This window comes from Aestuariimicrobium sp. p3-SID1156 (genome assembly GCF_025144225.1).
Classification (GTDB): domain Bacteria; phylum Actinomycetota; class Actinomycetes; order Propionibacteriales; family Propionibacteriaceae; genus Aestuariimicrobium.
This window is the reverse complement of record NZ_JALXXB010000010.1, coordinates 54,902-101,994: the sequence shown is the minus strand read 5'-3', so window position 1 is coordinate 101,994 and position 47,093 is coordinate 54,902. Positions and strand designations below refer to the sequence as shown.

38 protein-coding genes and 1 riboswitch are annotated in these 47,093 nt (G+C 67.1%); of the genes, 27 read left to right on the top strand and 11 right to left on the bottom strand.

All coding sequences use genetic code 11. The features are described from left to right. Window positions 1–32: 32 nt before the first annotated feature. Window positions 33–1,883, bottom strand: a complete 1,851-nt coding sequence (locus tag M3G03_RS11020) for a hypothetical protein (protein ID WP_259809855.1) — start codon at window positions 1,881–1,883, stop codon at window positions 33–35. Window positions 1,884–2,012: 129 nt separating this feature from the next. Between M3G03_RS11020 and M3G03_RS11015 the strand changes: the two genes are divergently transcribed. Genes M3G03_RS11015 through M3G03_RS10995 form a run of 5 tightly spaced genes read left to right on the top strand, consistent with a single transcriptional unit; the run spans window position 2,013 to window position 6,811 of the window. After that, window positions 2,013–3,398: a DUF6350 family protein gene (locus tag M3G03_RS11015; protein WP_259809854.1), complete on the top strand. Its 1,386-nt coding sequence runs from the start codon at window positions 2,013–2,015 to the stop codon at window positions 3,396–3,398. 9 nt (window positions 3,399–3,407) lie between these two features. Further along, window positions 3,408–4,028 (top strand): phosphoribosylglycinamide formyltransferase, encoded by a 621-nt coding sequence (gene purN / locus M3G03_RS11010; protein WP_259809853.1) that lies wholly within the window; start codon window positions 3,408–3,410, stop codon window positions 4,026–4,028. Beyond that, window positions 4,028–5,590, top strand: coding sequence for a bifunctional phosphoribosylaminoimidazolecarboxamide formyltransferase/IMP cyclohydrolase (purH, locus tag M3G03_RS11005; RefSeq protein ID WP_259809852.1), 1,563 nt, complete (start codon window positions 4,028–4,030; stop codon window positions 5,588–5,590). The genes purN and purH overlap by 1 nt, the downstream gene beginning before the upstream one ends. Window positions 5,591–5,621: 31 nt before the next feature. After that, window positions 5,622–6,482, top strand: a complete 861-nt coding sequence (locus tag M3G03_RS11000; protein WP_259809851.1) for a bifunctional methylenetetrahydrofolate dehydrogenase/methenyltetrahydrofolate cyclohydrolase — start codon at window positions 5,622–5,624, stop codon at window positions 6,480–6,482. Between the two features lie 8 nt (window positions 6,483–6,490). Continuing rightward, window positions 6,491–6,811: a DUF3017 domain-containing protein gene (locus M3G03_RS10995; RefSeq protein WP_259809850.1), complete on the top strand. Its 321-nt coding sequence runs from the start codon at window positions 6,491–6,493 to the stop codon at window positions 6,809–6,811. Between the two features lie 62 nt (window positions 6,812–6,873). On the opposite strand, the gene M3G03_RS10990 is transcribed toward M3G03_RS10995, so the two are convergent. From M3G03_RS10990 to M3G03_RS10975, 4 genes are all read right to left on the bottom strand, one after another. Beyond that, window positions 6,874–7,860: a malate dehydrogenase gene (locus tag M3G03_RS10990; protein ID WP_259809849.1), complete on the bottom strand. Its 987-nt coding sequence runs from the start codon at window positions 7,858–7,860 to the stop codon at window positions 6,874–6,876. Between the two features lie 212 nt (window positions 7,861–8,072). After that, window positions 8,073–9,707 carry a cation acetate symporter gene (locus M3G03_RS10985; RefSeq protein ID WP_259809847.1) on the bottom strand — a complete coding sequence of 545 codons (1,635 nt, stop codon included), beginning with the start codon at window positions 9,705–9,707 and terminating at the stop codon, window positions 8,073–8,075. Further along, complete coding sequence (locus M3G03_RS10980) at window positions 9,707–10,093, bottom strand: DUF485 domain-containing protein (RefSeq protein ID WP_259809843.1); 387 nt, start codon at window positions 10,091–10,093, stop codon at window positions 9,707–9,709. The genes M3G03_RS10985 and M3G03_RS10980 overlap by 1 nt, the downstream gene beginning before the upstream one ends. A gap of 270 nt (window positions 10,094–10,363) precedes the next feature. After that, window positions 10,364–11,251, bottom strand: a complete 888-nt coding sequence (locus M3G03_RS10975; RefSeq protein WP_259809842.1) for a formyltetrahydrofolate deformylase — start codon at window positions 11,249–11,251, stop codon at window positions 10,364–10,366. Between the two features lie 115 nt (window positions 11,252–11,366). Between M3G03_RS10975 and M3G03_RS10970 the strand changes: the two genes are divergently transcribed. The 19 genes from M3G03_RS10970 (at window position 11,367) to M3G03_RS10880 (ending at window position 35,769) form a co-directional block, all read left to right on the top strand. Then, entirely contained in the window at window positions 11,367–13,586 is a 2,220-nt protein-coding gene (locus M3G03_RS10970; protein WP_259809839.1) for an NADP-dependent isocitrate dehydrogenase, read from the top strand. 167 nt (window positions 13,587–13,753) lie between these two features. Continuing rightward, window positions 13,754–15,196 carry a hemolysin family protein gene (locus M3G03_RS10965; protein WP_396121949.1) on the top strand — a complete coding sequence of 481 codons (1,443 nt, stop codon included), beginning with the start codon at window positions 13,754–13,756 and terminating at the stop codon, window positions 15,194–15,196. Further along, window positions 15,189–16,439, top strand: coding sequence for a phosphotransferase family protein (locus M3G03_RS10960; RefSeq protein ID WP_396121952.1), 1,251 nt, complete (start codon window positions 15,189–15,191; stop codon window positions 16,437–16,439). The genes M3G03_RS10965 and M3G03_RS10960 overlap by 8 nt, the downstream gene beginning before the upstream one ends. Window positions 16,440–16,615: 176 nt before the next feature. Next, window positions 16,616–17,758, top strand: coding sequence for a BMP family protein (locus M3G03_RS10955; RefSeq protein ID WP_396121948.1), 1,143 nt, complete (start codon window positions 16,616–16,618; stop codon window positions 17,756–17,758). 143 nt (window positions 17,759–17,901) lie between these two features. Continuing rightward, on the top strand, window positions 17,902–19,575 hold the full coding sequence (locus tag M3G03_RS10950; protein ID WP_396121947.1) for an ABC transporter ATP-binding protein: 1,674 nt from the start codon (window positions 17,902–17,904) through the stop codon (window positions 19,573–19,575). Between the two features lie 95 nt (window positions 19,576–19,670). Continuing rightward, window positions 19,671–20,843 (top strand): ABC transporter permease, encoded by a 1,173-nt coding sequence (locus tag M3G03_RS10945; RefSeq protein ID WP_311197544.1) that lies wholly within the window; start codon window positions 19,671–19,673, stop codon window positions 20,841–20,843. Then, window positions 20,840–22,195: an ABC transporter permease gene (locus M3G03_RS10940; RefSeq protein ID WP_311197542.1), complete on the top strand. Its 1,356-nt coding sequence runs from the start codon at window positions 20,840–20,842 to the stop codon at window positions 22,193–22,195. The genes M3G03_RS10945 and M3G03_RS10940 overlap by 4 nt, the downstream gene beginning before the upstream one ends. Before the next feature lie 8 nt (window positions 22,196–22,203). After that, complete coding sequence (locus tag M3G03_RS10935; protein WP_396121951.1) at window positions 22,204–22,626, top strand: cytidine deaminase; 423 nt, start codon at window positions 22,204–22,206, stop codon at window positions 22,624–22,626. Next, the gene (locus tag M3G03_RS10930) at window positions 22,623–23,561 is read left to right on the top strand and encodes a ribonuclease HI family protein (protein WP_259809831.1); all 939 of its coding nucleotides are present in this window, start codon (window positions 22,623–22,625) and stop codon (window positions 23,559–23,561) included. Before M3G03_RS10935 ends, M3G03_RS10930 begins: the two co-directional genes overlap by 4 nt. 152 nt (window positions 23,562–23,713) lie before the next feature. Then, window positions 23,714–24,037, top strand: a complete 324-nt coding sequence (locus M3G03_RS10925; RefSeq protein WP_259809827.1) for a hypothetical protein — start codon at window positions 23,714–23,716, stop codon at window positions 24,035–24,037. Window positions 24,038–24,120: 83 nt separating this feature from the next. After that, entirely contained in the window at window positions 24,121–26,376 is a 2,256-nt protein-coding gene (locus tag M3G03_RS10920; RefSeq protein ID WP_259809825.1) for a hypothetical protein, read from the top strand. Next, window positions 26,369–27,043, top strand: a complete 675-nt coding sequence (locus M3G03_RS10915) for an ABC transporter ATP-binding protein (protein ID WP_259809823.1) — start codon at window positions 26,369–26,371, stop codon at window positions 27,041–27,043. The genes M3G03_RS10920 and M3G03_RS10915 overlap by 8 nt, the downstream gene beginning before the upstream one ends. Window positions 27,044–27,069: 26 nt before the next feature. Beyond that, a riboswitch (FMN riboswitch) is annotated at window positions 27,070–27,210 on the top strand. Window positions 27,211–27,282: 72 nt separating this feature from the next. Beyond that, window positions 27,283–28,137, top strand: coding sequence for an ABC transporter permease (locus M3G03_RS10910; RefSeq protein ID WP_259809820.1), 855 nt, complete (start codon window positions 27,283–27,285; stop codon window positions 28,135–28,137). Between the two features lie 29 nt (window positions 28,138–28,166). Continuing rightward, entirely contained in the window at window positions 28,167–29,177 is a 1,011-nt protein-coding gene (locus M3G03_RS10905) for an ABC transporter substrate-binding protein (RefSeq protein ID WP_259809819.1), read from the top strand. Window positions 29,178–29,187: 10 nt separating this feature from the next. Next, a complete protein-coding gene (metG, locus tag M3G03_RS10900) occupies window positions 29,188–30,981 on the top strand; it encodes a methionine--tRNA ligase (protein WP_259809818.1) in 1,794 nt (597 codons plus the stop codon). Window positions 30,982–31,041: 60 nt separating this feature from the next. Continuing rightward, window positions 31,042–32,685, top strand: a complete 1,644-nt coding sequence (locus tag M3G03_RS10895; protein WP_259809817.1) for a VWA domain-containing protein — start codon at window positions 31,042–31,044, stop codon at window positions 32,683–32,685. Continuing rightward, complete coding sequence (locus M3G03_RS10890) at window positions 32,682–33,296, top strand: 5-bromo-4-chloroindolyl phosphate hydrolysis family protein (protein ID WP_259809815.1); 615 nt, start codon at window positions 32,682–32,684, stop codon at window positions 33,294–33,296. Before M3G03_RS10895 ends, M3G03_RS10890 begins: the two co-directional genes overlap by 4 nt. Next, window positions 33,293–34,435 carry a hypothetical protein gene (locus tag M3G03_RS10885; protein ID WP_259809813.1) on the top strand — a complete coding sequence of 381 codons (1,143 nt, stop codon included), beginning with the start codon at window positions 33,293–33,295 and terminating at the stop codon, window positions 34,433–34,435. Before M3G03_RS10890 ends, M3G03_RS10885 begins: the two co-directional genes overlap by 4 nt. Window positions 34,436–34,467: 32 nt before the next feature. Beyond that, the gene (locus tag M3G03_RS10880; protein WP_259809811.1) at window positions 34,468–35,769 is read left to right on the top strand and encodes a toxic anion resistance protein; all 1,302 of its coding nucleotides are present in this window, start codon (window positions 34,468–34,470) and stop codon (window positions 35,767–35,769) included. 123 nt (window positions 35,770–35,892) lie between these two features. Here the strand turns inward: M3G03_RS10880 and M3G03_RS10875 are convergent, their stop codons facing one another. Continuing rightward, window positions 35,893–36,510, bottom strand: a complete 618-nt coding sequence (locus M3G03_RS10875; RefSeq protein WP_396121946.1) for a uridine kinase — start codon at window positions 36,508–36,510, stop codon at window positions 35,893–35,895. A 17-nt stretch (window positions 36,511–36,527) separates the two neighbouring features. Then, window positions 36,528–38,354: a DUF2207 domain-containing protein gene (locus M3G03_RS10870; RefSeq protein ID WP_259809807.1), complete on the bottom strand. Its 1,827-nt coding sequence runs from the start codon at window positions 38,352–38,354 to the stop codon at window positions 36,528–36,530. A 200-nt stretch (window positions 38,355–38,554) separates the two neighbouring features. Between M3G03_RS10870 and M3G03_RS10865 the strand changes: the two genes are divergently transcribed. After that, window positions 38,555–39,514, top strand: coding sequence for a GNAT family N-acetyltransferase (locus M3G03_RS10865; protein ID WP_259809805.1), 960 nt, complete (start codon window positions 38,555–38,557; stop codon window positions 39,512–39,514). A 3-nt stretch (window positions 39,515–39,517) separates the two neighbouring features. Continuing rightward, on the top strand, window positions 39,518–40,246 hold the full coding sequence (locus tag M3G03_RS10860; protein WP_259809803.1) for a PIG-L deacetylase family protein: 729 nt from the start codon (window positions 39,518–39,520) through the stop codon (window positions 40,244–40,246). A gap of 55 nt (window positions 40,247–40,301) precedes the next feature. Here M3G03_RS10860 and M3G03_RS10855 read toward each other — a convergent pair whose 3' ends face one another. Both M3G03_RS10855 and M3G03_RS10850 read right to left on the bottom strand, forming a co-directional pair. Then, entirely contained in the window at window positions 40,302–41,978 is a 1,677-nt protein-coding gene (locus M3G03_RS10855; RefSeq protein WP_259809802.1) for a phospho-sugar mutase, read from the bottom strand. Next, a complete protein-coding gene (locus tag M3G03_RS10850; protein ID WP_259809868.1) occupies window positions 41,978–42,802 on the bottom strand; it encodes a purine-nucleoside phosphorylase in 825 nt (274 codons plus the stop codon). The genes M3G03_RS10855 and M3G03_RS10850 overlap by 1 nt, the downstream gene beginning before the upstream one ends. Window positions 42,803–42,875: 73 nt before the next feature. Here M3G03_RS10850 and M3G03_RS10845 point away from each other — a divergent pair, with 73 nt between their 5' ends. Continuing rightward, a complete protein-coding gene (locus tag M3G03_RS10845; RefSeq protein ID WP_259809801.1) occupies window positions 42,876–44,294 on the top strand; it encodes an NAD(P)H-quinone dehydrogenase in 1,419 nt (472 codons plus the stop codon). Window positions 44,295–44,319: 25 nt separating this feature from the next. Here M3G03_RS10845 and M3G03_RS10840 read toward each other — a convergent pair whose 3' ends face one another. Together M3G03_RS10840 and M3G03_RS10835 are read right to left on the bottom strand one after the other, a co-directional pair. Next, window positions 44,320–45,039, bottom strand: a complete 720-nt coding sequence (locus M3G03_RS10840) for a hypothetical protein (RefSeq protein WP_259809800.1) — start codon at window positions 45,037–45,039, stop codon at window positions 44,320–44,322. Between the two features lie 163 nt (window positions 45,040–45,202). After that, window positions 45,203–46,975 carry an acetyl/propionyl/methylcrotonyl-CoA carboxylase subunit alpha gene (locus M3G03_RS10835; RefSeq protein WP_396121945.1) on the bottom strand — a complete coding sequence of 591 codons (1,773 nt, stop codon included), beginning with the start codon at window positions 46,973–46,975 and terminating at the stop codon, window positions 45,203–45,205. Between the last annotated feature and the right edge of the window lie 118 nt (window positions 46,976–47,093).

Below are 47,093 nucleotides of genomic sequence, written 5' to 3'. Positions count from 1 at the left end.
CGCTTCTGTCTGGATGACGGCTCGTGCGGTGGTCAGCGACTTTGGGTGATTCGTTGGCCAGCGCGGGCAGTCACGGAGGCCCAGGAGTCGGTGCTGAAGTCGAAGTTCTTGCGGGTGTTGCTGACCAGGTAGGTGACTCGGTTGCCGGCCTGGGCCACCCCGACCCGGAACTGTACGGACTCGGTCTGGGAGGTCTTCTGCGTGACCAGGAAGACCTGGCCGACCACCTTGACGCCACCCTGCCCCTGGGTGGTGACGGTCTTGCTGTCGCTGATCTTGGCGGTGTCGGAGCGCTTGGCGCACTCTGCGATGCTCTTGCCGAGCGTGGTGGCGAACTCGCCGGCCGCCTTCTCGTCGGCGAACTGATAGCGCACCTGGTCGACGCCGAAGCCCTCGGGGGCGGCGTCGTCCTGGTCAAGAATGTAGCTGCGCTGCTCTCGAGCGGTGGGTCCGTCCACGCTGGCGAGCGTGAGGTTCTCGCACTGGCTGCCCCGGGTGGTGACGGTGCCGGGCTTCACGGCGCTCCAGATGCCGGCGCCCTGGGTGATACGCGGCAGGTCGGAGGTGGCCAGCCAGCCCTGGATCGGTGTCGGGGGGACGACCTGGTCGCTCACCGTGATGTCGGTGGGGCAGGTGCCGTCCGCCGAGGCGCAGAGACGCTTGATGGTCGGGGTGATGGCCTCCACAGCCTGCTTGGCGCCCAGGGCCTGGTTGTTGCGGGAGGCATCCATCATCGTCACGACGGTTCCCGTCCGGCTCAGGACGATGGTGTGGAAGACCGACGGCTTGCGCTGCTCCTCGACGGTCATCGCGAAGGAGTCGTCGGTGAGTCCGGCCACCTGGTGGGCGTTCACCAGAAGAACGGGGATGTCATCGCACGCGGAGAGCTTGGCGAGCCGCTGCTGGTAGGCCTGCTTGGCCAGGTCCTCGGAGGCGTAGTTGTCGATCCGCTGCAGGGCTGCCAGGGAGTTGTCGGAGGTGGCGAGGGCGCGCTGCCGGGTGGCCTGGGAATTGGGCAGTCCCTGGGGCACGCTCATGCAGGTGACGAAGTTCGAGCTCGAGTCGACCTCCTTGAGCGTCTGGACCACCTTCCAGCCGGAGCCGCCCAGGGCACCTGCCTCCTGGTCGTCCATCAGGGACTGGTCATCGACCTTCGGAGGGGTCGACGGCGTGGCCGAGGTGCTCGGAGACGTGGTCACCGTGATGGTCTGGCCATCCTTCATGGTGCGTTGCCAGACCAGGTAGAAGGCTCCGGCGGCCAGGGCCAGCACGAGGACGCCGGCGAGCAGGCGCATGGGCCAGGGATTGCTGCGGCGGGGGCGGGTGGCCAGCTCATCGACCCCATCAGTGGCGGAGGTCGCGCTCCCGGTCGCCGCAGTGGCTGCCGACGCACCGCCCGCCGCGACATCAGAGGGACGGACGGCGGTGGGCTGGGAGGCTGCGATCGCGGTCGGGGTCACCGGCGAACTGAAGTCGGGTCCGGGGACCGGTGTGTCGCCGGGGAGGTCAGGGGCGGTGGTGGAGCTGGCCGCCGACCTGCGCGGAGCCGGACCGACGCCACCATCAGCGCCAGCGGAAAACCCCCGACGCCCATGGGCTGCCACGGCTTCGGGCGGAGGGGGCGGCACCGAGGCTGACCCCGGCACCGAGCCGGGCCTCATGAAAGGGGCATGGGCTTCGGGGATTGAGGGGGAGGAAGCGCGGCCGGGTGTGGGATCTGCGTCCGCTGCGGGGGCGGGCGTCTGTGGCGAGAACGCCTCGGGCAGGAAACGCTCGCCTCGGGTGGTGTCAGCTGCGGTATCGTCGACGGCAGGCTGGTCGACGGCGTCGGCCTCAGCGCTCCGGCGGGCGCGGCGGGGTGCCTCATGGCGTTCGTCGGTCACGTGGTCCTCCGGTTGGCAATGGGGCAACCCCGGCGGATTCTGGAGCCGGGGCATCGGTCACTCTACCAAGACGCCACTTCGACCCCATGAGGCGAGCCGACAGACGTACCGAGCAGCGCGAGGAGACCAGTGGCGAGGCAGCGACGTGGCGAGGCGAGCGGTGAGCTCGACGTGGTCGTCGAGGGCGGCGGGGAACAGCCCCTACGGCGCCCCGAGCCACTGCTTCCGTGGTGGGCGGCAGCGGCCGCCGGGGGTGCGCTCCAGGCTGCCGTGATGTGGGTCCTGGTCTGTGGCGCCTTCGCCCTGGGGTGGATCGCCGCCCCTGACCTGGAGCCGGGCACCGTCATCCTGGCCGGGACTCGGACCTGGCTGCTCACCTACTTCACCGGAGCCCAGCTGGGCGATGTCATGATCACCCTCACCCCGCTGGGGCTCACGCTCCTGTCGGTCCTGATCGGTGCCGGGCTCGCGTCCTACGCCACCACCCAGGCCCGGCTGGCGGCCCCCGAGGAGCTCACCGGTCGTGAGCGCCGCGCGATGGCCCTGCGGGTCATGGGCGTGTTCACCGCCGCACACGTGCTTGCGGTCCTGGTGCCCAGCTTCCTGGTGGCGACCGGGGAGGAGCCGGCCCGGGCCCTGGTCGGTGCTGCCGGCGTGGGGCTGGTGGCCAGCTCTCTGGGCGCTATCAGGGGGACGCAGTGGCGGGTCACCGAGGACTGGCCCGGCTGGGCCCGTCCCATCCCTGCCGCCGTGGGGGTCGGTGTCGGCATCATGCAACTCGCCGGGCTGCTGGTCCTGGGGGTCGGGGTGACGCAGGGGAGCGCGCAGATCATGGAGCTCCACCGCGACCTCGACCCGGGCACCCTGGGGGGGATCCTTCTGGTGGTCCTGCAGGCCCTGTGGGTGCCCAACCTCATCGTCTGGTGCTCCTCCTGGGCTTTGGGGGCCGGGTTCCAGGTCGGGGCCGGGTCGGTGGTGACCCCCGTCACCACCGAGCTCGGCCTGATCCCCGCCATCCCGATTCTCGGGGCCCTACCGGCCCAGGGGGAGGGTGGCCAGTCCCAGCTCTGGTGGCTGCTGTCCGGCGTGCTGGCGGGCGTGGCCTGCGCGGTGGTCGTGCTGCGGCGGCGTCCTCGCGCCCGCTTCGATGAAACCGCCCTGGTCGGGGGACTTACCGGCGTCCTGGCCGGTCTGGCGTGCGTCCTGCTGGGGCTGCTGGCCAGTGGCGGGCTGGGAACGGGACGCCTGGCTGCCCTCGGCGTCCGACCCACTGCGCTCTTCGTGATGGCACCGACCCTGTTGGGGCTGGCTGGCGTGCTCACCGGAGCTGTGTGGGGGCTGCTGCGGCGACCCGAGCCCGCAGAGGGGCTCGCTGCCGGCGATGACGGGGAGGAGCCGCTCCACATCCACCTGGAACCGACCGAGACGAAGCCGTCGCGGGGCGCCGGCAACACCGACGAGGAGGAGACCCGGCAGATCGACAGAGGGATCCATGGCCCTGCCGGGGACCGATAGGCTGAGCCGGTGAGCTACCGCGTCCTAGTGCTGCTGTCGGGGTCCGGCACCCTCTTCCAGGCGCTCGCCGACCATCTGGCAGGCCGAGAGGACGTCGAGATCGTGGCGGTCGGCGCCGACCGCGCGGGCGTCGAGGGCCTGTCCCGTGCCGAGCGCCTCGGCATCCCGACCTTCGCCCACCCCTATGTGAAGGGCGGCGACCGAGCCCAGTGGGATGCCGAACTGGCGGAGCTGGTGGCCGGCCACGAGCCGGACCTGGTCGTCAGTGCCGGGTTCATGAAGCTTCTGGGGGGCGCCTTCCTGGCCCGTTTCGGTGACCGCACCATCAACACCCACCCCGCGCTCCTGCCCAGCTTCCCCGGCATGCACGGTCCGCGCGACGCCCTGGCCCACGGGGTCAAGGTCACCGGTGCCACGGTCTTCGCCGTCGACGAGGGTGTCGACACCGGCGTGATCCTGGCCCAGGGGGCCGTGGAGGTGCTGCCGGAGGACACTGTCGAGTCCCTCCATGAGCGCATCAAGGTCGTCGAACGCCGGCTGCTCTGCCGGGTCGTGGACGACTTCGCGACCTCCCACGCCGTGCAGCCCGCCCCGTCTTCCCAGCCCACCGCCACCACTGGAGAACACTGATGACCGACAATCGACTGCCCCTCCGTCGCGCCCTCGTCTCCGTCTACGACAAAACCGGCCTGGTCGACCTCGGCCGCCAGCTCGTGGACGCGGGCGTGGAGATCGTCTCCACCGGTGGCTCCTACCGCATGCTCTCCGAGGCCGGGCTCCCGGTCACCGAGGTGGCCGAGCTGACCGGTTTCCCCGAGTGCCTCGATGGACGCGTGAAGACCCTTCACCCTCGAGTCCACGCCGGCATCCTGGCTGACCGCCGCCTCCAGACCCACCGCGAGCAGCTCGACGAGCTGGGCGTTGCCCCCTTCGACCTGGTCGTGTCGAACCTGTACCCCTTCACCGAGACCGTGGCCTCGGGCGCCACGGCCGATGAGTGTGTCGAGCAGATCGACATCGGTGGCCCCTCGATGGTGCGGGCAGCAGCCAAGAACCATCCCAGCGTCGCGATCATTACCAGCCCCGAGCAGTACTCGCAGGTCACCGAAGCCCTGGCGTCCGGTGGTTTCACCCTGGCCCAGCGCCGTCAACTCGCTGTGCAGGCCTTCACCCACACCGCCTCCTACGACATCGCGGTCGCCAGCTGGATGGGCACTGTGCTCACCGACACCAGCGAGGGGAGTGGTTTCCCCGCATGGGTCGGAGCGTCCTGGAGCAAGCAGGCGGTGCTGCGCTACGGCGAGAACAGCCACCAGAAGGCGGCCCTCTACCGCAACGGCCACGGCGCTGCCGGCCTGGCCGGCGCCGAGCAGCTCGGCGGCAAGGAAATGAGCTACAACAACTACGTCGACACCGACTCAGCCCGTCGTGCTGCCGCCGACTTCGACGAGCCGGCCGTGGCGATCATCAAGCACTCCAACCCGTGCGGTATCGCGATCGGCACGGACATCGCCGCGGCACACCGCGCCGCCCACGAATGCGACCCGCTGTCGGCTTTCGGCGGCGTCATCGCGGCCAACCGCCCCGTGACCCTGGCCATGGCCGAGCAGGTCAAACCCATCTTCACCGAGGTCATCGTCGCCCCCGACTACGAGCCGGAGGCGCTGGAGGTGCTGCAGACCAAGAAGAACCTGCGCATCCTCAAGTGCGAGGAGCCCCACCGCGGTGGGGTGGAGAGCCGCCACATCGACGGCGGCATGCTGATGCAGCACGCCGACGTCTTCCAGGCCGAGGGCGATGACCCGGCGAACTGGTCCCTGGTGGCAGGCGATGCCGCTGATGAACAGACCCTGACCGACCTTGCCTTTGCCTGGCGGGCCTGTCGTGCGGTGAAGTCCAATGCGATCCTGCTCGCGAAGGACGGCGCCTCGGTGGGCGTGGGCATGGGCCAGGTCAACCGCGTGGACTCCTGCAAGCTGGCCGTGGAACGCGCTGGCGAGCGCGTGCAGGGTTCGGTCGCGGCCTCGGATGCCTTCTTCCCCTTCAGCGACGGACCAGCGATCCTCATCGAGGCCGGGGTGAAGGCGATCGTGCAGCCCGGCGGCTCGGTGCGCGATGAGGAGACCATTGAGCTGGCCACGAAGTCGGGCATCACCATGTACTTCACCGGCACCCGCCACTTCTTCCACTGATCCCACACCGCACCGAACGAAGGGGAATGCGATGACCGCGCAGAAGTTGGACGGCAAGGCCGTCCACGCCCAGATCCGCGAGGAGCTCAAGACCCGCGTCGGCGTGCTCGCCGAGCAGGGGATCGTGCCCGGCCTGGGAACGGTGCTGGTCGGTGACGACCCGGCCAGCCAGCGCTATGTGGGCATGAAGCACCGCGACTGCGAGGAGGTCGGCATGACCTCGATTCGCGTCGACCTGCCCGGCGACATCTCCCAGGAACGCCTCGCCGAGGAGTTGCAGCGCCTCAACGAGGACCCAGCCTGCACCGGCTACCTGGTCCAGCTGCCTCTACCTCGCCACCTGGACGAATTCGCTGCCCTGGAGGCTGTCGACCCCGACAAGGACAGTGACGGTCTGCACCCCACCAACCTCGGACGTCTGGTGCTCAACGAGCCGGCCACCCTGCCCTGCACCCCTCGGGGCATCGTGGAACTTCTCCGCCGCCACGACATCCCGCTGGCAGGCGCCGAGGTCTGTGTGATCGGACGCGGCACGACCGTGGGGCGCCCGCTCGGCCTGATCCTCACCCGCCGCTCGGAGAATGCCACCGTCACCCTCTGCCATACCGGCACCCGTGATGTCGCCGAGCACACCCGACGTGCCGACATCGTGGTCGCTGCCGCTGGGGTGCCGCACATGGTGACCGCCGACATGGTCAAGGAGGGTGCGGTGCTGGTCGACGTCGGCGTCAGCAGGGTGGATGGGAAGACTGTCGGTGACCTCGCCCCCGATGTCTGGGAGAAGGCTGCCTGGGTGACTCCGAACCCCGGCGGTGTGGGCCCCATGACCCGTGCGATGCTGCTGAGCAATGTGGTGGACCGCGCCGAGCAACTGGCCGACATCACCGGCTGAACCTGGCGATGAACTCTACGGGGGGCGGGTCCTGGATCGGACGACAACTGGCGCGGGCACGCCGCCAGTGGCCGATCGTGCTCGTGCTGCTCTGCCTGCTGGTCTCCTGCGCGGTGCTCGCCACCGGGCACTGGCGGCGGGGAGCCTTCGCCTTCGCCTGCACCGTCGCCCTGGCGGGGGTTCTGCGAACCCTGCTGCCCTCACGCATGGTGGGTCTGCTGAAGGTTCGCTCGCGTTGGGCTGATGCCCTGCTGCTGGTCACGGCCGCTGCCGCGCTGCTGGTGCTGGTGCTGGTCGTGCCGGCCTCAACGCCACCTTCCCAACGCTGAGCGCAGAACAGCCCGCCCCCGAAGGGACGGGCTTGTTCGTGGTGCAGCCAGAGGGGGTCGGCTCAGATGAGGCCGAGCTCCTTGACGGCGTCGCGTTCCTCGGCGAGTTCGGCGACCGAGGCGTCGATCTTGGCGCGCGAGAACTCGTTGATCTCCAAGCCCTGGACGATCTCGTACTCCCCATCCTTGACGGTGCAGGGGAAGGATGAGATCAGGCCCTCCTGGACACCATAGGAGCCATCCGACGGAACGGCCATGGAGACCCAGTCACCCTCGGGGGTGCCCAGCGCCCAGTCGCGCATGTGCTCGATGGTGGCGTTGGCAGCCGAAGCCGCCGAGGACAGGCCACGGGCCTCGATGATGGCCGCACCGCGCTTGGCGACGGTGGGGATGAAGGTGTTCTCCAGCCACTCCTGGTCGTTGACCAGGGCGGCGGCCACCTGGCCGTTGACCTCCGTGTGGAACAGGTCGGGGTACTGAGTGGAGGAGTGGTTGCCCCAGATGGTCATCTTCCTGATCTCGGAGACCGGGACGTTCAGCTTCTGCGCGAGCTGGGCGATGGCGCGGTTGTGGTCCAGACGGGTCAGGGCGTTGAAGCGCTCCCTGGGGATGTCGGGAGCATTGGTCATCGCGATCAGGGCGTTGGTGTTGGCCGGATTGCCGGTCACCAGGACCTTGATGTCGTCTGCGGCCGAGTCGTTGAGGGCCTTGCCCTGGGCGGTGAAGATCGCGCCATTCGCGCTCAGCAGGTCGCCGCGCTCCATGCCGGCCTTGCGGGGCATGGCGCCGACGAGCATGGCCAGGTTCGCGCCGTCGAAGACCTTGTGTGCGTCGTCGCCGATCTCCACACCGGAGAGCAACGGGAAGGCGCAGTCATCCAGCTCCATGACGACGCCCTCGAGCGCCTTGAGGGCCGGGGTGATCTCGAGCAGGCGCAGTTCGACGGGGGTGTCGGGGCCGAGCAGGGCGCCACTGGCGATACGGAAAAGCAGGCTGTAGCCAATCTGGCCGGCAGCACCGGTCACGGCAACCTTCACAGGAGTGCTCACGGGATTCCTCTCATCATCGAGTTCGGGCCGGGGCACAGGCACCGCGGTCCACCACCCCGAGCCTATCGAATGGGTGTCGCCCCTCCCAAGCGTGGTCACCGTGGATGCGGGCAGCCAGGTGTGGGGAAAGTCTCTCGAACGCCGACTGGCGGCGTCCCGTGGGTGGGACGCCGCCAGTGGGGCGATCAATGGTGCCGCAGGGCGGGCAGTGATCAGTGGGCGATGGCACCTTCGGCGCCGGCGCCGGTGAGGGAGCGGACCTCCATCTCGGCGGCCTTGCCCAGGTCAGGCTGCTCCTTGGAAAGCAGCGTGCCCAGGATGCCGGCCAGGAAGCCAACCGGGACCGACACGATGGCCGGGTTGTCCAGCGGGAACCAGGAGAAATCCGCGTCGGGGAACATCGAGGTCGGCGTGCCCGAGACGGCGGGGGAGAAGATGATCAGCACGATGGCGCTGACCAGGCCGCCGTAGATTGACCACAGGGAGCCCTGGGTGTTGAACCGCTTCCAGTACAGCGAGTACAGGATCGAGGGCAGGTTCGCCGAGGCCGCGACCGCGAAGGCCAGGGACACCAGGAAGGCGATGTTCTGGCTCTTGGCAGCGATACCACCGACGATGGCCAGGACGCCGATGACGACCACGGTGATGCGGGCGACCCTGACCTCCTGCTCACCGGAGACGGTGCCACCCTTGATGACCGAGTTGTAGATGTCATGGGCGAAGGAGGCCGAGGCGGTGATGGCCAGGCCGGCGACCACCGCGAGGATGGTGGCGAAGGCGACACCGGCGATGACCGCCAGGAAGATGGTGCCGCCGATGCCCTTGCCGGGCAGGAAGAAGGCCAGTGCCGGGGCAGCAGCGTTGGCCTTGCCAGGCATGCCGTCGATCTCGTTCGGCCCCACCATCCAGGCAGCGCCGTAGCCGAGCACGAAGGTGAACAGATAGAAGGCGCCGATCAGGCCGATGGCCCAGGTCACCGAGCGGCGGGCCTCCTTGGCGGTGGGCACGGTGTAGAAGCGCATCAGCACGTGGGGCAGGCCGGCAGTGCCGAGCACCAGGGCCAGCGACAGGGAGACGAAGGCCACCTTGGACTCAGCGGTCTTGCCGTACTTCAGCATCGGGCTGGACAGGTCGACGGGCTTGCCGAGGTCGGCCTGGTGGGTGGCATTGGCCTTGCCGATGAGGGAGGACAGGTTGAAGCCGGTCTTGGCCAGCACCCACAGTGTCATGATCCCGGCACCCGAGACGAGCAGGATGGCCTTGATCATCTGCACCCAGGTGGTGCCCTTCATGCCGCCGATGAGCACGTAGGCGATCATGAGCACGCCGACGACGGCGATGACGACGTCCTGGATGATCGGGTCCTTGACGCCCAGCAGCAGGGAGACCAGTCCACCGGCACCGGCCATCTGGGCCAGCAGGTAGAAGAAGGAGACGGCCAGGGTCGAGGTGGCAGCAGCCAGTCGGACCGGGCGCTGCCTCATGCGGAAGGACAGTACATCGGCCATCGTGTACTTGCCGGTGTTGCGCAGCGGCTCGGCGACGAGCAGCAGGGCAACCAACCAGGCCACCAGGAAGCCGATGGAGTAGAGGAGGCCGTCGTAGCCGGACAGAGCGATGGCGCCGACGATACCGAGGAAGGAGGCTGCCGACAGGTAGTCACCGGCGATGGCCAGCCCGTTCTGGCGACCGTCGAAGGAGGCGCCGCCGGTGTAGAACTCCTTGGAGCCCTTCTTGCCGCCGGTGGAGACGCGGATCACGATCGTCAGCGTCACGACGACGAAGGCGACGAAGATGGCAATGTTCAGAGCGGGGTTGCCGAGCTTGGTTTCCATGAGCGTGAGCATCAGCGGCCACCCTCCAGTTCAGCGCGCAGCTTGGATGCGATGGGATCGAGGTTCTTGTTGGCGTGGCGGATGTAGAGCCACGTGATGAGGAAGGTGGTCACGAACTGCATCAGGCCGAGCACGATGCCCAGGTTCACGTTGCCGAACACCTTGATCTTCATGAAGTCCACGGCGTAGGTGCTCAACAGCACGTAGCCCATGTACCAGACCAGGAAGGCGATGCTGAGGGGGAACGAGAAGCGGCGGAATCGCTGGCGCAACTCGTCGAACTCGGGGGAGTTCTGCATGTCGATGAAGGCCTGCTCGCTGATTGCGCCGGCGCCGGCTGGATGCGCGCCGTCCGGCTGCTCAGGCAGCGTCCCGCGCTGGGGGTCCGGAGTTGTCACGAACTCTCCTTGGAACTTGACCCGTCATTGGGTCAGGTGGTGACGGCGCCGCGTGAGCAAACGTGCTCGTGTGCGGTGGGTCCGCCGGACATGTGGTCACGTCTGCTGAGGAACGTACCCGAGCCGCACCTCTCTCGTCATCAAGAAATCGCCAGTTTCCTTACAACGTCTTGGTCACGATTTCGTGCTGGCTCCCGATCCTCAGTCATCGTGGTGATTTCATTCCCCGTTGGGTGAAAGCGGGACCCGCGAGCTGTGAGGGCTGCGGGCTCAGAGGATGACGGTGCGCACCCCGTCAAGGAAGACCCGTCGCTCGGCGAAGAGCTGCACTGCGGCGCTCAGGGTGCGGGACTCCTCGTCCTGACCGATCTCCACCAGCTGCCTGACGGTTCGGGAGTGGTCCACCCGGCGCACGTTCTGCTCGATGATCGGGCCCTCGTCCAGGTCGGGGGTGACGAAGTGGGCGGTGGCGCCGATCAGCTTCACCCCCCGCTCATGGGCCTGGCGGTAGGGGTTCGCCCCCTTGAAGCCGGGCAGGAAGGAGTGGTGGATGTTGATCGCCCGGCCCGCCAGGTCGTCGCACAGCTCGGGGGAGAGGATCTGCATGTAGCGGGCCAACACCACGAGCTCGATGTCATGGGCCTCGACCAGCTCCCGCACCCGGGCCTCGAAGACGGGCTTGGTCTCCGGGAGCACGACATGGTCCTCGAAGGGGATCCCGTAGAAGCCTGCCAGCCCTCCGAGGTCCGGGTGGTTGGCGAGGACGCGCGGGATCTCGATCGGGAGCTGCCCCGAGCGTTGGCGGTAGAGGAGGTCGTTGAGGCAGTGCCCGGCCTTGGACGCGAGCACCAGGGTGCGGACGCGGTGGCCGGCCTCGTGCAGGGTCCACTCGGCGTCCAACTCGCCGGAGACCCCGGTCAGCAGCTCGGAGAAGGCGGCCTCGTCCAGGGCGCTGTCCACCTCGATGCGCATGAAGAAGCGTCCGGTGTCCACCGAGCTGAACTGGCTCAGTTCGGTGATGTTGCCACCCCCGGCCGAGCAGGCCCCGGTCACGGCGTGCACGATGCCGGGCCGGTCCTGGCAGCTCACCGTCAACACCCAGTGGTGGGTGGCAGTGGGCTGGTCGGTCGGCAGGGGAGCAGTGCGGGACTCAGGCATGGCGTCCAGCTTAGGGGGGCTCGGGCGGCCTGCTTCCGCTGAATGCCCACCGCGACGGCCGCCAACGTCTTTCCGATAGTTTGGGGAGCACAAGGCCAAGCTCTGAGGAGAGACCATGTCGCAGACCATCCACTGGACCAAGATTGACGAGGCCCCGGCCCTCGCCACCTACTCGCTGCTGCCGATCGTGCAGTCCTTCCTGAAGGGTTCCGACATCGACGTCGAGACCTCCGACATCTCCTTGGCCGGACGCATCCTGGCGCAGTTCCCCGAGCGACTCAACGAGGACCAGCGCGTTGAGGACAACCTGGCCAAGCTCGGTGAGCTGACCCTTCGCCCCGAGGCCAACATCATCAAGCTGCCCAACATCTCCGCCTCGGTGCCCCAGCTCAAGGCCGCCATCGCCGAGCTGCAGTCGCAGGGCTTCAACCTGCCCGACTACCCGGAGAACCCGGGCACCGACGAGGAGAAGGAGATCGCCGAGCGCTACGCCAAGGTGCTGGGCTCCGCGGTCAACCCCGTCCTTCGTGAGGGCAACTCTGACCGTCGTGCGCCCCAGTCGGTCAAGAACTTCGCGAAGAAGAACCCTCACCGCCTCGGCGCCTGGGAGGCCGGCAACAAGGCCCGCGTCGTCTCCATGACCGAGGGCGACTTCTACGGCAACGAGCAGTCCGTGGTCACCGAGAAGGCCACCACCCTCGCCATCACCCTCAAGGGGGCCGACGGCTCCGAGACCGTCCTCAAGGACGGCATCAAGACCCAGGACGGCGAGATCGTCGACGGCACCTTCATGAGCGCCAAGGCCCTGCGCGCCTTCTACGCCGCCCAGGTGGACGCAGCCAAGGCTGAGGACCTGCTGCTCTCCCTGCACCTCAAGGCAACCATGATGAAGGTCTCCGACCCGGTCCTGTTCGGCCACGCCGTCAGCGTCTTCTATGCCCCTGTGTTGGAGAAGTATGCCGACCAGCTCGCCACGATCGGGTTCAACCCCAACCAGGGCATCGGCGACCTCTACGGCAAGCTCGACCAGCTCGACGAGGCCACCAAAGCCGCCATCATCGCCGACATCACCGCCCTCTACGACGAGCGTCCGGCCCTGGCCATGGTGAACTCCGACAGGGGCATCACCAACCTGCACGTCCCCAGCGATGTCATCATCGACGCCTCGCTCCCGGTCGTCGTCCGCGACTCCGGCACCATGTGGAATGCCAAGGGTGAGCAGCAGGAGACCCTGGCCATGGTTCCCGACCGCTCCTACGGCCCGATGTACCAGGCCCTCGTCGAGGAGCACAAGGCCCACGGTGCCCTGGACCCGTCCACCATCGGCTCGGTGCCGAACGTCGGTCTGATGGCCCAGAAGGCCGAGGAGTACGGCTCCCACCCGACCACCTTCGTGGTCCCGGCCGACGGCACCGTCGTGGTGACCGACGCCGAGGGCAAGGAACTGATGAGCCACCAGGTCGAGAAGGGCGACATCTGGCGGATGAGCCGGGTCCGTGACCTGCCGATCCAGGACTGGGTCAAGCTGGCCGTCACTCGAGCCCGCGCCACCGGCGCCCCGGCGGTCTTCTTCCTCGACGAGAAGCGCCCCCACGACGCGAACGTGATCGACAAGGTCAACAGGTACCTCCGCGACCATGACACCGACGGCCTGGAGATCAAGATCCTGCCCCCGGTCGAGGCAATCACCTACTGCCTGACCCAGATCCGCCAGGGCAAGGACGCCATCTCGGTGACCGGCAACGTCCTGCGCGATTACCTGACCGACCTGTTCCCGATCCTGGAGCTCGGCACCTCGGCCAAGATGCTCTCGGTCGTCCCGCTGCTCGCCGGAGGTGGCCTCTTCGAGACCGGTGCCGGTGGCTCGGCCCCCAAGCATGTGCAGCAGTTCGTCGAGGAGGACTACCTGCGTTGGGACTCCCTGGGTGAGTTCTCCGCGTTGGGAGCCTCCCTGGAGCACGTCGCCGCCACCACCGACAATGCGAAGGCCAAGGTGCTCGCGGACGCCCTCGACAAGGCGATCGGCACCTTCCTCGATGAGAACAAGTCCCCGGCCCGCCGGGTGGGCCAGATCGACAACCGCGGCAGCCACTACTACCTGGCCCTCTACTGGGCCGAGGAGCTCGCCGCCCAGGATGAGGACGCCGAGTTGAAGGAGCGGTTCACCAGGGTCGCCAAGGAACTGCGCCAGAACGAGGAGAAGATCAACTCCGAGCTCATCGCCGTCCAGGGCGAGCCGGTCGACATGGGTGGCTACTACCACCCGTCCGCTGAGAAGACCGAGGCCGCCATGCGCCCCTCGCAGACCCTCAACGCGATCATCGACGAGGCCTGATTCCGGGGCCGCTCGCGACCGCACTGGCGCACAGGGGACGCCCACGGCATTCGCCGTGGGCGTCCCCCTTTCGGTGGTTCGTCTACATTGGGACCTGTGACGAGAGGTACCTCTATCGACTGTGACAGTCCCCGGCCCCTGGCCTGCACGCTGGGCGAGGGGCACGTGTGATGGGAACCCTGGCAAACATTGGCCTGATCTTCCTCTTCATCCTCATCGGTGGGGTCTTCGCTGCCGCTGAGATGGCGTTGGTCTCCCTGCGCGACTCGCAGGTGAAGCAGCTCTCCTCCCGAGGCAAGCGCGGGCAGACGCTGGCGAAGCTGACGGCCAACCCGAACCGCTTCCTCTCCGCAGTCCAGATCGGAGTGACCCTGGCGGGTTTCCTGTCGGCCTCCTTCGGTGGCGCAACTCTCGCTGGTGAACTGGCCCCCGTGCTGGTGCGCATCGGCGTGCCCGAACTCCTGCTGGGGATGAAGTTCGCCCAGACCCTGTCGCTGGTCCTCATCACGATCATCATCAGCTACTTCTCGATCGTGCTCTCGGAGCTGTCGGCCAAGCGACTGGCGATGCAGCGGGCCGAGGGGATCGCGATGGGCCTGGCGCCGCTGGTTGATGGCATCGCCACCATCAGTGCGCCGTTGATCTGGTTCCTGGGCAAGTCGACCGATGTGGTGGTGCGCATCCTGGGCGGTGATCCGCAGGCCTCTCGCGAGGAGGTGAGCGATGAGGAGATTCGGGCGATGGTGTCCGGCTCCCAGACCCTGGGTGATGAGGAACGCCAGATCGTGGACGAGGTCTTCGACGCCGGTTCCCGGTCGTTGCGTGAAGTGATGGTCCCGCGTACGGAGGTCGACTTCCTGGCCGGCGACATGCCCGCCTACAAGGCCGTTCGCTATGTCCAGGGGGCGCCGCACTCCCGTTATCCGGTCACCGATGGCGGCCCTGATCGGATTGCCGGCTTCCTGCATGTCCGCGACCTGATGGACCTGGACCCCGACACTAGGACCGTGCCGGTGCGGCAACTGGCGCGTCCGGTGGTCTCGCTGCCCGACACCGTCAAGGTGCTGCGTGCGCTGACCGACATGCGCCGGCAGGGTGCGCACCTGGCGATCGTGCTGGACGAGTACGGCGGCACCGCCGGCATCGTGACCCTCGAGGACCTCATGGAGGAATTGGTCGGCGACATCACCGACGAGTACGACGTCGTGGACGAGCAGATCCAGAGCCACCAACAGCTTCGTGACATTGACGGGCTGATGACCCTGGAGGCCTTCGAGGAACGCTCCGGGTACGTGATGCCCGAGGGGCCCTATGACACGGTCGCCGGCTACTTCATGGCGCAGTTGGGGCAGGTGCCCGGGCTCGGCGACTCGATCGAAGTGGTCCTGGAGCGGAGCCCCTCAGCCGATCCCGAGCTTCCCGAGACCTGTGGCTACCGCTTCACAGTCATCGAGCTCGACGGGCGCCGCGCGTCCTGGCTCGACGTCGTGCGCCTCGACGGCAGCTCGCCCCCGCCCGGGGCCGGGGCAACCGCCGTCAACCCGTCAACCACGCCGGACTCCACGCAGCCTGCGACTGCGGACGTGATAGAAAAAGCTGAGCATCAGTAAGGGGGCATCGGTGGTAGCGGGACCGCATCGGCAGGGTGACGACGGTTCACGCCTGTTGGCGTCCCGTGACGTGGGGGACCTGCTCGAGGCAGCGACCCACCACGCCGGCGGTGAACTGTTGCGCTGGCAGATGGACCACATCGATGCCCACCCCGGTCACTCCACCACCGCGACCTATGCCGCGCGTGTCCGCTGGCCCTATGGGGAACGTGACGAGCTGCTGGGCGTGAGCGCCCGCATCGGCCCCCGCACCGCGACCGACAACCGCGCCGACATCTTCGCCGATGGCGACCGTGAGGTCGCTGTCTGGCTCTACCCCAAGGACCCGGACCTGCCCGGGCTGATGCGCGCCGCCTACCCCGAGCGGATGGCAGAACTGGTCAACGAGTACAACCTGGTCGGCCGCCCGGTGAGCGCCAGCCAGATCAGTCTGGCGATGATCGGCTACCGGCCGCGGCGTCGTGCAGTGCTGCGAATGGATGTGGCCAACCCGGCGGAGACCTTCTACGTCAAGGTGCAGCGCCAGAAACAGTTCGAGGAGGTGCTGCTGCGCCACAACCTCCTGCTGGAGGCCGGCGTCCCTGCACCCGTGGTGGCGGCCGCCACCCCCGAACACCTGCTGGTGCTCAAGGAACTGGACGGCCGATCACTGGCCCGGGCGATCTTCGACCCCACCGACCCCTGCACCGCCGAACAACTCATCGAGATCCTGGACCAGATGCCCGCCAGCGCCGCCCAGCTGGAACGCCGCCCACCCTGGACCGATGCCGTCGCCCACTACGCGACCATGGTCGAGGCGGCCATGCCCAGCCAGAAGTCGCGGCTGGACTGGATGGTCCACCAGATCGAGCAGGGCCTGGTCGGCATCGAGCCCGGCAATGAACCCACCCATGGCGACTTCCACGAGGGGCAGGTCTTCGTCAAGGATGGCCGGGTCTCGGGCATCCTCGACATTGACACCGTTGGCCCCGGGCGCCGCGCCGACGACCTGGCCTGCATGATTGCCCACCTGTCGACGGTGCAGCGGATGAACGCCGAGCAGGCTGGTCGCGTCCACCACCTCATCCGGACCTGGGTGCCGGTGTTCGACACCCGAGTCGACCCGGTGGAACTGCGACTGCGCGCCGCCGCCGTGATCATCTCCCTGGCCACCGGCCCCTACCGCGGCCAGGAACCCTCCTGGGAGGGGGAGACCATCGCCATCCTCGACTCCGCGGAGGCACTGGTTCGGCAGGTGAGCTGAGCTGCGTTGCAGGGCCGTAACGTTTGGCGCGGAAGGGCCCACCCGATGCGGTGCTCGGGTGAACATTTGGTTACAGTGATCTCGCTTCGGTCGCATCGTGCTCGTGGGTGGGCGCATGTGAGGTCGCAGGGGCGAACGGCCCCACAGTTCCATTTCCTGCTCAGGAGGCAGTTCACGTGAAGAAGCCCTTGCTCACGGCCTCGGCCATGATGGCCGCGCTCGCCATGACCCTCACCGCTTGTGCGGAGGCCCCCAATGCCGGGTCCACCTCCGGCTCCGACACCACCGCTGCGACCACCGCGCAGTCCACCGCCCAGAACACCTCCGGCGGCGGCTCGGACGACTTCAAGGCCTGCATGGTCTCCGACTCCGGTGGCTTTGACGACAAGTCCTTCAACCAGACCTCCTACGCCGGCCTCCAGAAGGCCGAGAAGGAGCTCGGCATCCAGACCGGCAAGGTCGAGTCCGCCGACACCAAGGACTTCAACACCAACATCAAGTCGATGATCGACGCCAAGTGCAAGATCATCGTGACCGTCGGCTTCCTCCTCTCCGATGCCACCGTCGCTGCCGCCAAGGCCAACCCCGACGTCCAGTTCGCGATCGTCGACGACAACCCCGCCTCGGCCAAGGGCCTGAAGAACTTCAAGCCGCTGGTCTTCAACACCGCTGAGTCCAGCTTCCTGGCCGGCTACTACGCCGCTGCCTCCACCAAGACCGGCAAGGTCGGCACCTTCGGCGGCATGAAGATCCCGACCGTGACCATCTTCATGGACGGCTTCGCCCAGGGCGTGAAGTACTACAACGAGCAGAAGTCCAAGAGCATCCAGGTGCTGGGCTGGGACGTCGCCAAGCAGGACGGCCAGTTCGTGCCCGAGCCCAAGCCCTTCGAGAACATCGCCGGTGGCAAGAACACCGCCCAGAACCTGGTCTCCCAGGGCGCTGACATCCTCTTCCCGGTTGCCGGCCCCGCCGGCCAGGGTGGGCTGCAGGTCGCCAAGGAATCCGGTGGCAAGGTCAGCGCCATCTGGGTGGACACCGACGGCTGCGTGAGCGCCGCTGAGTACTGCTCCAGCATTCCGACCTCGGTCTACAAGGGCATGGACGTTGCCGTCTTCGAGGCCATCAAGGCCGCCAAGGAGGGCACCTTCAGCTCTGAGCCCTACGTCGGCACCCTGAAGAACGAGGGCACCGGCATTTCCCCCTTCCACGAGTTCGACAGCAAGGTCCCCGCTGAGCTGAAGACCGAGCTCGAGCAGGTCAAGAAGGACATCATCGACGGCAAGATCAAGGTCACCTCGGCCTCTGCCCCCAAGTGATGAGTCGCTGACGACCAGCAACCACGACCCCTCGCCACCTCAGGTGGCGAGGGGTCACATGGTGTCGGGGCCAACAGCTAGGCTCTGACGAGTTGGGGGCGTGGGCGCCCCCTCGGCAGGACACCGTCTGGAAGGAAGCCACAGTGCAGACGACAACGGGCGCCACCGCGGCGCCAGACCGCGCGGACGCCCCGGGCGGCGCGTCCGGGGCGCCACCCCTGACCAACGGCCTGAGCCTGCGCGGCATCACCAAGCGCTTTGGCGCACTGACGGCCAATGACCACATCGACCTGGACATCGTGCCAGGGCGCATCCACTGCTTGTTGGGTGAGAACGGCGCCGGCAAGTCGACACTGATGAACGTGCTCTACGGTCTGCTGGACGCTGACGAGGGCGCGATCTACATCGATGGCATCGAGCAGCATTTCCGCAACCCGCGCCAGGCCATGGGGGCGGGCATTGGCATGGTCCACCAGCACTTCATGCTCGTCGACGTCTTCACCGTCGCCGAGAACCTGGTCCTCGGACGCGAGGAGGGGGCGCTGGGCACCCTCAGCATGCGGGCGGCACGTCGGAAGGTGCGTGAGCTCTCCGATCGCTACAAGCTGGACGTGAACCCCGACGCCGTGGTCGAGAACCTGCCAGTCGGCGTCCAGCAGCGGGTGGAAATCCTCAAGGCGCTCAGCCACGACGTCCGTTTCCTGGTCTTCGACGAGCCCACCGCCGTGCTCACCCCCCAGGAGATTGACGAGCTGATGCTGATCATGCAGGCGCTGCGTGACGAGGGCAAGGCGATCGTCTTCATCACCCACAAGTTGCGCGAGGTGCGCGCCATCGCCGACGACATCACCGTGATCCGCCGCGGGAAGGTGGTGGGGGAGGCTGAACCCTCCGCCTCGGAGTCCGACCTGGCGGAGATGATGGTGGGCCGCTCGGTGAGCCTTCGCGTCCAGAAGCAGGAGCCGACCCTGCGCGATGTCCGCCTGCAGGTCTCCGACCTCAGCGTCGCCGACCCGAGCGGTGCCGTCGTGGTCGACGACGTCAGCTTCGAGGTGCACGGCGGGGAGATCCTCTGCATCGCCGGCGTCCAGGGAAATGGCCAGTCCGAGCTGGTCGAGGCCATGCTCGGCACGATGCCGGTCATGTCCGGCTCGGTGAGCATTGATGGACGCGACACCACCCGCGCCACGCCGGCCCAGACCATCGAGGCCGGCCTGGGCTTCGTCCCCGAGGACCGCCAGCACGACGGTTTCGTCGGCAGCTTCTCGGTCGCGGAGAACCTGGTCCTCAACCAGGTCGACAACTACGCCAGCACCGGCACCCTCAAGCTCGGAGCCATCGCCGACAACGCCCGGCACCGGGTCAACGAGTTCGACATCCGCACAGGATCCATCGGCCAGCCGGTGAGCTCGCTGTCGGGCGGCAACCAGCAGAAGGTGGTGCTGGCACGCGAGCTGTCCCGCCCGTTGTCGGTGCTGATCGCCAGCCAGCCGACCCGTGGCGTGGATGTGGGCGCCATCGAGTTCCTGCACCAGCGGCTCGTCGCCGAGCGTGATGCGGGCACCGCCGTGGTGATCGTGTCCACCGAACTGGACGAGATCGAGGCCCTCGCCGATCGGATTGCCGTGATGAACCGCGGTCGTGTCGTCGGCATCGTCCCCTCAGGGACCCCGCGCGAGGTGCTCGGCCTGATGATGGCCGGCATCAATGAGGAGGAGGCCCGCGCCGAAGTCGAGGGCGCGAGCAGGCCCGAGGACGCCGACAGCCCGGTCGATGTGGTCGATGCCGGAAGCGACATCAAGGAGGAGGAACGGTGAGCCAGAACGAGAACGAGACCTCCGACGTCGACCAGGCACGCGAGGACGAGGCCCAGGCCAAGGCCGTCACCCAGGAGGACGCCAGCGCGTCCGGCATGACCCGACCGAAGGTGCCCTGGAGCGAGGTGGCGGTCACCGCTTCCGCCTTCGTGCTGGCCTTCCTCGTCGGCGCCATCCTCATGGTCGTCTCCGATGCGGAGATCATGGCCAAGTACAAGTACTTCTTCGCCCGCCCCAGCGATGCCCTGGGCGCCAGCTGGGACAAGATCTCCGGGGCCTACAGCGCTCTGTTCGACGGGGCACTCGGTGACTGGCAGGCGATCACCCACACCACCGCCCAGGCGGCGCCGCTGATCTGCGCCGGCCTCGGTGTGGGCCTGGCCTTCCGCGCCGGCCTGTTCAACATCGGTGGCCAGGGGCAGGCGATCATGGGCGCCATCGCCTCGGCCTGGGTCGGGTTCTCGATCCACGGGCTGCCCCTGGTGCTGCACCTTCCGCTGGCCATTCTGGCCGGTGTGCTCGCAGGTGGGCTGTGGGGCGGCATCGTGGGCGTCCTCAAGGCCCGTGCGGGTGCCCATGAGGTCATCGTGACGATCATGATGAACTACATTGCTGCCGGCACCCTGGCCTGGCTGCTCACCACCAAGGCCTTCCAACGCCCCGGGCGCGCCGACCCGATCTCGCCCGAGGTCGACTGGACCGCGACCTTCCCACGGCTTGCCGGCTCACAGCTGCACATGGGCTTCGTCGTCGCGCTGCTGGCGGCGGTCCTGGTCTGGTGGATCATGGAGCGCACCACGCTGGGCTTCCGCATTCGAGCGGTGGGAGCCAACCCACACGCCTCAGCGACGGCAGGCATGTCGGTGCCCAATGTCACCGCCGTGACCATGGCGCTGTCGGGCGCCCTGACCGGTCTGGCCGGTGTGCAGGCTGCCCTCGGCCCGCTGGCCGGCGCCATGCCGACCCCGCTCTCGGGCAACCTGGTCGGCACCATCGGCTTTGACGCCATCACCGTCGCCCTGCTGGGCCGCTCGCGTCCGCTGGGCACCGTCCTGGCCGGGCTGCTCTTCGGCGCCATGCACGCCGGCGGCTTGAGGATGCAGTCCATCGCCGACACTCCGCTGGACCTAACCTATGTGCTGCAGGCACTGATCGTGCTCTTCGTGGCCGCCCCGCTGCTGGTGCGCACCCTGCTTCCCTTCCTCAAGGGACGCCGTCGCCGCCCCGCCGCCGCTGCTGCCGCCACCGCTGAAGGAGGACTCGCATGAGCACCGCCGTGGCCCCCACCGTGAACGGCGGGGCCCCCGAGGAGGCCCACGTCACCGAGACCGGCGAAGTCGTCCTGCGCTCCACGGAGTCCCGCGAAGCACGCACCCACCGCATCAGCATGGGCGTCCTGCTGACGCTGCTGGGCCTGGTGCTGGTGTGGCTGTCGTTCTCGACGAAGGGAACCGCCGAGTTCGCGCTCTCGGACGCGTTCGCCGAGAAGAAGCTGCCCACCCTCAGGCTGCCGGGCCTTCCGGTCGTCATCACCTGCGCGGTGATCCTGCTGGCGATCGGCCTGGCGTTCATCCTCGTCCGCATTCGCGGGGCGCTGACCGGCTGGCTCGGGACGCTGGCAGGCCTCGCCCTGGCGATCGGCTTCCTCACCTGGGCGGCGGCCGGTCGTGGCCTGCCCTTCCAGGTGGCCAACCAGCTCAACGGCACCATCCTGCTGGCGACGCCCCTGGTGCTGGGCGCCCTGTGCGGCATCATGTGCGAGCGTGCCGGCGTGGTGAACGTCGCCATCGAGGGCCAGATGCTGGTGGCGGCCTTCACCGCCGCTGTGGTCGGCTCGAGCACCAAGTCGATCACCTTCGCCATCATCGGTGCCGTGATCGCCGGCGTGCTGATGGCAGCCATGCTGGCCCTGTTCGCGATCCGCTACCTCGTCGACCAGGTCGTACTCGGCGTGGTGATCAACCTGTTCGCCTCCGGCCTGACCGGCTTTCTGTTCAACCAGCTGGTGCAGCCGAACTCGGCGAAGTGGAATGCTGCGCCGACGATGAAGGCCATCGACCTGTCGAGGTGGACCACGAAGATCCCCGGCATCGGTGACACCGCCGGCATGCAGTTCATCAGCACCCTGTTCAGCCAGACCGTGCTGGTCTACATCGCGATCCTCTCGGTACTCGTCTGCTGGTTCGTGCTCTACCGCACCAAGTGGGGCCTGCGGATCCGCTCGGTCGGCGAGCATCCCAAGGCCGCCGACACGGTGGGCATCAACGTCCACGCGATCCAGTGGAGCGCAGTCCTCTTCGGCGGCGTCTTCGCAGGCCTCGGTGGCGCCTTCTTCACCGTCGGCTCGATCGGCGCGTTCAACAAAGACATCACCGTCGGCAACGGCTTCATCGCCCTGGCCGCGGTGATCATGGGACGCTGGCACCCCGTGCTCGCCTCGATCATCGCGCTCTTCTTCGGCTTCATCACCCAGATGGCCACCCAGCTGCAGACCCTGAGCACCCCGATGCCCAGCCAGTTCCTGCTGATGCTGCCCTACATCGCCACGATCATCGCGGTCGCCGGACTGGTGGGACGCGTGCGAGCCCCTGCGCACGACGGCGTCCCCTACGTGAAGTGAGGCCTGCTGTGGACCAGACCGACTACCCCTGGGACGAGTTGCGGGCCCGGGCCGTTGAGATCTCCGTCCGCGCCTACGTGCCCTACTCCCGGTACCCGGTGGGGGCCGCGGCGCTGGTGGACGACGGACGCATCGTGGCCGGCTGCAATGTCGAGAACGCCGGGTACGGGGTGACCCTGTGCGCTGAATGTGGTCTGATCTCAGATCTCGTCGCCGGCGGTGGCGGTCGCCTGCTGGCCTTCGTCTGCGTGAACCGCGATGCCGACCTGATCATGCCCTGTGGGCGCTGTCGGCAGCTCTTGTGGGAACACGGCGGGGCAAGCCTCCAGATGTGGACCCCCGAGGGCATCAGGACCATGGACCAGGTCCTTCCCCAGGCCTTCGGGCCCGATGACCTCGAGCAGGTCCGGCCCAGGTCCGGCCGTCCATGATCACTGCTGCTGCTGACGGCTCGGCCCTGTCCAACCCCGGCCCAGCGGGCTGGGCCTGGTATGTCGACGAGGATCGCTGGGCCGCCGGCGGCTGGCCGCATGGCACCAACAACATGGGCGAGCTGATGGCCGTCCTGGACCTGTTGCGCCAGACGGCCCACCTCGATGACGAGCTGCATGTGCTCTGCGACTCCCAGTACGCCATCAACTGCATCACCAAGTGGACGCCCGGCTGGAAGCGCCGTGGCTGGCGCAAGGCCGACGGCAAGCCGGTGATGAACGTGGAGATCCTGCAGGAACTGGACGCCGCCATGGAGGGGCGCCGGGTCAGTTTTGAGTGGGTCAAGGGCCATGCCGGGCATGCCATGAACGAGCGTGCGGACGAACTGGCCCGCGCGGTGGCGACGGCCTATCGCGACGGCACCGAGATCCAGCACGGGCCGGGCTTCGGCGTGGTGACCGCCGGTGACTCCGTGAGCACCCCCCCCGGCAGCGTGCAGGACGAGGACCTGTTCTCGATTGCTGCAGACCTGGCGTCGGAGGAGAAGCCCAACCCCACGCCGGAGTTCTCGGCGTCCGAGGTGCTCGGCGCCGCCGCCGGCCTGCAGGCTGAACTCGTCGCCCGGACCCGGGAACTGCTTGACGCCACGACGCGCACCAGTCCGCTGAAGCTTTTTGAGCTGCTGCACCCCGACTGCGTGCGGCATGACTCCTCGGGGCGCATCCACACCTACCAGCGGATGATGCAGGGCTTGAAGCCCCTGGAACTGCAGCCTCGTGTTGATGTGCTCGGCCTTGAAGAGCTCGCCGACGGGGTGGTGCTGCTGCGTTGGCGGCTCACCCTGGGGTCACGCCGCCAGGTGGTCAGCTCGCTGTGGCAGCAGGTCGATGGCAACTGGCGCTTGAGGTTTGAACAGACCACGCCGGTGCTCTGAAGGTTCACCCAGTGTTTGCTGTGGAGATTCCTTGAATTCACCTTGGGGGGGGAGTATCGAGGTACCCGGGTTCGAAGTGACAACGATGTTCCATTGAACCGAAAGGTCGAATAATGCGATTCCTGAAATACGCAGCTGCGGCTGTAGTAGCCGTGGGTTCTCTTGGTGCCTCCACGGCGATGGCGGGGGTGCCTGGCGCCAGCGATTGCGCGGACAAGCTGGCATGCGTCTACGCCAATCCCAACTTCATCACCAAGTATGAGCACAAGGGCGGGGGTGCTGGCCTCACCAACGCCACGGCCGACAACGTCATGTCCTCCTTCGCCAACAAGACCTACTACAACGGTGCCTGGTACATGGGGTTCGATGGTAGGAGCAGCTGTTACAACATGTTCAAACGCTCCACCACGCATGAACTGAGTTCCTGGCAGAACGACAAGATGAGCTCCTGGCGCATGGATCACGGTTGCCGGTGAGTCTCCATCCAGTCTGGACGCAGGTCCGTCCGCAACTACGCGCGATGCTGGTTGCGGGCGGCTCCGCGATGGTGGCGGCCTTGGTGGCCAGCGTGTTCCTGGTCTTCGGTCGCAGTACCGCGGTGATGCAGCTGTGGCTGCTGGGGGACTACGGGGCGAGCCACGACTTCGCACAGAGCATCCAGCCCGGCCGAGCGACCAATGTCGAGAAATGCTCTGGCGTTTCCGATTCGTTGTGCGTTGCCAACTGGGGGTCGCCTCCTCCGAGCGCCGTGGAGTTCCAGCGCCTCGCGGACGGAGGTACTTACAGAACCTTGGACAAAACGGTCACCTTCCTTGAGGCGGCGTGGGGGCCGCGGAATCGGCTGGGGTATGAGTTGATCGCTGGTCGCTGGCCTGCAGCAGACGGCGAGGCGGTCGTCAGCGACGGTCTGGAGGGAACCTCACACATCACTGCTTGGGGGGAACGCATCAACCTCAGGGTGGTGGGGGAGGTGCGCCGTAAAGGATGGCGGGACACCAACGAGGTGCTCGTCTTTCCGGGGTCGATTGGTCACGACCCGCGAGGAGGGCTTGAACTGACGGGGATGCAAGCCCTGGTCACGGCCTACTTCGATGGAAGCCCCGACGTCGTCCTTCCAAAGCTGTCGCGTTCCCTGGGCCAGCCGGTGCCCCAACACCCTTTCGTGCGAACGCGGGAAGGGATGGGCTGGACTGCCTTTGACAACAAGACTGCGCTGCTGATGGTGCTTCCCGGCGCGCTCCTGGCGTTGGCTGGCGGCTTGGCTTCGGGCTTCATGCTGGCTGGGTGGCGTCGAAGTACGGAAGCAGCCTTGTTTCGGCAGGGTGTCCCGCGCCACCTCACCCGGGGTTGGATCCGGCGGGCTCAGATGCGTGGTCTCCTTGTCGCGGTTCCCCCGGCCGTCGTTCTGGGCTTCGGGGCAGGGTGGCTCCTGAAACCGCTGGTCCAGTACCTCATGAGGCAGCCGGTGAGTTCACCGTCCTGGAACAACTGGCTCTTGCTGCTGCCAGTCCTGATCTTTGTTGGCTCGCTTCTCGGTGTAGCCGCGGGCCGCGAGCGTGCACCATCGGCGCCGAGCCCCACGCCAGCTCCAGCCACCCGACGATCGAGCTGGCGGCGGGGCTGCGCCTTCGTGCTCGCTGTGAGTGCACTGTGGGCGCAACCGCTGCTCGGAAACACACCAGACCTGGCGCGCTGGGTGAGCGGCGGCCTCCTGGCTGTGGGGCTCTCCCTGAGTGTGCCTGACCTGATTGCTCTGCTAGCGAGGGTTCCGCTGAAGCCAGTGCTGGTGCGCCTCGGGCAACGTCAGTTGGCCAGTGTTGCGCACCGACTCGGTTCAAGGCTGGTGGTGATCGCGGCTGCGCTGTCGGTGATCACGGTGATCCTGACGTCCTTGGGGGCGTCCTTCCGGGAGTTCAACCGCATGATGTCCGAGCAGACCGCGGTGCCACCAAACACCGTCATGATCAACAACCTGCCCGAGGTGCGCCCCCGCTTGGACGAGTGGCAAGAGAAGAGTGGTACTCGAGCAGTGGGCATCTGGTTCGGCCCGAATGACCAACGCGGTCTGCCGATTCTGGCTGTACAGACCATTGAAGACGCGAGTCTGGTTCTCGCCAGGCCCTTGACTGCCGCAGAACGCCAGGCACTGTCATCAGGTCACCTCCTGGCCGGGGCGGATGCGCCCCCAGAGGTCGAAGTCCAGCATGGTTCCAGGCCGAGCATTCCCACTCAGCATCTCAGTACGAATGCTCCGCTGCTGCGCCAGCGCGCCGGTCTCATGCTGTTGTCCACAATGCAAGCCTTGGCGCCGGTCGACAAGGATCCTGTGGAGTATCTCATGGGTGGAATGGCGGGCGACGTGACCAAAGTCGTAGAGGCCGCCACCTCCCTGGGGATCGGCCAGAGTTACTACACCGCTCCTTACGTTCCCCCGCCGTACAAGGGGACACCGGAGCAACGTCTGCAGCCATGGTTGCTGGGGTTGCTCTCAGCACTGGTGATGGGTTCGGTGCTCTCGGCGCTGGCTGTGCAGAGCCGTCCGGCGCAGGCCGCGATGCTGACCTTGGGAATGCCGTTGTCGGCGGCGCGCACACTGTTGTGGGCTCAATGCGGGGTGATCACCGTGGTCCTGGCAGCAGCGACTGTCCTACCCTCCATCCTCGGCTTGATGCTGGTCCGGTTCCAGGGGCAGAACCCCCTGCTGCCCTGGTCTTTCCTCGTCCGATCCTTCCTGTCGGTGGTGGGAGGCTCTGTCGTGGGTGCACTCCTTGGGTCGCTTCGTGTCAGTGTGAGGGAGAGGATGTCGAATGGCTGAGCTGGTGAGTCTCAGGCGCGTCAGCAAGAACTTCAGCACCGCTGTGGAAGAAGTGGTTGCGCTGGATGAGGTGTCGCTGGACATCGCCGAGGGGGACTTCGTGTGTGTCCAGGGACCTTCGGGTTCGGGCAAGACGACACTGCTCAACGTGGTTGCCGGGCTCGAAGTGGCTGACTCCGGTGAGGTTGTCGTAGCCGGTCAACACCTGGAAGGCATGGGCGAGTCCAAGCGAGCGCATCACCGACTACACCATGTCGGGATCGTCTTTCAGGACGACAACCTCATTCCTGAACTGACTGCGCAGGAGAACATTGAACTGCCGCTGCAAGCGCTGGGTATCCCGCTGGGGGCAACCGGTCAGCTTGCTCGCGAGGCGCTGGACAAGGTCAGCATCGGCCAGCTGGCAGATCGGCGTCCCGCAGAGATGTCGGGCGGTCAACGGCAGCGTGTCGGCATTGCCAGGGCGCTGGCTGGCGGCAGGAAACTCCTCCTGGCTGACGAACCCACCGGAGCGCTCGACAGCGCTACGAGCCGCGATCTCTTCAGCCTGCTTCAGCAGCTCAGCGGCGACGGGTACACGGTCTTGCTGGTCAGTCACTCTCCAGAGGCGGTCGATTATGCCTCTCGGGCCTTCACCATGACAGATGGTCGACTCGCTGCGGTGTGAGCCTGCCAACCCCTGCTAGGCTGGCAGAAATGTTCCGGGGTCGGTGAAAATCCGAACCGGCGGTCACAGTCCGCGACCCCCTCAGTCACGACGCGAGTCGTTGGTGGGGGGTTGAGCTGGTGGAATTCCAGCACCGACAGTCACAGTCTGGATGGGAGGAACATGCGCGTCCGGAGCGCAGGCATGCCTGCGTCCGTACGTTGTTGTGTGCCCCGGACCCGATGGACAGGCGGGGCACGATGGACGACCACCAGCAGCGGGTAGCGCGACGCTCCCGGGCGCGACAGTTCGCGCGCTGGGGCATTTGGTCCGCCTACCCCGCGCGCACCCGCCCCGGACGCATGAGTTCGGCGCCCTTCACGTTGGCCGTGCTGGTGACAGTGCTGCTGTGGTGGGGTGTCACCGCCTCCGGCGGCATTGACGCCCTCTACCTGCCCAGCCCGCTCGACGTCCTCGACCGCATGGTTAGCCAGGTCAGGCTGGGCCACGCCTGGCAGTACCTGCGCCCCACGCTGACGGCCGCCGTGCTGGGAGCCGGTATCGCGGCACTTGTCGGCGTCCCCCTGGGTGTGATGATCGCCCACTCACGGCTGCTGGCGGCGATCGCCGAACCCGTGGTCGCGATCTCGCAGACCATCCCGCTGGTCGCCATCGCCCCGCTGCTGGTGCTCTGGATCGGCTACGGGACGCTGCCGATCGCCATCCTGTGCGCCATCATCGCGTTCTTCCCCATGGTCACCACCACCGTGGTCGGTTTCCGCGGCCTCGACATGCGGCTGGTCGACAACGCGCTGCTGGACGGGGCCAACGCCTGGCAACGGCTAACGCAGGTCGAGTTCCCGATCGCAGCCCCCGCCGTCCTCGCGGGCGTCCGTGGGGGAGTGGTGCTGGCGATGACCGGTGCCGTGGTCGGTGAACTCGTCATGGGCGGCTCCGGCATCGGGACGCTGCTGACCCTCTACCGGGAGGCCGCCGATACCGCCGGCGTCTTCGCCGTCGTTGCCTGGACCAGCGGCGCCGCACTCCTGCTCTACGGACTGGTGCTTCTCGTCGAACGTGCCGCCGTTGCCCGGATCCAGGGCGAGAACCTCTGACCTGCCCCCAACCCCACAGGAGAACCTGGATGATCACTCGACGCGGAGCACTCACCGGCATACTGGCGGCCGGCCTGGGGACGGCACTGGCCGGCTGCACCAGGAAGGATTCCAGTCCCACCTCGACCATCGTGGACGGGGACCTGATCACGATCGGGCTGACCTACATCCCCAACATCCAGTTCAGCCCCTTCTACGTGGCCACGAAGGAGCGCATGTTCGACGCCGAGAACGTGCGCGTCGAACTGCGCCACCACGGCCAGCAGGAGGAGGTCTTCGGGGCCCTGCTCAAGGGCAAGGAACAGGTCGTCTTCGCCTCCGCCGACGAGGCCATGGTCGCCGCCAGCACCAAGAAGGGCGTCAAGGGCCAGTCGTTGGCCACCTTCGCCACCGCCTACCAGACCTACCCGATCGAGGTGATGGGCCTGAAGCCCGCCGCCGACCTGTCCGCGCTCAAGGGAGCGAGCCTGGGCATCCCGGGCCACTACGGCTCCAGCTACTACGCCGCGCTGGCCGCGATCCACCAGGCCGGGCTCACGGAGAAGGACGTCACGCTCGTCGACATCGGCTACACCCAGCTCACGGCCCTGACCACCGGCAAGGTCGACTTCATCATGGGTTTCCGCAACAACGAGCTGGTCCAGTTGAAGGCTCAGGGCACGAAGGTGACCAGCCTCCCGATCTCGGACGCCAGTAGCCCGCAGCTGGTCGGGCCCAGTCTGGTCGACAGGTCGGACAGTGGCCCGGACAAGTCCGTCCTGGCCAGGATCGCGACCGTCATGCAGAAGGCGGAGGAGGCGATCGTCGCCGATCCCCAGATCGCCCTTGACGCCACCGCCGAGCACGTCCCGGCCCTGGCGGACAAGAAGCAACAGCAGGCAGCGCGGGGCGTCCTGGAGTCAACGATGGAGATGTGGAAGAAGAGTGGCAAGCCCAGCGTGGCGGTGGACCAGAAGGCGTTCACGCGGATGGGGAAGTTCCTCCAGAGGGCGGGCGTCATCGAGGAGCCGCCGGCGAACCCGGTGTTGTCACTGCTCTAGGATTGAGCGCATGTGTGCCAACGTTCTCGCCGCCGTCGCGTGGCCGTATGCCAACGGTCCCCGACACATCGGCCATGTCTCCGGATTCGGTGTCCCCTCCGACGTGTTCAGTCGCTTCATGCGCATGTCGGGTCACCGGGTCCTGATGATCTCCGGCTCCGACGAGCACGGCACCGCCATCCAGGTGAAGGCCGACCAGGAGGGTCTGACCGCAGCACAGACGGCAGACAAGTACCACACCATCATCTGCCACGACCTGCAGGGGCTGGGCCTGTCCTACGACCTCTACACCCGCACCACCACCGCCAACCACCGCGAGGTCGTGCAGGAGGTTTTCCGCACCCTGCACCGCAACGGCTACATCGTGAGCAAGACCCAGATGGGCGCCATCTCGCCCTCGACCGGCCGGACGCTGCCGGACCGCTTCATTGAGGGCACCTGCCCCCACTGCGGCTACGAGGGTGCCCGCGGCGACCAGTGCGACAACTGCGGCCGCCAGCTCGACCCGATCGACCTGAAGAACCCGCGCTCACGCATCAACGGTGAAACCCCCGAGTTCCGCGAGAACGAGCACTTCTTCCTCGACCTGCCCGCCCTGGCGCAGCAGCTGGAGACCTGGCTCAACGACCGCACCGACTGGCGTCCCAATGTGCTGGCGTTCAGCCACAACCTGCTCAAGGAGCTGCGCCCCCGCGCAATCACCCGCGACCTCGACTGGGGCATCCCCATCCCCGTGGAGGGCTGGGAGGACAACCAGATGAAGCGCATCTACGTCTGGTTCGACGCCGTGATCGGTTACCTGTCGGCCTCCATCGAATGGGCCCGCCGCTCGGGCAACCCTGACGCCTGGAAGGACTTCTGGCACGAGGAGCGCGCCCGCAGCTACTACTTCATGGGCAAGGACAACATCGTCTTCCACTCCGTCATCTGGCCCGGCATCCTGCTCGGCGTCAACGGTGAAGGCTCCAAGGGCGGTGAGCTGAGCCCTCTGCTGGGACGCCTGGACCTGCCCACCGAGATCGTGTCTTCTGAGTTCCTCACCATGCGCGGGTCAAAGGTCGCCAGCTCCCGCGGTGCCTCCATCTTCGTGGGTGACTTCCTGCGCGAGTTCGGCCCCGACGCCCTGCGCTACTTCATCGCGGTCGCCGGCCCGGAGAACCAGGACACCGACTTCACCTGGGAGGAGTTCGTTCGCCGCACCAACTTCGAGCTCGCCAACGAGTGGGGAAACCTGGTCAATCGCTCCATCTCGATGGCGCACAAGAATGTCGGTGCGATCCCGGCGGCGAACGAGCTGGAGGACATCGACCGCGAGCTGCTCGACGCCTCGGCAGGAGCCTTCACCACCGTCGGCGAGCTGCTGGAGCAGTGCAAGTTCAAGGCCGCCATCACCGAAGCGATGCGGATCGTCTCGCTGGCCAACAAGTACCTCTCCGACACCGAGCCGTGGAAGCTGAAGGACAACCCGGCCCGCCGCGAGACCGTGCTGCACGTGGCGCTGCAGGTGGTCCAGGACTGCAACACCCTGCTCACCCCCTTCCTGCCGCACGCCTCACAGAAGATCTTCGAGGCCCTCGGCGGCCAGGGCACCTGGGCGGCCATGCCGCAGCTGGAGGAGGTCAGTGAGGGCGAGTCAACCTACACGGTGCTGCGCGGGGACTACACGACTGAACTCGGGAAGTGGACCTCCACCCCGATCGAGGTTGGGCGTCCTCTGGCCAAGCCCAGCCCGCTGTTCGCCAAGCTGGACGAGAAGCTCGCCGAGACCGGCCCGGAGTGGGCTCCCATCACGCCGATCGCCTGAGCCCTGCCGCACGCGGTGGCCGTTCACCAGAATGACACTGCGATCGGCTACAACTGAGGTATGAAGGTTGCCCGCTGGCCACGATTCCGCGCCGGTGCGGCGCTCCTCGCCCTGCTGCTGGTGCTCTCCGCGTGCACCGGCGGCGGGGGTGGTGGCCAGGGCGGTGGGAAGACTGACCCAGCCACAACCCTGAGCATCGTCGCCGGGTCCGAGCAGCGCTCGGTGCTGGAACAAGTGGTTGCTCCCTGGTGTGACCAGCAGGGCTACCACTGCACGTGGAAGCTGCTCGGCTCGGTGGACCAGGCGCGGCTGGTGCAGAACAAGTCGACCGACCACGACGCCTACTGGTTCGCGTCCAGCGTGTTCAGCCAGCTGGGGAACAGCGACGGGCAGCTCACCCAGGTGAAGCCGATGTTCCTGACCCCGGTCGTCTACGCCGGGTTCAAGCCGGTGATGGAGAAACTCGGCATGGTCGGTCGCGATGTGACCGCCGCCGAGATCATCACCTCGGTGGAGAAGAAGACGGTCACCACGTGGGCGACCAACCCGACCCAGTCCAATTCCGGTGCGACCACATTGTTCAGCTTCTTGAACCACTTCGCCGGGAACCCGCCGGGGCAGGCGCTGACCCAGCAGCAGCTGAACAGCGACAAGGTCGTCACAGGGATGCAGACCTTCATCCGCTCCATCGATCGGACCCCGCCCTCGACCGGCACCATGATGGACCAGTGCCTGGAGAACGCTGACATCTGCCAGACCATGTTCACCTACGAGGACCTGGTCATCGAGAAGAACAAGGAACTGGTCGACCAGGGCCGCGATCCGCTCTATGTGGTCTACCCGCGCGGGGCGATGGCGATCTCGGACGCACCGCTGGGCTTCTCCGACCACGGCCAGGAACAGGTTGGGGCCAAGAAGGAGATCTTCACCAAGCTGCAAAGCTACCTGCTCTCCGACCAGGAGGCCCGCGCCAAGCTGCTGTCCCTGGGTCGTCGACCGGCTGGTGGCGTGGGGCTCAGCCTGAGCAATCCCGACACTTCGGTCTTCAACCCGGACTGGGGGATCAAGGCCAACCTGCGCGAACAGGGGGTCACCTATCCGGCGGGCCCCGTGATCGAGCAGGCCCTGGACATGTACCACACGCGTTTCCGGAAGCCGGTGCACATCTTCTACTGCCTGGACGGCTCGGGATCCATGAAGGAGAACAACGGCTGGAATGGGGTCGAGGAGGCTGCTGGGGCCCTGTTCGACCCGGTTCAGGCGCGACGGAACCTGTTGCAGACCGGGCCGGAGGACCTCACCGGGGTGGCCGTGTTCAATGGCGGTATCGCCGCCGGGCCCTGGTCGGTCAAGGGCAATCAGGACAAAGATCTGCTCGGCCTGCGCGAGAAGATCGTGGCCCATGAACCCGGCGGTGGCACCGACATGTACTCCTGCCTGGAGCGGGCCGCCCAGGAGCTGGCTTCCAGCCCGAGGACGCTGAAGAAGCTCATCGTGGTGATGTCTGATGGCAAGTCCGGGGACCGCCATCGCTCCCGGGCGCTGTCCACGGTCACATCGCTCGGCGCGCCGGTGATCAGCATCGCCTTCGGCGAGGGCGCCGACCCGGGACAGCTGGAGGAGATCGCGAAGGAGACCGGCGGCTCGTTCGTGCAGAAGGATGACATGGTCCAGGCCCTGCGGGAAGCGGCCGGTTACAAGTGAGGAAGAACTCCACCCTCTGGGCTGCGGTGGCTGCGGTCATCGTCTTCGTGATGATGTTCGCAGCCCTGAACGGGGCCACCGACGTGATCAGACTGGCCGGTCCGGCGGTGCTGGCGCTGCTGGCCGCCTTCGGGACCCGCCTGGCGCTCGCTCGCACCCCGGCACAGATCACCGATGAGACCTACCGGGAGGACTCCCGCGAGCTGGTCGGCGAGTGCCTGGGGCTGGTGGAACAGATTCGCAAGGCTGCCCGCGAGGTGGGCTCCCCGAGCCTGCGCGCCCAGGTGGACCGGGTCGCCCAGGTGGTGCCCGAACTGCTGCGCCGGGTGGAACGCACCTCGCCCACCTCGCTGTACTCCTCAGCCAGCCAGTTGAGGGAACACCTCACCAGCCTGCGTGGGGTGGTGGCCACCTATGCGGACATCGAGGCGCACCCGGCCTTCTATGAGCGCGCCGACCAGCAGTTGGTGGCCGGTGAGCAGGCCGTCAAGCGTTTCGTCGACTTCACCCTGGACAACATTCGTCTCGTCAACCAGGGCGACGTGGCCACCTACCAGTCACACCTGGCCACCGTCGCCCCACCCGAGATGCCGAAACTGGAGCAGCAATGAAGAATGCCAAGTCGCTGATCGGTCTGGTCGTCCTGGTCCTGGTGCTCGTCCTGGGTGGTGCGCTCTACCTGTGGGCGAAGAATGACCCGGCAGCCAAAAAGCCGGAGCCGCCGAAAAAGACCACCATCACCTGCGCTGGGGGCTCGGAGAAGACCGAACTCATGGCCGACCCCGAGGTGGTCAAGCTGCTCGACGAGAAGTTCGGGCTGAGGGTGAACTTCGTCCCGATGGGCTCCTACAAGCAGGTGCTGATGTCGAGTGAGGACATCAGGGCCAAGGGCTTCAACTGCCTGTGGCCCTCCTCGGAATCGGCGCGCAGCGTCTTCGAGTCCAGGCACAAGGGGGCATTCCCCGGCTACCGGGCGGCGAATGTGCTGCAGTCGCCCGAGGTGGTCTATTCCGGCCCCCAGGCGACCGGTGCGCTGACGAAGGCTGGACTGGTCACCGAGGCCGGGGGCGTCCAGACCCTCGACATCAAGAAGCTGCTGGTCGAGAACGTCCTGAAGAACACGACCTGGCAGTCACTCAAGGCCGGTGACCTGGCCGGGCCAATCCGGATCCGCAGCACCGACGCGCGTACGTCGAACTCCGGCTTCACCATGGCCCAGCTGCAGCTGACCGTCATCGCCACCGAGGATGCTGCCAACCCGCCCACTCTGGCTGAGGCCCGCAAAGCGCTCCCGACCATGCGACGGCTCTACGAAACCTCCGGGCTGCAGGCGGCCAGTTCAGATGACGGCTTTCGGCAATGGCTCACCCAGGGCGGGGAGTACTCCGCGCCCCTCTACGCGGGCTATGAGAACCAGCTGCTGCAGCAGTGGATCAAGTCCGGCAAGGACGCGAGCCTGACCAAGGACGTCACGATGCTCTACCCGAGCCCCACCATCTACTCCGACCACCCGGTGCTCGCCCTTGACGCCGACGGCGCCCGCCTGATCCAGGCCGTTCAGGACATCGAGGTCCAGAAGATCGCCTGGAGTCGCTACGGCTTTCGCTCGGCGGTCAACGCCGGCCTGAACGACCTGACGGCATTCGAGGGGATGAAGCTGTCCAAGCGAGTCCGCACCATCCCCGCCCCGAACTCCGAGGTCACCCTGGCGATGATCGATTGTCTCGACAACGCCGCCAAATGCTCCTGACCCCCTGACCGCCATGTCTCCTGGAGGATCCCATGTCTGAGATGTCGATCGACTTCAGCGCCATCACCGGCGCACCCGCCCAGCCCGAAGGCGCCGCTGAGAGCGGAGTCGCGGCGCTCGCCGAACGTGCCGCACAGGGGGCTGGCTCCGCAGAGCTGTCCTGCCTGGCGATGCTGAGTCCTGCCCAGCAGCAGCAGGCACGCACGGTCGCGAAGCAGCAGTTCCCCGCGATGCTGGACGACACCGACAAGCTGGCCACCTTCGGCGACCAGGCCCTGGCCGCTCTGAACGCTCAGGTCAACCGCATCTTCACCGAGGTGGGCCCGGTGAGGATTCCGGAGCTGACCGCGATCATGCACCAGATCAACGACCGGATGCGGGCCTTCCGCCACAACTATGACCCCGCCGACCCCAGGGTCCGCGAGACCTTCGACCGGTTCATGGACTCGGTGCGCGGGGTGTTCCGCCGGGGCCGCGACATTGTGCAGATGCTCTTCGAGGAGGCCCGTTCCGTGGAGCAACAGTTGGACCGGGTCGCCGGACAGCTGTCCAGCAAACAGATGGAGCTCAAGCGCACTGTGGTGCTCTGCGACGAGCTCTACAAGGCCAACGAGGCGGCCATCAGCCAGTTGGTGGGCGTGATCGCGGTGATGGAGGCCGTGCTGGAGGAGGCACGCGACCACGCCGATTCCCTTGTCGTCGATCCCTCCCTACCCGACCATCGGGGAAAGCAGGAGGAGCGGGCTCGCGTCACCGACCTGATGATGGCTCTGCAGACCCGAATCAACGAGTTCCAGCAGCGGCTCTTCGTGGCCTGGTCGACCAGCCCCCAGATCCGCAACATTCGTTCCCTGCACTACGGGTTGGGGCAGCGTCTGGCGTTGTTGGTGAACCTCACCATCCCCACCATGAAGCTCACCATCGCGCAATGGGGGCTGCTCCTCCAGGCCCAGCAGGCGGCCGGTCTGCAGCAGGCGGTCTCGGACGGTGCGAACGAGGTGCTGTCCGCCTACGCGCAGGCGTCCGGGCGGTCGGTGGGGGAGAGCTCACGCCAGATGCAGACCCCGACCCTGCGCCCCGAAACGATCCTGGACGTGGCGGCCTCCCTGGACGTGCAGGCCACCGCCATCGAGGACGCGGTGCGCTATGGCGAGCAGGCCCGCCAGCAGGTGGTCGGGGCGATCGTGACCGCCCAGCAGGCCATGACAGCCACCACCGACCGGCTGGGAGCCACGGTCAGCGAGTTGGTGGCCACCAGCCAGCGCACCGTGCAGCTTCCTCCCGCTCCGCCGCTGCCCGAGGCGGTCATGGAGCAGGCGCCTGGGAGGATGTAGCAGTCACGGAACCACCTTTCCCTTCCACGCTAGGCGGGAGGTCGGAGAGGCACCATGTGGCGGCGTAAACCATGTGGATGACGTCACCCTGTGGGGTGCCAGCCGCCTCTGGGGCCCGGCCGGTCAGCCGAAGCGGCGGATCGCGGCAGCGGCGTCCTGCATCGAGTAGGGGGTGAACCCCCTCGCCAAGGCACTGCGGCGGAGTTCTGGCTCGTGACGGGCCAGTGCCAACCCGCGGCGCACCAGGACGCCCGGGGCCTTGCGCCGTTGGCGCAGGTCACGCTGGAGGCGGCGGGCGAAGTTGAACCAACGCGGGCGGTCCAGCCAGATGGCGACCACGTCGAGACCCACGGCTCGGCAGGGCTCCAGCAGGTCGATCGCGAAAATGCCCTCCCCGATGACCGCTGTGGCGTCCCCCACCTCGAACTCGTGGGTGCCGACGGCCCGATTGCTGGAGATCTCGTAGCTGGGGAGGGTGGCGCGCCCGGTGCGGCAGATCTCCTCCAGGGCGCTGACGGCTGCCTGGAGGTTCCAGCTTCGCCGATCGTCCCAGTCGATGATGCGGGTGCCCCCGGGGAGCTCGGTCACCGGGAGGTCGGGATGGTCATCATCGAAGTAGAAGTCGTCGAGCTGGACCTGGGGAACGTCGGTCTGCCCAGACAGCCGCGACTTGCCGCTCCCCGAGGGGCCGGCGACCAGGATGAGGGTGCGCATGGGAGTGAGGGTAGCGAGTGTGCGCATATCCTCACCACACCGGCTCACCAGCCGCCGCCACCACCTCCGCCTGCTCCACCGCCGCCGCTGAAGCCGGACCCGCCGGAGGACGAGGAGTTGGCTGCCGCGGTGCTCGCCTGGATGGCCGATTCCATGGAGGAGGTGAAACTGTCGAAGCTGGATGCGAAGCCGTAACCCATGCCGTAGCCGTAGTTGCCCACGTACCAGGAGGTGTCGGGGGTGTAGCGCCCCTCGGCGGCGAGCTTCTCAAAGATCTTCGACCAGCGTTCGGCGACCCCGAAGACAATTGCGTAGGGGAGGTAGCGGCTGAAGACGTCGATGCCCTCCTCGAACCTGATCTGGTCGGCCTCGGCGGTGGTCAAGTAGAGGCGGAACCCCTCAGCTTCGGCCAGAACCGCGGACCCTGCCGGGGTGCGGGCCGGGAAGGTGCCACTCAGGACCGCCAGCAGGACGCCTGCGGCGACCACCCCGAGGGGGATGAGCCCGTAACCGAGGAAGCCGAAGGCGATGCACAGGCCGATTCCGAGCAGGGTGAGCATGACACCTCCCACGGCGGCGAGTGTGCGCGTGGTGTTCGGGTTCGACCGGAACCATGACAGGGGCGGAGTGCTCACACGCTCGTAGAGCTCCTCCTGGCACTTGGGCAGGGCCTTGCCGCGGCTCTTGCTCTTGAGGTCCTTGGTGGTGATGGAGGTACCGCTACCGAAGAGTTCCTCCACCAGGTTCTTCTCGTAGGGGGCCAGCTCGTCGGGGGCGCGTCCGGTCAGGGTGAGTCGCTGGTTCTTGGAGTCGATCTGCTCCATGGTCAGGTGGCCGCGGACGGACAGGTCGACGATGGTCGCGGTGACGTCCTTGAGGTCGGCCTTCTCGTCGATGAGGGTGCCGATCTCGCCGGGGCGGGCACCCTTCGGCGGGCGGAAGGCGACGGCAGTGGTGGTCTTGCGCCGTGTGGTTGTGGGGGCGTCCCCTGAGAGGGGGACCATGCCCGGCGCGAGCCCGGCCCAGGCCCGGTCGCGCCCCCGCCGGCTCATCGCGAGGACACCGCCGATACTCGCTGCGCCGACGAGCGCCGCGCCGCCGACGCTGGGAGCGTTGACCGGGAACATGTTGCCCATGTGGTAGCGCTTCGTGGTGCGGAAGTCGGCATTCTCGAAGGTGCCGGCCGGGAAACCGGCCACCACCTGGAGGCCCTGCTCCTTGCCGAGGTGGTCCAGGGTCCACACCATGCTGCGGGCAGGAGCCGGGGCGGAGCAGGTGTTGGTGAACTTCGAGCCGTAGAAGCAGGCCGTCTTACGCGGCAGGGCCGGGCTGTTGAGGGTGACCTTGATGTTGCTCATCGGGACCTGCCAGCCGTTGCCGACCGCATTCCAGTTGAACTCGTCCATCTTCGACTCGGGGTGGTCCGGATAGAGGATCCCGTGGACGGTGTAGGTGACCTTGTAGTTCTGGACGCCGGTGAACTTGGTCCCCTTGCGTCCGATGCGCAGGACCAGGTTGCCACTCTCCGACTTCACCATCTGCTCGGTGTTGGCCCCGGTAGAACTGGTCACGTCCTGGATGTCGGTGTCGAGCATGCGCCACTGGTCGGGGTTGGGCGAACGCATACGGGTGGGCAGGACGATGAAGGGTCCGTGACCGGCGTCCCGTGAAAAGTCGAAGTCAAGGTCGACGATGACCTCGGTCGAGCCGTTCTCCTTGTTGGGGGTTGCCGTCACGTGATAGCGGGTGATTCGCCAACTCTTGGGCGTCTCGTCATCGTCTGCGTGGGCGGGCACCGCGGCGCTCACGGTCCAGCTGATGGACAGGAGGGCGGCCCATAGGGCGAGCGACAGGGTGCGCAGACGAGACATGGCTCCCACGGTACCCAGTCCGGTGTCACATCGGATCCGTCCCGGGACGGATGTGAGGCCCCCGCGCGGAGTGACGACCCAGAAACGCAGCAGCGTCCAGTGAGCAAATATTTCCTCCATAATCGTTGCCATGCAAGAAAGTTGATGACAGACTCTGAGGACGGGTAGGGATGACCGGGGACACAGAGGAGTGTTGCTTCATGGCAGATCGCAGGTGGCTCATCAGGCCTTTCATCGCAGATGACCTTCCAGGAATCATTGATGTGCTCTCAGAGGCATGTCCCCGGGAAGAAATTTCCCAGGAGCGATTCGCCCAGCACATCCTGTTGGACGAGGGTTTCCATCGGGAAGGGCTGCTCGTGGCGATCGAAGAAACGACCGGAGAGGTGATGGGGGTCTGCTACGCCGTCCTCGCTGGGCCCCATCGCGTCCCGCTGCCATGGGGAACCGGCTGGATCACGTTGCTGGCAGTGGGGCCGACGCATCGTCGACAGGGTGTGGGCGGTGCCCTCGTGGATACTGCGATCGCCTGGCTTGAAGCGCGCGGCGCGGAACGTGTTGACTTCTGCGCCTATCCTCCGGGCTACTTCGTTCCCGGTCTGGACGCGGAGACCTACCCCGACGCGATGTCACTGCTGGCGTCGAAGGGCTTCGAGGTCCGCATCACCTCCGTGGGTCAGAGTGCACCGATCAGCGACACCATCCCCGACTCGATAGCGAAGCTCAAGCAGCAACGCCTCGAGGAGGGATATGCCATCGGGCCGGCAGGGTGGGGCGACCTGCCTGAGCTGATCCAGTGGGCAGCGGAGAAGGTCGCTCCCGATTGGGGTGACATTGCCCGCGAGGAATCCCGTCGACGGGCCCGACCCGATCGAATTGTCCTGTGTCGAGACCCGCAGGGCGCAGTGGTGGGCTTCTCCACCTTCGCCAGCTATGACGGAGACATCGGACGCTTCGGCCCCATCGGCGTCGACCCCTCCCAACGCGGTAAGGCGCTGGGTGCGATCCTGCTGGCGGAGACGATGGCCCAGCAGGCGCGAGAGGGTGCAAGCGAGTCCTACTTCCTGTGGGGCGAGACCCACGGCCCGGCCTTCACCATGTATGAAAGGGCTGGCTGGAGGGTCAATCGGACATTCCAGCTGCTGCGGAAGGACCTCTGAGGAATGTCGAGCGGAGGGGTGACCATGGTCGCCGTCGGCGGCCACATTGGTGACATGGACCTGGCGGCTGGACCGGTATTGGCGCAGAACGTCCTGGCAGGCGGCCGGAGCATTTTGCTGGCGCTCACTCCTGGCGAACGGGGGCATCCCCGGCTGAGTGTGCCGGAGTATGCGGCGCAGAAATTGTCGGAGGGACGCGCCTTCGCTGATGCCATCGGGGCCGAGTTCTACTGCTGGGAGGATCAGTCCGACGGCTTTCTGGTGCATGACGAGGCTCTGGCCCAACGGCTGGCATTGACGCTGAGGCGGTGGCGACCGGATGTGCTGATCGCTCACTGGCATCACTCGATGCACCCTGATCATGAGAATGCTTCGCGACTGGCCGTGCGAGCCCGGCTGCTCTCGGGCCTTCCAGGATGGCACACGGACGGCGAGGACCCCGAGCATCAACGACACGGGATCCCGCACCTCCTTTTCGCTGAGAATTGGGAGGACGAGGAGGGCTTTCGACCCACCACACACGTGCCCGTGAGCGCCGAAGCGCACGAGCGGTGGCGCGGGGCGATCGAGGGCGAGGCCTTCGCTCGTGGCGAGACCTACGGCTTTCGCTATGTCGACTACTACACCGCCCAGCAGGTGATGCGAGGCTGCAAGGCCTACGCCGAGTTCGCGGTCGCCTTCGCCACGGAATGGCCATACTTCACCGAGCCAGCACGCTTCGTCACGACATGAATGACGATCCCATTGACCCCCGTCGCCGTTTCGACATGTCTGGCGGGGACTGACCTCAGGACAGTCCCAGGACCCCCGACATCTCCTCGCGCAGCTGGCTGAGTTCGGCAGCGATACGGGCGCGTTCGCCGGGGAGGTCGACCTGGGCGGCGTCCGGGGTGCCGCGAACCTCGAGGTAGCACTTGAGCTTGGGCTCGGTGCCCGAGGGGCGGACGACGACATGCACCCTGTCGCCGGTGATCTCGACAGCATTGGTCGGCGGGAGGTGGGAGTCCGGGCCCGGTTCGGCGAGGTCGATGACGGTGACCGTGGAGCCCAGGAGGGTTGACGGGGGATTGGCCCGAAGCCTCGCCATGGCGTCCGAAATGATGGTCAGGTCAGTCACGCGGACGCTCAGTGGAGCGGTCGCGTGCAGCCCGAAAGTGCGGGCGATCTCGTCCAAGCGGTCCTCAATGGTCAGTCCTTGGGCCCTGAGGTCGGCGACGATCCGCAGGATGTTCACCAGCGCGGTGACGCCGTCCTTGTCGGGGACGCGGGCAGGGTCGGTGCAGTAGCCGATCGCCTCCTCGTAGCCGTAGGCGAGTCCGGGGACCCGACCGATCCACTTGAAGCCGGTGAGGGTGGTCACGAAGGGCTGCCCGGCCTGCTGCGCCATACGCCCCAACAGGGTCGAGGAGACCACGGAACTGGCGTAGACACCCTGGACGCCGCGCCGCAGGAAGTCATCACCCAGCAGCGCACCGAGCTCGTCACCGGAGAGCATTCGCCAGCTGCCGCCCATCACGGCGGCCACGGCGCAGCGGTCGGCGTCCGGATCATTGGCCACGACGACGTCGACACCGGTCTGTTCGGCGAGCGCGAGCGCAAGGTCGATGGCACCGGGCTCCTCCGGATTCGGGAAGGCGACGGTGGGAAAAGCGGGATCGGGGTCGTTCTGCTGCGCGACGCTGATGCCAGCCGGCAACCCCGCCGCATGCACGGCGCGGTTGACCACCCGGGCGCCCACGCCGTGCATGGCGGTGTACACCCAGGAGAGCTCACGGGGGGCATTCTCGGGAACGAGCTCGCCACAACGCTGGACGTAGGCGGCGACCAGCTCCTCACCGATAACCCGGTAGCCCGGATCTCGGGACACCTGGCTGATCGGCTCGGCGGCAACCTCGGCGATGCAGGCGGCAATCTCGGCATCGGTGGGGGGCACGATCTGCGATCCGTCACCCAGATAGACCTTGTAGCCGTTGTCCTGTGGGGGGTTGTGCGAGGCCGTCACCACCACGCCGGCGACGCAGCCGAACTGCTGGATCCCGAAGGCCACCACCGGGGTCGGGGTGGGCTGGTCGGTCAGCAGTGCCTCGAAACCGGCTGCCTGCATGATCTCGGCGGTGTCCCGGGCGAAGACGTCGGAGTTGTAGCGGGCATCAAAACCAATGAGGACGCGACCGCCTGCGTGCCCATGGGCCTTCAGCCACTGCGCGAATCCCGCGGCTGCCTGGGAGACCACCACCCTGTTCATCCGGGCCGGACCTGCGCCGAGCGCTGCGCGCAGGCCCGCCGTGCCGAAGGTCAGCGGTCCAGCGAAGGCGTCCTGCAATTCAGTGAGGGCAGCCGCGTCGCCGGCACGGGCGGACTCGATCAGCCCCCCGAGGGCTGTCGCAGTGGCCGAATCAGGATCGGCCTGTCGCCACGCCTCCGCCCGCGCCAGCAGGCCGGGGTCGATTGCGGACTCACTCATCACAGCACCTCCACCAGGTCGGCGAGCAGTCGGGCCAGGCGGGGTGCGGCCTCCTGCCCGGCAGCGATCACCTCGCTGTGGTCCAGCGGGGCATCGGTGACGCCCGCGGCGGCGTTGGTGACCAGGGAGATCCCCAGTACTTCCATGCCGGCCTCGCGGGCGGCGATGGTCTCCAGGGTGGTGGACATGCCGACCAGGTCTCCGCCGATGATCCCGGCCATGCGCACCTCGGCCGGGGTCTCGTAGTGTGGTCCGCGGAACTGCACGTAGACGCCGGTCTGCAGGGTGGGATCGACACCCTGCGCCAGAGCGATCAACTCCGGGCTGTAGGCGTTCGTGAGGTCGACGAAGGTTGCGCCGTGCAGCGGTGAAGCAGCGGTCAGGTTGATGTGGTCGCGGATCAGCACGGTAGTCCCCGGCCCCCACGCCGGGTTGAGACCGCCGCAGCCATTGGTCAGCACAAGCCTCTTCACGCCCAGGGCAGCAGCGGTCCGGACGCCGTGAACCACGGCGTCCACGCCCTTCTCCTCGTAGAAGTGTGTCCGCCCGGTGAAGACCAGCGCCGTCTTCCCGGCAGGGGTACGGACGACCAGCACCTGGCCGCCATGTCCTGCGACGGCCGGCGCGCTGAACCCGGGCAGCTCGGCCAGGTCCACGGAGGCCAGCGGCTCACCAAGCAGATCGGTCCCTGACTTCCAACCCGACCCGAGCACGAGAGCCAGGTCGGCGGAGTCGATGCCGGTCGTGACGCGCAGTGCGTCCGCAGCGGTGCGGGCGAGGGCGAACGGGTCGGGGGCGGGGGGCTGCGCAGGCTCGGTGTCAATCTTCACAGGGTCCACAATAGGCAAGGGCCTCGTCACAGGTCACCGGCAGCCCCAACTCTGACAGAATGGGCCTGTGACCAGCGTTGTGATTCTTGGTGGAGGACCCGGCGGCTACGAGGCCGCACTCGTTGGAGCCCAGCTTGGCGGTGAGGTGACGATCATCGAACGAGAAGGGCTCGGTGGAGCCTCCGTGCTGACCGACTGCGTTCCCTCGAAGACCCTGATCGCCACCGCTGAGGTGATGAGCACCATCCACCGCGCCGAGGAGCTCGGCCTGCGCGTCTGGGAGACCGGCGAGGACAGCGGCGTCGCCTCCTCGGTCCACGTCGATCTCGCCCGGGTCAACGAGCGCGTCATGGACCTGGCCGCCGCGCAAAGCGCCGACATCACCGAGAAGATGCGCACCCAGGGCATCCGCGTCATCAAGGGCACCGGTCGTCTCAACGGCACCGAAGAGGTCATCGCCACTGGGGCTGACGGCACCGAGGAAACGCTGAAGGCCGACATCACCCTCATCGCCACCGGCACCACCCCGCGCGAACTCCCGAGCGCGCAGTGCGACGGAGAGCGCATCCTGAACTGGAAGCAGGTCTACAACCTCACCGAGCTCCCCGAAAAGCTGATCGTGGTCGGCTCGGGGGTCACCGGCGCGGAGTTCGCCTCGGCCTACGACGAGCTCGGCGTGGACGTTGTGCTGGTCAGCTCCCGTGACAAGGTGCTGCCCGGCCAGGACGAAGACGCCGCCGACGTGCTCCAGGAGGTCTTCGAAGGACGTGGCATGGAGATCATGTCGCGTTCCCGCGCCACCGCTGCCCGCCGCGAGGGTGATGAGGTCGTCGTGAACCTCCAGGACGGCCGCGAGGTTCGTGGATCCCACTGCCTGATGGCGGTGGGCGCCATCCCCAACACCAGCGGCATCGGCCTGGAGGAGGCGGGTGTCCAGGTCACCGAATCCGGCCACATCGTCACCGACAGGGTCTCCCGCACCACCGCGCGCGGTGTCTACGCCGCAGGGGACTGCACCGGCGTCTTCGCACTGGCGTCCGTGGCGGCGATGCAGGGCCGCATCGCCATGTGGCACTCGCTCGGGGACGCGGTCAGCCCGCTGGACCTCAAGGCCGTCAGCTCCAACGTCTTCACCTCACCTGAGATCGCCACCGTGGGCGTCACCCAGGCCCAAATCGACTCGGGGGAGGTCCGGGCCAGCGTTCTGACCCTGCCGCTGAAGTCGAATGCCCGCGCGAAGATGCAGGGCGTGCATGACGGTTTCGTGAAGCTCTTCTGCCTGCCGGTCACCGGCATCATCGTGGGGGGCGTCGTGGTCGCTCCGCACGCCTCGGAACTGATCCACTCGGTGTCGATCGCCGTGGGTGACCGGATCACGGTGGACGAACTGGCGAACGACTTCACCGTCTACCCCTCGATGTCGGGCTCCATCGCCGAAGCCGCACGCCAGCTGCACAAGCGCCGCGCGTCGGGCATGCCCTACTGACCCAGACCTCATCAGGCGGACGCGGTCAGACAGCGCGGGGCAGCTCTTCGGCGAACAGGCTGGGGAAGGACTCGCCCAGGTCGGTGCGCGACGCGCTCGACGTGAGCCAGTCGTGGAACCAGCCCATGGCCCACGGGCGCACGGTCGGGCCGGCCTGCCACCAGGGCACTCGGACACCATCGGCAGCCACGGTCCGCGAGTATGGGGCTGCACCCGAGCGCAGGCGCTCAGCATCGGCTGCACAACAGGGGACGCGCACCGGGCGGTCGTCCTCGCCCGTCCAGACCACGATGGTGCTGCTCGGCCCGTGATTGGGGTTGAAGAAGCAGGGCGGGCGCACGGGAGGGCTGGGCTCGGCCAGCAGGATCGAGGTGAGGGTGGCCAGGGCCTGCCGGGTGTGCGACATGGCCTGGGTGGCCTGCTGGATGTCCCCCGAGTGCTCTGCCACGGCCAGCTCGGTGGCCAGTTCGTCGACACTACCGGCCAGCTCGGTGAGGTACTCCTGCATCGGTTGGGCCAGTTCGGGATCCATCATGGACAGCTCCGCGAGCTGCGACGAGTGCAGGGTGAGGTCGGTCCGCAGCAGGGCGAGGTCGGACTGGGCCAGGGCACGGGAGCGGGTGAGGGCATCGATGTCGCGCAGGCGTATCGCCCGGGCGTCCATTTCGTGACGATGAAATGCCCTGAGAACGACTGCGAGGCCAATGAGGCCGGCAATCATCACGAGGATCAGGGCAGTGGACACGCCTACCAGTCTGTCCCCCGATGGTTGACCGTGCAATGGTGGGGTGGCAAATCACCGCGATTCACAGGAACAGGCGGCTGTGACTAGGCAGTCTGTGCATTTCTCAGCCTGCCCGGTCACAACCTCCCCGGCGACGAGAGTCACCCTGGTGGGTTCTTCTCGGTCACTCCGCGTCGGCGATTTCACACATGACCTGGCCGGCGGTGACGGTGGCACCAGCCTCCACGGCAAGGCTCGTGATGGTGCCGGCCTTGTGGGCGTTGATCGGCTGCTCCATCTTCATGGCCTCGAGGACCACGACCAGCTGACCCTCCTCCACGATGTCCCCGTCGGCCACGGCGACCTTGACCACGGTGCCCTGCATCGGGGCGGCGACCGCATTGCCCGAGGGGGCTGCGACCTTGCCACCGCCACGGTCACGCTTGGTGGGCTTCTTGGCCCTCGCCGGAGCCGCACCGCGTCCCACGGACAGGTCACCGGGGATCTTGACCTCGAGGCGTTTGCCGTTGACCTCAATGGTCACGACCTGCGGCTCGGCCACATCCTCGGCCTCACCCAGCAGACCGCTGTAGGCAGCGATCTGGCCGGTGAACTCGGTCTCGATCCAGCGGGTGTGGACGTCGAAGGAGCCATTCTCGGCGGTGTAGGCCGGATCCTCCAGGACCGCCTTGTGGAAGGGGATCACGGTGGGCATGCCCTCCAGCGTGATCTCCGAGAGCGCGCGGCGCGAACGTTGCAGGGCTTCGCCGCGGTTGGCGCCGGTCACGATGACCTTGGCGACCAGCGAGTCGAAGGTGCCGGGGACGGTCATGCCGGCGTGGTAGCCCTCGTCCACGCGGACACCGGGGCCGCTGGGCGCATGCCAGGTGACCAGGGTGCCGGGAGCAGGCATGAAGTTGCGGCCGGCGTCCTCGGCGTTGATGCGGAACTCGATCGAGTGGCCGCGAACCTCGGGGTCGTCATAGCCCAGCTCCTCGCCGGCGGCGATGCGGAACATCTCGCGAACCAGGTCGATGCCGGTGACCTCCTCGGAGACGGGGTGTTCCACCTGGAGGCGGGTGTTGACCTCGAGGAAGGAGATCAGGCCATCCTGGGCGACCAGGAACTCGCAGGTGCCGGCGCCGACATAGCCGGCTTCCTTGAGGATGGCCTTGGACGAGGAGTAGAGGGTCTGCAGCTGCTGCTCGTTCAGGAAGGGGGCAGGAGCCTCCTCGACCAGCTTCTGGTGGCGGCGCTGCAGGGAGCAGTCACGCGTGGAGACGACGACCACATTGCCGTGGGTGTCGGCAAGGCACTGGGTCTCCACGTGGCGCGGCTTGTCGAGGTAGCGCTCGACGAAGCACTCGCCGCGGCCGAAGGCGGTGACGGCCTCACGGGTAGCCGACTCGAAGAGCTCAGGCACCTCCTCCATGGTGCGGGCGACCTTGAGGCCGCGACCGCCGCCGCCGAAGGCGGCCTTGATGGCGATGGGCAGGCCATGCTGCTGGGCGAAGGCGACGACCTCATCGGCATTGGCGACCGGGTCGGGGGTCCCCGGGACCAGGGGAGCGCCCACCTTGAGGGCAATGTGGCGGGCCTTGACCTTGTCGCCGAGGGCATCGATGGCCGAGGGCGGGGGGCCGATCCAGGTCAAGCCGGCGTCCATGACGGCTTGGGCGAAGTCGGCGTTCTCGGCGAGGAAGCCGTAACCGGGGTGGATCGCGTCCGCGCCAGAGCGCTGGGCGACGTCCAGGATCTTGGGGATGTTGAGGTAGGTTTCGGCGGGCGTGGCGCCTGCCAGCGAGAATGCCTCGTCAGCGAGGTCCACGAACAACGACTTCGAATCCGAATCAGCGTAGATCGCCACGCTCTGGATGCCGGCATCGCGAGCGGCGCGGATCACTCGAACCGCGATCTCTCCACGGTTGGCGATCAGAACCTTGCGGATGGCTCCCATCATGACCTCCGTTCCGCCCGGCGCACGGGCCCGTGGCCCCCGTTGGCCACCTCTGTGCAGGAGTCTAAAGGTATCCGTGCGCAGGGCTCCACCAGCAGTCCGGGGCTGGGACGCGAGT

Bases quoted from the DNA above. Each gene is read 5' to 3' on its own strand.
- purH (WP_259809852.1), top strand. From the start codon at position 4,028: ATGACCGACAATCGACTGCCCCTCCGTCGCGCCCTCGTCTCCGTCTAC.
- M3G03_RS11000 (WP_259809851.1), top strand. From the start codon at position 5,622: ATGACCGCGCAGAAGTTGGACGGCAAGGCCGTCCACGCCCAGATCCGC.
- M3G03_RS10995 (WP_259809850.1), top strand. From the start codon at position 6,491: ATGAACTCTACGGGGGGCGGGTCCTGGATCGGACGACAACTGGCGCGG.
- M3G03_RS10985 (WP_259809847.1), bottom strand. From the start codon at position 9,707: ATGCTCACGCTCATGGAAACCAAGCTCGGCAACCCCGCTCTGAACATT.
- M3G03_RS10975 (WP_259809842.1), bottom strand. From the start codon at position 11,251: ATGCCTGAGTCCCGCACTGCTCCCCTGCCGACCGACCAGCCCACTGCC.
- M3G03_RS10970 (WP_259809839.1), top strand. From the start codon at position 11,367: ATGTCGCAGACCATCCACTGGACCAAGATTGACGAGGCCCCGGCCCTC.
- M3G03_RS10945 (WP_311197544.1), top strand. From the start codon at position 19,671: ATGACCCGACCGAAGGTGCCCTGGAGCGAGGTGGCGGTCACCGCTTCC.
- M3G03_RS10940 (WP_311197542.1), top strand. From the start codon at position 20,840: ATGAGCACCGCCGTGGCCCCCACCGTGAACGGCGGGGCCCCCGAGGAG.
- M3G03_RS10930 (WP_259809831.1), top strand. From the start codon at position 22,623: ATGATCACTGCTGCTGCTGACGGCTCGGCCCTGTCCAACCCCGGCCCA.
- M3G03_RS10915 (WP_259809823.1), top strand. From the start codon at position 26,369: ATGGCTGAGCTGGTGAGTCTCAGGCGCGTCAGCAAGAACTTCAGCACC.
- M3G03_RS10910 (WP_259809820.1), top strand. From the start codon at position 27,283: ATGGACGACCACCAGCAGCGGGTAGCGCGACGCTCCCGGGCGCGACAG.
- M3G03_RS10905 (WP_259809819.1), top strand. From the start codon at position 28,167: ATGATCACTCGACGCGGAGCACTCACCGGCATACTGGCGGCCGGCCTG.
- metG (WP_259809818.1), top strand. From the start codon at position 29,188: ATGTGTGCCAACGTTCTCGCCGCCGTCGCGTGGCCGTATGCCAACGGT.
- M3G03_RS10895 (WP_259809817.1), top strand. From the start codon at position 31,042: ATGAAGGTTGCCCGCTGGCCACGATTCCGCGCCGGTGCGGCGCTCCTC.
- M3G03_RS10885 (WP_259809813.1), top strand. From the start codon at position 33,293: ATGAAGAATGCCAAGTCGCTGATCGGTCTGGTCGTCCTGGTCCTGGTG.
- M3G03_RS10880 (WP_259809811.1), top strand. From the start codon at position 34,468: ATGTCTGAGATGTCGATCGACTTCAGCGCCATCACCGGCGCACCCGCC.
- M3G03_RS10875 (WP_396121946.1), bottom strand. From the start codon at position 36,510: ATGCGCACACTCGCTACCCTCACTCCCATGCGCACCCTCATCCTGGTC.
- M3G03_RS10870 (WP_259809807.1), bottom strand. From the start codon at position 38,354: ATGTCTCGTCTGCGCACCCTGTCGCTCGCCCTATGGGCCGCCCTCCTG.
- M3G03_RS10865 (WP_259809805.1), top strand. From the start codon at position 38,555: ATGGCAGATCGCAGGTGGCTCATCAGGCCTTTCATCGCAGATGACCTT.
- M3G03_RS10860 (WP_259809803.1), top strand. From the start codon at position 39,518: ATGTCGAGCGGAGGGGTGACCATGGTCGCCGTCGGCGGCCACATTGGT.
- M3G03_RS10855 (WP_259809802.1), bottom strand. From the start codon at position 41,978: ATGAGTGAGTCCGCAATCGACCCCGGCCTGCTGGCGCGGGCGGAGGCG.
- M3G03_RS10835 (WP_396121945.1), bottom strand. From the start codon at position 46,975: ATGGGAGCCATCCGCAAGGTTCTGATCGCCAACCGTGGAGAGATCGCG.